Source organism: Streptomyces sp. NPDC103540, from assembly GCF_055584445.1.
In genome coordinates this window covers 165601-207575 of the sequence record NZ_JBVJMA010000013.1, presented here as the reverse complement: position 1 = coordinate 207575, position 41975 = coordinate 165601, and the positions used below count along the sequence as shown (strand labels likewise).

33 protein-coding genes and 1 pseudogene (1 of these 34 running past the window's edge) are annotated in these 41975 nt (G+C 72.6%); 16 read left to right on the top strand and 18 right to left on the bottom strand.

What is annotated here, in order from left to right; genetic code table 11:
* The 3 genes from ACZ6ZI_RS29275 to ACZ6ZI_RS29265 form a co-directional block, all read right to left on the bottom strand.
* Positions 1-938, bottom strand: a 938-nt coding sequence (locus ACZ6ZI_RS29275) for a trypsin-like serine protease (RefSeq protein ID WP_469525702.1), incomplete at its 3' end; no start/stop codon positions are given.
* 456 nt (positions 939-1394) lie between these two features.
* Positions 1395-3266 carry a DNA/RNA non-specific endonuclease gene (locus tag ACZ6ZI_RS29270; RefSeq protein ID WP_469525700.1) on the bottom strand — a complete coding sequence of 624 codons (1872 nt, stop codon included), beginning with the start codon at positions 3264-3266 and terminating at the stop codon, positions 1395-1397.
* A 598-nt stretch (positions 3267-3864) separates the two neighbouring features.
* Complete coding sequence (locus tag ACZ6ZI_RS29265; protein WP_469525698.1) at positions 3865-4362, bottom strand: hypothetical protein; 498 nt, start codon at positions 4360-4362, stop codon at positions 3865-3867.
* 659 nt (positions 4363-5021) lie between these two features.
* Here ACZ6ZI_RS29265 and ACZ6ZI_RS29260 point away from each other — a divergent pair.
* On the top strand, positions 5022-8396 hold the full coding sequence (locus ACZ6ZI_RS29260; protein ID WP_469525696.1) for an ALF repeat-containing protein: 3375 nt from the start codon (positions 5022-5024) through the stop codon (positions 8394-8396).
* Between the two features lie 157 nt (positions 8397-8553).
* Here the strand turns inward: ACZ6ZI_RS29260 and ACZ6ZI_RS29255 are convergent, their stop codons facing one another.
* Positions 8554-9792: an MFS transporter gene (locus ACZ6ZI_RS29255; protein ID WP_469525695.1), complete on the bottom strand. Its 1239-nt coding sequence runs from the start codon at positions 9790-9792 to the stop codon at positions 8554-8556.
* A gap of 107 nt (positions 9793-9899) precedes the next feature.
* On the opposite strand from ACZ6ZI_RS29255, the gene ACZ6ZI_RS29250 reads away from it, so the two are divergent.
* Positions 9900-10454 carry a CGNR zinc finger domain-containing protein gene (locus ACZ6ZI_RS29250; RefSeq protein WP_469525693.1) on the top strand — a complete coding sequence of 185 codons (555 nt, stop codon included), beginning with the start codon at positions 9900-9902 and terminating at the stop codon, positions 10452-10454.
* Between the two features lie 102 nt (positions 10455-10556).
* On the opposite strand, the gene ACZ6ZI_RS29245 is transcribed toward ACZ6ZI_RS29250, so the two are convergent.
* Both ACZ6ZI_RS29245 and ACZ6ZI_RS29240 read right to left on the bottom strand, forming a co-directional pair.
* Positions 10557-11159 carry a DinB family protein gene (locus tag ACZ6ZI_RS29245; protein WP_469525691.1) on the bottom strand — a complete coding sequence of 201 codons (603 nt, stop codon included), beginning with the start codon at positions 11157-11159 and terminating at the stop codon, positions 10557-10559.
* Between the two features lie 351 nt (positions 11160-11510).
* Complete coding sequence (locus ACZ6ZI_RS29240; protein ID WP_469525689.1) at positions 11511-11762, bottom strand: hypothetical protein; 252 nt, start codon at positions 11760-11762, stop codon at positions 11511-11513.
* Positions 11763-11958: 196 nt separating this feature from the next.
* Here ACZ6ZI_RS29240 and ACZ6ZI_RS29235 point away from each other — a divergent pair, with 196 nt between their 5' ends.
* Positions 11959-16104 carry a tetratricopeptide repeat protein gene (locus tag ACZ6ZI_RS29235; protein ID WP_469525688.1) on the top strand — a complete coding sequence of 1382 codons (4146 nt, stop codon included), beginning with the start codon at positions 11959-11961 and terminating at the stop codon, positions 16102-16104.
* A gap of 328 nt (positions 16105-16432) precedes the next feature.
* Complete coding sequence (locus ACZ6ZI_RS29230; RefSeq protein ID WP_469525686.1) at positions 16433-18607, top strand: FG-GAP-like repeat-containing protein; 2175 nt, start codon at positions 16433-16435, stop codon at positions 18605-18607.
* Between the two features lie 148 nt (positions 18608-18755).
* Here the strand turns inward: ACZ6ZI_RS29230 and ACZ6ZI_RS29225 are convergent, their stop codons facing one another.
* The 4 genes and pseudogenes from ACZ6ZI_RS29225 to ACZ6ZI_RS29210 all read right to left on the bottom strand — a co-directional run bounded on the left by ACZ6ZI_RS29225 (position 18756) and on the right by ACZ6ZI_RS29210 (position 20780).
* A complete protein-coding gene (locus tag ACZ6ZI_RS29225; RefSeq protein WP_469525685.1) occupies positions 18756-19319 on the bottom strand; it encodes a hypothetical protein in 564 nt (187 codons plus the stop codon).
* A gap of 436 nt (positions 19320-19755) precedes the next feature.
* Positions 19756-19983, bottom strand: a complete 228-nt coding sequence (locus tag ACZ6ZI_RS29220; protein WP_469525683.1) for a hypothetical protein — start codon at positions 19981-19983, stop codon at positions 19756-19758.
* Positions 19984-20071: 88 nt separating this feature from the next.
* Positions 20072-20347: pseudogene (locus ACZ6ZI_RS29215) on the bottom strand (ArsR/SmtB family transcription factor); the annotation flags it as partial.
* Between the two features lie 13 nt (positions 20348-20360).
* Positions 20361-20780, bottom strand: a complete 420-nt coding sequence (locus tag ACZ6ZI_RS29210; protein ID WP_469525681.1) for an ATP-binding protein — start codon at positions 20778-20780, stop codon at positions 20361-20363.
* Between the two features lie 387 nt (positions 20781-21167).
* Between ACZ6ZI_RS29210 and ACZ6ZI_RS29205 the strand changes: the two genes are divergently transcribed.
* Together ACZ6ZI_RS29205 and ACZ6ZI_RS29200 are read left to right on the top strand one after the other, a co-directional pair.
* On the top strand, positions 21168-21602 hold the full coding sequence (locus ACZ6ZI_RS29205) for an SgcJ/EcaC family oxidoreductase (protein WP_469525680.1): 435 nt from the start codon (positions 21168-21170) through the stop codon (positions 21600-21602).
* A 293-nt stretch (positions 21603-21895) separates the two neighbouring features.
* Positions 21896-23176 carry an outer membrane protein assembly factor BamB family protein gene (locus tag ACZ6ZI_RS29200; RefSeq protein WP_469525678.1) on the top strand — a complete coding sequence of 427 codons (1281 nt, stop codon included), beginning with the start codon at positions 21896-21898 and terminating at the stop codon, positions 23174-23176.
* 142 nt (positions 23177-23318) lie between these two features.
* On the opposite strand, the gene ACZ6ZI_RS29195 is transcribed toward ACZ6ZI_RS29200, so the two are convergent.
* On the bottom strand, positions 23319-24410 hold the full coding sequence (locus ACZ6ZI_RS29195) for a GNAT family N-acetyltransferase (RefSeq protein WP_469525677.1): 1092 nt from the start codon (positions 24408-24410) through the stop codon (positions 23319-23321).
* Positions 24411-24885: 475 nt separating this feature from the next.
* Here ACZ6ZI_RS29195 and ACZ6ZI_RS29190 point away from each other — a divergent pair, with 475 nt between their 5' ends.
* Both ACZ6ZI_RS29190 and ACZ6ZI_RS29185 read left to right on the top strand, forming a co-directional pair.
* Complete coding sequence (locus ACZ6ZI_RS29190) at positions 24886-25131, top strand: hypothetical protein (protein WP_469525674.1); 246 nt, start codon at positions 24886-24888, stop codon at positions 25129-25131.
* An 868-nt stretch (positions 25132-25999) separates the two neighbouring features.
* Positions 26000-26683 carry an RlpA-like double-psi beta-barrel domain-containing protein gene (locus tag ACZ6ZI_RS29185; RefSeq protein WP_469525671.1) on the top strand — a complete coding sequence of 228 codons (684 nt, stop codon included), beginning with the start codon at positions 26000-26002 and terminating at the stop codon, positions 26681-26683.
* Positions 26684-26771: 88 nt separating this feature from the next.
* Here ACZ6ZI_RS29185 and ACZ6ZI_RS29180 read toward each other — a convergent pair whose 3' ends face one another.
* Together ACZ6ZI_RS29180 and ACZ6ZI_RS29175 are read right to left on the bottom strand one after the other, a co-directional pair.
* Positions 26772-27560, bottom strand: a complete 789-nt coding sequence (locus ACZ6ZI_RS29180; protein ID WP_469525668.1) for a rhomboid-like protein — start codon at positions 27558-27560, stop codon at positions 26772-26774.
* Positions 27561-27652: 92 nt separating this feature from the next.
* Positions 27653-28198: an LOG family protein gene (locus ACZ6ZI_RS29175; protein WP_469525666.1), complete on the bottom strand. Its 546-nt coding sequence runs from the start codon at positions 28196-28198 to the stop codon at positions 27653-27655.
* A 238-nt stretch (positions 28199-28436) separates the two neighbouring features.
* On the opposite strand from ACZ6ZI_RS29175, the gene ACZ6ZI_RS29170 reads away from it, so the two are divergent.
* On the top strand, positions 28437-30086 hold the full coding sequence (locus ACZ6ZI_RS29170) for a purine-cytosine permease family protein (RefSeq protein WP_469525663.1): 1650 nt from the start codon (positions 28437-28439) through the stop codon (positions 30084-30086).
* A 304-nt stretch (positions 30087-30390) separates the two neighbouring features.
* On the opposite strand, the gene ACZ6ZI_RS29165 is transcribed toward ACZ6ZI_RS29170, so the two are convergent.
* Complete coding sequence (locus ACZ6ZI_RS29165) at positions 30391-30837, bottom strand: TIGR03618 family F420-dependent PPOX class oxidoreductase (RefSeq protein WP_469525660.1); 447 nt, start codon at positions 30835-30837, stop codon at positions 30391-30393.
* 220 nt (positions 30838-31057) lie between these two features.
* On the opposite strand from ACZ6ZI_RS29165, the gene ACZ6ZI_RS29160 reads away from it, so the two are divergent.
* The 3 genes from ACZ6ZI_RS29160 to ACZ6ZI_RS29150 all read left to right on the top strand — a co-directional run bounded on the left by ACZ6ZI_RS29160 (position 31058) and on the right by ACZ6ZI_RS29150 (position 32661).
* Entirely contained in the window at positions 31058-31423 is a 366-nt protein-coding gene (locus tag ACZ6ZI_RS29160; protein ID WP_469525784.1) for an ArsR/SmtB family transcription factor, read from the top strand.
* A gap of 2 nt (positions 31424-31425) precedes the next feature.
* Complete coding sequence (locus ACZ6ZI_RS29155) at positions 31426-31899, top strand: SRPBCC family protein (RefSeq protein ID WP_469525657.1); 474 nt, start codon at positions 31426-31428, stop codon at positions 31897-31899.
* Between the two features lie 228 nt (positions 31900-32127).
* Positions 32128-32661, top strand: coding sequence for an RICIN domain-containing protein (locus ACZ6ZI_RS29150; RefSeq protein ID WP_469525655.1), 534 nt, complete (start codon positions 32128-32130; stop codon positions 32659-32661).
* 99 nt (positions 32662-32760) lie between these two features.
* On the opposite strand, the gene ACZ6ZI_RS29145 is transcribed toward ACZ6ZI_RS29150, so the two are convergent.
* A complete protein-coding gene (locus tag ACZ6ZI_RS29145; protein ID WP_469525653.1) occupies positions 32761-33534 on the bottom strand; it encodes a glycosyltransferase family 2 protein in 774 nt (257 codons plus the stop codon).
* 287 nt (positions 33535-33821) lie between these two features.
* Here ACZ6ZI_RS29145 and ACZ6ZI_RS29140 point away from each other — a divergent pair, with 287 nt between their 5' ends.
* Positions 33822-37244 (top strand): molybdopterin-dependent oxidoreductase, encoded by a 3423-nt coding sequence (locus tag ACZ6ZI_RS29140; protein ID WP_469525651.1) that lies wholly within the window; start codon positions 33822-33824, stop codon positions 37242-37244.
* A 103-nt stretch (positions 37245-37347) separates the two neighbouring features.
* Here ACZ6ZI_RS29140 and ACZ6ZI_RS29135 read toward each other — a convergent pair whose 3' ends face one another.
* A complete protein-coding gene (locus tag ACZ6ZI_RS29135) occupies positions 37348-38139 on the bottom strand; it encodes an alpha/beta fold hydrolase (protein ID WP_469525648.1) in 792 nt (263 codons plus the stop codon).
* A 188-nt stretch (positions 38140-38327) separates the two neighbouring features.
* Positions 38328-38612 carry a pyrimidine/purine nucleoside phosphorylase gene (ppnP, locus tag ACZ6ZI_RS29130; protein WP_469525646.1) on the bottom strand — a complete coding sequence of 95 codons (285 nt, stop codon included), beginning with the start codon at positions 38610-38612 and terminating at the stop codon, positions 38328-38330.
* A 293-nt stretch (positions 38613-38905) separates the two neighbouring features.
* Here ppnP and ACZ6ZI_RS29125 point away from each other — a divergent pair, with 293 nt between their 5' ends.
* A complete protein-coding gene (locus ACZ6ZI_RS29125) occupies positions 38906-39310 on the top strand; it encodes a DUF427 domain-containing protein (RefSeq protein ID WP_469525643.1) in 405 nt (134 codons plus the stop codon).
* 34 nt (positions 39311-39344) lie between these two features.
* Here ACZ6ZI_RS29125 and ACZ6ZI_RS29120 read toward each other — a convergent pair whose 3' ends face one another.
* Entirely contained in the window at positions 39345-41231 is a 1887-nt protein-coding gene (locus ACZ6ZI_RS29120) for an APC family permease (RefSeq protein WP_469525640.1), read from the bottom strand.
* A gap of 524 nt (positions 41232-41755) precedes the next feature.
* Between ACZ6ZI_RS29120 and kdpF the strand changes: the two genes are divergently transcribed.
* Entirely contained in the window at positions 41756-41821 is a 66-nt protein-coding gene (gene kdpF, locus ACZ6ZI_RS29115; RefSeq protein ID WP_259656591.1) for a K(+)-transporting ATPase subunit F, read from the top strand.
* Between the two features lie 8 nt (positions 41822-41829).
* A protein-coding gene (kdpA, locus tag ACZ6ZI_RS29110) for a potassium-transporting ATPase subunit KdpA (RefSeq protein WP_469525638.1) crosses the window boundary here: on the top strand, positions 41830-41975 show its start. 1519 nt of this gene lie beyond the right edge of the window; the window shows 146 of its 1665 coding nt (coding positions 1-146); its start codon is at positions 41830-41832; its stop codon lies off the right edge, out of view.

Genomic DNA, 41975 nt, shown 5'->3' with positions numbered 1-41975 from the left:
TCACCGTCGAAATCACCCGAGAACAACTTCATCGACGACCGATCCCAACTCGCCGGCGGAACCGTATAACCAACGGAGAAGTCACCGAACCCGCCGCCCACACCGCCCAAAGCGGTATAGAAACCGACCGAACCGTTCTGGTGGTAGTAAGCCATCAGCGCATCGGATCGGGCGTCGCCGTTGAAGTCGCGCGGGGCGGTCCGGCGGACGGTTTCCTCGATCCAGGCGTGGAGGTCGTCGGTGCGGGAGCCGACGGCTCCGGTGCGGGTCTCGGTGGGCGGGGTGCCGAGGCAGCCACCCTGCCAGGAGCGGCTGTTGACGCCGATCAGGTCGCCGGCCGGGTCGAGGAGGGGGCCACCTGCGTCGCCCTTGCAGATGGTGTCGGAGCCCCGGCCGTTGAGGGTGAGGGTGGTGGCGTCGGTGGAGCCGATGGTGAAGGTGCCGGTGTGGGGCTTGTCGACGACCCATTCGGTCTTGGTCCGTCCGAAGCCGGCGGTGGTGAGTTCGGTGCCGGCGGGAGGTACGGCATTGGCGCGCTTGACCGGTGTGATGCCGGTGGCGGGTGCGGCCAGGCGGGCCAGGACGAAGTCGCGGTCGGCGCGAGGGGCGAGCTCGGTGACCTCGACGGTCTGGCCGGTGCTCAGGGTGGCCGTGCTCCTCAGGGCGGGTCTGCCGGCCGGGACCGGGGAGCCCGGGGTCGTGGCGAAGCAGCTCGCGGCGGCGGCGATCCACATCTGTTCGACCACGACGCCGGTACAGGCACGGGAGTCGGCTTCCGCTCCGACGGCCAGCCGCACGACGGAGGGGAAGCGTCCGGCTGCGGCTTCCGGGCCGGTGGCCGCGAGGGCGGCGGGCGGGCTCAGCAACCCAGCCGATACGACGAGGGTGGTCACGACCACACGGGCGGTCCACGCGGGACGCTGACGGAAAATGGGCATGGCGGTTCCTTCGTCTGATGTCGTGCGCAAGGCGGACCGCTTCCAACAAAAGGGGCGGCAAATGTTCCGGGCGTTCCCACCCGCGACGGCTCCCCCCGTTGCCGGATGGAGCGTAGCCGTGGGCCCGGATCCCTGTAAGCAGCGAAACAGGACAGAGACATGGCGAAAAGAGAGATTGAAGCGCGCACGACCGACCGCGCGCCGAACAAACCTGAGGGTCGAATTCCGTATCGATCTCCAGATCCGCCACTCCGGATCTCGCTACTCCCACATATTACGGATTCCGGCCTTTCGCGATTCGAATTCAACCCGCGCCGCGCACATCGCTCCATCGCCGCTACACGGGTTGGTCGGCGGGCCCTGGCCGAGCGGCCCGCCGACCGAGCCGGCCTGCGGTGTCGGAGCTCCGGGACGGGGGTACGGTCGGGTGGCCGCGCGGGCGGCGGGGCCGGCCGACTAGTTTCCGAGATTGAGCGTGCCCGTGTCCTTCAGGGTGTTGGGCACGAAGACGTTGGGGAACAGCTCTTCCCTCGTACCGTCCGCCCGTTCGATGGTGGCGCTCATGGTCATCCCCAGCGGAATCGTGCTCGTGTCGTCTCGGAAGACGGGGTTCACCTGGTAGAAGATCGCGTCGTCCTCCCCGAAACCGGACTCCTTCACCTTCTCCTGTGCCTCGCGTTCGAACGTCCTCATGCTGGGCGTTCCGGTGTTCATGCCCACCTGCCAGCAGGGGACGAGGTTGTCCTGTCCGCCGTCCTCGATCCGGCCGGGTCCGCCGAGGATGTTGGCGATCAGGTGACAACGGGCCTGACTGGCGCCGGAGGCGAAGTCGTCGCGGAACTTCTGGGCGTCCAGCCAGCCCGTGGGGCTGCCCGAGGCGGCCTTGCCCGCCCCGGGCTTCTTGCCCAGGCAGGCCTGCGCCAAGGAGGGCCGGGTACCGGGCGGGCCCGGCGGGTTGGTCGTCTTGTTCACGTGGTCGACCGGCTTCGTGGTGTTCTTGCGCCACCCGTTGCCGGAAGGGACGGCGCCGGCCGGCGGAATCCGCAGGCATGCGGCCTGCGCGGCCTGGGTCGGCGTGTTGATGTCGACCTTGAACGGGTCCGCGTCGATCACCCGCTGGTCTCGGAAGCCCTCGGCGAGCTTCCGGTCGGCGAACTGCCTGTCGGCCGGGGGGACGTGAGCGCGTACACACGGTGCGGCGGGGTCGAGTTCCAGGCTGTTGCCGAGGACGTAGGTGTCCCAGCCGCCGCTGCTGGCATTGGGGATGAGCTCGACGCAGCGAGCGCCGGCGCTGCCTCCTTCCCCCGCCTCCGCGAAGGGGAACTGGCCGCAGGTGTCGTTCTCGACGAGGTCGTCCCTGGCCTTGAACGTTCCGCAGGTTCGGCTCTCGCGGTCGGCGGTGCCGGCCTTCTGGCGGGTCAGCGGCTTGGCCTTGCCCCAGCCGTCGTTGAGGCTCTGCTGAGCCCACTGGTAGGCGGCGACCGCGCCACCGGCGTCCGAGCCCCGCGCCTTCATGGGCACGACGGCCATTTCGGAGGGGACGACGCAACCGGGCGACGGGGCGGCCCCGACCTCTCCCACCGCGTCGTCACAGCGGATCCGGCGCGGGTTGGTCCACGAGGCGTTCGGATCGGTGATCGTCGCGCCCGGCATGGTCACGAACAACTGGTACGAGGTGCTGAACTCCGCTACGGCTCCGGCGGCGGGTGTCGAGGAGTACGTGACGGGCCCGGTGCGGAACTGGCCCTTCGTCAGGTCCGCGCCGTACCAGGGCGCGGACTTGGTCGCCGTGCAGCCGGCGCCGCAGGCGGCGCGGAACTTGACGCTCAGGGTGGTGACGTCGCCACGCGCTTCGGTCATCCTCACGGTGACCTGCTCGTTCCATGTCGTACCGCTGGCGGGCAGCGACGCGCTCGTGGCGACCTCCAGGGTGCCCCACCCGATCTCCACACCGTTGCCGTCACGCAGGGTGTAGGACACGTTCAGGCCGCTGACGCAGTACGAGAAGCGCTCGTAGGAGTAGTTGCCGGCGCCGCCCACCGAGCAGGCGGCGTCCGCCGCGGAGCCCTGTGGGACGCTCGGCCGGGGCGCGGCGGCGGACCGGGCCGGGGAGGGGCTGAAGCTCACGCAGGCCTCCACCGCGCCCCTCCCGCGTTCCTTCGACCCGACCTTCGTGGCCTCGCAGTGCGCTGCGGACTTCTCGGGAAGGTCGTCGAGCGTCGTCGCCGGTAAAGCGGGGGCGGCCCGGTCCGGGCCGGCCGTCCCTCCGGACGCCGCCGGGGTCGGCTGTGCGGCGGCCGTACCGGTCGTGGCGAGTCCCACTGTCACTGCGGCCAACACCGCGAGCACGGCTGACCTGGCGCGCCGACCGACTGCGGCGCGCGGACGTATTCTGTGCATGCTTGTCGGATTCCTCTTGTCTCGGTGGCGGATGGGCAGGAACGCGGCGAAGTGGCGTGCCGGGTGGCCTGCCTACAGCGCCTTGGCCGTCACCACCGCGTCCGGGACTTCGAGTTCGCGAGGCGAACGGTCGGCCGTCGCGTTTCCCGTGTCCCACCAAGGGCCCGGTGCGACGGCGCGGGCCGGGCGGCGGTCCGGGCCGAATTCACCTGTCGCCGGCCCCGGATCGGCCGGAACGCCGACGAGGCGCTCGAAGGCGTGCGGGAGTGCGCCGGGGCGCGGAAGGCGAACGGCGTTGCTTGCGGGTCCGTGGGTCGCGGGTCCGTGGGTCGCGAGATGTGTAGGGGCGAGGGCGGCGCGTACGGAAGGCCTGTGCGGTACGGGCCGAGGGGGACCGGCCGCTTCGCCGGTCCCGACACGCGGACGGAGTGACGTGGCGGCGTGCCGTCGCCCCGCCCGCCCGGGCCGCGGACCGCGCGGTGTCCGAGGTCGCGGGCGGGCCATGGCCGCCGGGTCCGTCAGGTTCCTACCGAGAGGTCCTGATCTCGACGAGCATGTGGTCGCGGCCTTGGTCGTCGGCGCTCTCCCCCACCGGGGTGAAGGCGTCCTTCGGCACCGTGTACGACTTCTCCTCGGTGCCGACGGTCATGTCGACCTGCGCGGTCTGGTCGGCGCTGCCGCGGATGCCGTAGACCGCCGGGATCTCCATCGTCAACCAGCCGCTGGTGCCGGTGACCTTGAAGCAGATCTTCTCCTTGGCGCGCGCCCAGACCTCCAGAAGACCCGGCCCGCCGGCGCAGTCGGCCAGGGTGATGTGACCGTCACCGCGCTTCAGCAGGATCTTCTTCTCGGCCAGGATCTTGTCGGCCAGCGGGTAGTCGAACGTCTCGACGGCGTAGCCCGGCCCCTCGTCCACCACCGGCTTGGCCGAAATCGTGTCCCCCGTGTCGGCGGACACCAGGAACGTCGCGGCGGCCAGTGCGGCGGCGCAGCTCACGGTGAGGACACGCAGGTAATTCTTCACTGAAGCTCCTGTGGAAATGGGCCCGGGGCCCTCCGACAGCGGTCGTGGGGGCGTGAAAAATTTCCGAAAACAGACGTCGGGACCACTGCGTCAATTCCCCCGACCCCTGCCTGATTACAACTCCGGAATAGGCGCCTGTCCAGGTGAACAAAATGGACGCATGAACCAGGAGGCGACCTACGCCCCGGATGTGCCCTTTTTTGCGACTGGATGGGCGAAATGCCCGGTGCGCACTTCCGGAATGGCGAACGCCTCCGTCGCCGAATGTGACCCGCTGTCACGGAAAAGCGTCGCGGCGGGACATCGGGTTCCCGGATTCATGAATTCCGGCCGGCCGGATCCACGTGATAAATGGCTCGTTGGCGCCGGGACTGAATCCGATGCGATTTGCTTTACTCGGCGCTGGATGCGCCGGCTCGCCGGAGCGGCGGTGAAGCGAGGGGTGTATCCGCAGGGCGGGTCCCGGGAGGCGCGTGCACGGGCTCGGTCGCAGGCCGTGGGCGCGCACGCCGAGCGGTTCCGCGGGCCCCGCCGCCATGCCGTGGGCTCGCAGGTGTACGTCAACGACCTCGCGCCGCGGGCCGCCCCCCGCACCTCTGAACCGTCTTGTACCACCACGTCAACGTGCCCCCCCCAGGTCAGGACTTTGAGGAGTACCCGTGCCGATCACCTTCATGAGCAGACGTCGACTCCTCGGTGTGCTGGCCGCGGCGACCGCCGCCGCGGCCTCGCCGATCCAGCTGACACGGGTCGCCCGTGCCGCGGGAAACGGCACGAACGGCGCACTGCCGGACACCGCCCGGGCCCGGGCCGTCATGGCCTGGTTGTCCGGCGGCCGGGAGACACGTGCCCTTGCGGCCCGGGCGCTGGCGGGGACCGACGCCGAGGTGAGCGCCTTCCTGGGCGAGCAACTCGTCAGAACCACCGCCGAGGACAACCGGGTCGCGGCGCTGGCCGGCATGGTGGGCGCGGGCAAGGCGATGCGTCGCGAGGGGTCGGCGGCGCTGCTCGGTGGTGACGCGGCCATCGCGACGTTCGTCGGCAGCGGCTACCGGGCGGCCGTGTCCGAGGACATGAAGGTGGCCACCGCGACGATGGTCAACTTCGGCGGCCGTGCGGTGAGGAGGGCCGGCACGGCGGCACTGGAGGCGGGCACCGACCAGGCTCTGGAGCGGTTCATCATCGAAGGGCACTGGACGGCCGAAGAGGAGGACATGCGCGTCGAGACCTTGACGATCATGTCGGGCGCGGGGCCGGAGGTGAGGAAGTACGCCGACCGCGCCATCCAGGGCACGGACGCGGACCTCTCCTGGTTCCTCGAGATCGGGCAGCACATCGCACGGGCGCGCGATCAGGAGAAGGCGACCATCAAGGAACTCGTGGCGGTCGTCGAGCGCGAGGGGAAGCTGGCGCGGGCGAGCACCGATCTCGCCGTCGAGGCCTCGCAGCGGGCCCAGACCGCGGCGGAGCGCGCGAAGGAGGCCGCGCAGAAGGCGGCGGCCGAAGCCGAGGCGGGCAAGGCGGACGCGGCCAGGTCCGGTGCGGCGGCCCGCAAGGCCGCGTCCGCCGCACAGGGGGCCGCGGACGCCGCCCGTATCGCCATCCGCGCCTCGAACACCGCCGTGGAGGCGGCCCGTCGCGCGGCCCGGGCGGCGACGGGCGCGTCCCAGGCGGCGGCCGTCGCGGGGGCGGCGGCCTCGACCGCGTACAACGCGGCGATCGCCGCTTCCAAGGACGCCTCCAAGGCGGCGGCCGCGAGGGAGGCCGCCGTCGCCGCGCGCGACGCCGCGGCCAAGGCGCAGAGCGCGGCGACCGCCGCCGACCAGGCGGCCGTCGCCTCCGACGCCGCGGCCGGCGCGGGCAACGCCGCCGCCTCGGCGGCACGTGAGGCCGCCACGGCGGCGAGGGCCTCGGCCCAGGCCGCCGACGCCGCCGGGATCGCCCAGTCCGAGGCCGCGCGGGCCCGACGCGAGGCGGACATCGCCGCCGGCGCGGCGAACGAGGCCACCAACGCGGCCTCCACCGCCCGGACGCTGGCGGGCACGGCCGCGGCGGCGGCCCGGGCAGCGCGCGACGCGGCGAACTCCGCGGCAGGTCACGCCCTGAAGGCGGCAGTGGCGGCGGAGGAAGCCGTCACGTACGCGGGCCAGGCCATCGACTACGCGAACAAGTCCACCGCGCACGCCGCGGACGCGGTCAAGGCCGCCGACACCGCCACCAGGACGGTCTCCGAAGCCGTGGCCGTCGCCGCCAAGGCCCGCGAGGCGGAGTGGGCGGCCCTGGAGGCGGACCGCAAGCGGGGTCTGGAGGAGGCCAGGGAGCTGGCCGCTCAGGAGGCGGCGGACCGCGCCGCCTCGCTGAACAAGCGCACCCAGGCCCAGCAGATCACCCAGGCCCTCAAGGAAACGATCGCCAAGGCCGAGCAGGCCCTGTCCTCCGGAGACCTCGCCCGTGCGGTACCCCTCGGCCGGCAGGCGGCGGTGGGCCTGCTGCGCTCCAAGGGCAGCTGGACCCGGGAGGCCGCGCAGTTCGCCCTCGCGGGCAGCGACGACGACGTCCTGAGCTGGGTCGACCTCGACCGCTCCCTGGCACAGGCCCAGGACGACCGCGAGACGCTGCTCCACGTCGCGCGGATCTCCGGACCGGAAGTGGCACGTGGCGCGGCCGACGTGCTGGCCGGCGGCAGCGACCAGGCGGTGGGGGACTTCAGCACCAGTGGGGTCATCGCCCGTCGGTCCGAGGAGAACCGGGTCCTCATCTTCCGGCTGCTGAACGGTGAGGTCGGAGCGGCGGTGCGCAGGGCCGCCGACAAGGCACTGGCGGTCAACACCGCCGAAGCCCTGCAACGGTTCTTCGACGAGGAACTCTCCGCTGCCGTGGAGGAGGACGTACAGGTCAGGATCGCGTCGCTCATCCACACCGGCGGCGCCTACACCAAGGCCTTCGGCGAGGTGGCACTGGCCGGGCCGAGCTGGATGAAGCTCCACTTCGTCAACGTGGTCAGCCACCATGCCGCCCGACTCGATCACGACTCCGCGAGCCACGCGGCCGCGATCCAGGCCACCGTCTCCGCCGCCGCCAAGATCGCCCAGGAGGCGCAGCGGGACGCCGCCTACGCCTCGCGGGCCGCGGCCGACGCGCGCAACGCGGCGGCGGAGGCCCAGCAGTGGGCGAACAGGGCGCTCCAGGCCAAGGAGAACGCCGCGGCGTACGCCGTCGAGGCCAACGCCAACGCCAACGCCGCGGAGACGTCGGCCAGGGACGCCCAGGCCCGGGCGGACCAGGCCAAGCAGGCGGCGGAGGTCGCGCGCGGAGCGGCGCGGTCGGCCAACTACTCGGCGAACAAGGCGATCGACTCCGCCCGTGGCGCCCTGACCTCCGCCCGCTCCGCCCGCGCGTCGGCCACCGCGGCGCACGATTCGGCCATCGCGGCGGGCAAGAGCTCGGGCGAGGCGGCGGCAGCGGCGTCCGAGGCCCGCAGGATCTCCATCGTCAAGCGGGAGCAGGAGGTGGCCGAGGCGGCCCGCAAGGCGCAGGAGGAAGCGCAGCGGCTCGCCGACGAACAGCGGAACCCCGCCGATGTTCCGGAGAACGACCAGGTCAATCCCAACGGCACCAACGGCACGGAGAAGTGGTGGTCGGACGCCGGTTGGTGGGCGGACGCCTTCGAGGTCATCAGCGACTGGTCCGGGCTCGGTTCGCTCCTGGCCCTGGGAGCGATGGCCCTCTTCCCCCCTGCGGTTCCGGTCCTGGTCGTGGTGGCCGGTGCCCTCTTCGCCGCCTCCGCCCTCTCGGGGGCGCTCAGCAGCCTGTTCAAGGGCATCGAGTTCGGCTGGCTGAGCAAGGAGTTCGGAGAGTCCGTCGGCCACCTCGCCCTCAGCCTGCTCTCGCGCGGCGGACGGGGTGGCTGGTCCATCGCCTCGAAGACGACGGAGAAGGCCGTGGACGCGGCGGTCACCGTGGGCAAAGCCGGTATCGACACCGGTTCGAAGATCGTCAAGACGCTCGGTGGCGGCCTCAGGAAGCTCTTCTGATCCCGCACCCGGTCGCACCGCACCCGGTCGCACCGCACCCGGTCGCACCGCACCCGGTCGCACCGCACCCGGTCGCACCGCACCCGGTCGCACCGCACCCGGCGGCCCGGCCCGCACGGTCCGGCCCGCACGGTCGGCCCGCACGGTCCGGCGCCGTTCAGGGTCGTGCCGTGCCGGCCTCCTCGGTCAACGGTCCCGGCGCCGGGTCGGCGGGTGCGGTGCGGCGGGTGTCGCGTCGGGCCAAGTGGTACAGGAGCGCGGCCGCCGATTGCGTGAGGGCCGCCGCGAGCAGGTACCAGGGGGCGGTGGCGACGGTGGCCGTCCCGGCGAGTGCGGAGCCGGCCGCGGCGGCGGTGATCTTCAGCCCGGCGCCGATGGTGAAGACCTGCGGACGCCATCGTGGTGGGGCATGCTCGGCCCGCAGCCGGAGGGTCGCGGTGAGCACGAGGCCGTCCCCCGCGCCGGCCACCGCGTAGCAGGCCGCCACGAGCGGAAGCGGGGAGACCAGGGTGGCCGCGGCGAGCCCGCCGGCGGTCACGAGCAGGCCGACGAGGGCCGACCGCTGTGACGAGGTGACGTTTCGCCACCGGGCCATCCCGAGCGTCCCGACCAGGGCGCCGACCGCGAACGCGGTCATCAGCAGGCCACCGGCCCCCGGGTGGCCGAGCCTCGTGGCGAGCAGGACGGCGGTCGTGGTCAGCGCCCCGATGCCGGTGAAGGCCAGGCAGGTGGCCGCCGTGATGGCGCGCAGTTCCCGTACCTTCCACACGGTCGTGGCGCCGTCGACCAGATCCCGACGGAGCGGTGTGCGCTCCGTCGTCGGGGCCTCGCCCGCGCGCGGGCGCAGCGTCGTCACGAGTGCGCAGGCGCACGCGGCCGCGCCGGCCAGGATCAGCAGGGCCGTCATCGGTGAGAAGTACGAGGCGGCGAGGCCGGCGGTACCGGGGCCGGCGATGCCGGCGACGTTGTAGACCACCGCGTCCCAGGAGTAGGCGCGGTCCTGCTCCTCGCCCGCGGGCAGCAACCGGGTGACGAGGCTGGACAGTCCGCCGGAGACGATCGGCCCGCAGCAGCCTCCTGCCGCCGCGACGGCGAGGGTCAGGGGAAGGGGAACGCGTCCGATGCCGAGGGCGAGGGCGGCGATCGACAGGGCGAAGCCGCCGAGCGCGCCGGCGTAGAGGAGTCGGGTACGGCGTGCCCGCGCCGCGACGGCTCCCGTCAGCGGCGCCGCGAGGACGTGCGGCGCCATCCAGGCCGTCAGGACGAGTGCCCCCTGCGCCGCGCCGCCCGTGCGGTGGACGGCCAGCAGGATCACCGCCACCGCCACGCCTTCATCGGCCAGCCGCGCGCATAACGCGGTCAGCAGGTACCGCCGCGCTCCGGATCGTCCTGACATCGCCACCTCCACCGAGTAACGGGTTGCTCTTACAAGCCGTTACAGTAAGGGACGCAGGTCACCCGGCGACAACCCGCCGTCCGGGCCGTGGATCAAGGAGCGCGTACGTGGCACCTCAGGGCTTCCAGGCCGCCCGGCGTCTGATCGATCTCGCGAACGCCGTCCGGGCCCACCCCGACCTGCCCCGCGAGGTGGCCGTGCCGCTCCTGGCACATCACGGCGAAGCCCCGCAGGACCTGACGGAGGCCGCGCTCTCCGACGCGGACCTCGTGGAACTCAGGGACGCCGCCCTGGAGATGGCCGACGTCCTCGCCGAGAGCGACACCGACCGGGCGGCCCCGGCCCTCAACGAGATCCTGGCCCGCCACGCCACCGCGCCCCGGCTGTCCCGGCACGACGGCCACCCGTGGCACCTCCACGTCGACCGTGACCGGGCCGGATGGGCCGAGTGGTTCCTGGCCTCCAGCGCCCTGGCCCTGGCGCAGGTCCTCACCGAGCACGGTCGCGCCACCTGGGGCGAATGCGCGGCCCCCGACTGCCGCACCCTCTACCTCGGCGCCGGCCCCGGCAGCCCGCGCCGCTACTGCTCCCCCACCTGTGCCTCCCGCACCCGGGTCGCCGAGCACCGCCGCCGAAGGTCGGGCGCCCCGTCCGACACATGACCGACCGCCGGCGCGGGCCCGACGGCGGGGGGCGCCGCGGGTCGCCTTCGGGCCGGTCGGCCGGTCAGGTGGGTGGGTGGGTGGGTGGGTAAGTCGGGTCCGTCAGGGTGTGCGGGCCTGCTTGGCCTGGGCCGCCTTCGCGGACGCCTCCAGCTTGTCCCGGTACGCGCGGTACCAGGTCTCGTCGCCGTCGGGCATGTTGGAGTTACCCGCCCGCATGCCGGCCTTGCCGTCGATCAGTTCGCGGACGATGTCGGCGTGGCCGGCGTGCCGGTTCGTCTCGGCCGTCATGTGCAGCATGATCCGCTGGAGCGTCACGTCGCCGGCGTCGCCCCACCAGGCGACGCGGCCCGGCGCGTCGAGCGGCAGCGCCTCGATCGTCGCGTCCGCGTGCGCGCGGGCCCGCCGGTAGAGCCCGAGGACGTCCTCGCGCGACTCGTCGGCGGTCGCCCACATGTCGGCGTTGGGCTCGGCGTCCTCGTCGTGCCAGGGGAAGGACTCGCCGTGCGGGCGGCCGAAGGTCGGCCCGAAGTAGCCGAGTTCGACGCCGGCGAGGTGCTTGACGAGGCCGAGGAGGTTGGTGCCGGTCGGGGTCAGGGGGCGGCGTACGTCGTACTCGGACAGCCCTTCGAGCTTCCAGACGACGGCGTCGCGGGCGGCGTCGAGGTAGCGGTGCAGGTCGTCCTTGGGGTCATTGGCATGCATGGGGCCGACTCTCTCAGAACCTGCCGACAGGCGGCCGGGAGGCTCGTGCCGCCCCGCTTCGTCCGACCCGGGTGGTTCCCATGGTCATGGACGTCCATCGGCGTCTCCTCACATCTCCTGACGCACGCCGTCTCCTCGCGCCCCGCGTCGCACCGGTCGTGGACGTATTCGTTCCGTCCCGGAGCTCAGGGTCCGTCGTTCTCGGGCACCGCCCGGGACCCGTTGTGCTGTGATGGCGCGGTGGACGCTCTGACGGCGGCCCGGGCCTCGGCGGGCCCGGGCGGCGATGGGGGTGGTGGCCGCCACCGCGCCCGGTTCGGGCGGGGTGACGGCCGGGACGGCTTCGGGACCTCAGCCCGAGAACCGTTCGAACAACCAGCCGATCACGGCGCGGACGGCGCCTCCGAGGGCGGCGCCGAGGACGGTCGGCGCCCACGGGGTGCGCTCGCCGTCGGGCCGGCGGCGGGTACGGGACGCGTTCGGCGTACGGGACGTGTCCGGGGTTCGGGGCGTGTCCGGGGTTCGGGACGCGTCCGTGGTTCGGGACGCGTCCGGGGTTCGGGACGTCTGCCGGGTGCGGGGCGTCCGGCGGGTGCGGGACATCTTCGTCGGTCTCCTTCGGGGTGGACTTCGCAGGGGAGTGTCGGCCGACGAGGAAGAGGATGCGGGTCACGGCGGTCTCTCGGCCGTCGTTCGGGAGGCATCGGGAGCCCCGGGGCATTCGCCCTGGTGGCGGCAGGTGTGGCGAGGGATCGTCAGGGATGGTCCGGGATGGTCCGGACCGTGGGGGGAGCCGAGATTGACGGCGTACGACGAAGCCAGGGAGTTCTTCGCGGCCGGGCTGGCGGAGGTGCGGGCGGCGGCCGGGACGCCGTCGTTCGAGGAGTTGGAGCGGCGCGGCGGGCGCCGGCTGCCGAAGTCCACCGTCCACAGGGTGGTGCGCGATCTCCAGGAGCCTCCGTCATGGGACCTCGTCCAGGCGTTCCTGGAGGTCTGCAAGGTGATCGCCGCCGAGTCCAAGGAACGGAAGGTGTCCCCCGCGCACTTCGACCTGGAGGTGTGGCGGCGGCGTTACGAGCGCCTGGAGGTGCTGCGGGAGGCGCACCGGGCCGACGAGGACCCGGGGGCGGCCGGAACGCCGCTGCCGGGAGTGCGGCGGTTCCCGCCGGCGGGCGTGCGACCGGCGGCGGACCTGCGCGGTCAGCCGAGCCAGTTGCTGCCGGCCCGCCACGAGGTGGTGCCGTTCACCGGCCGCGCGGACGACCTGGCCGCGCTGATCGGCTGGCGGGACGGGAAGCGGCCGGAGGGGACTCGGCCGGAGGGGGCTAGGCGGGAGGGGGATCAGGAGTCAGGGAAGCAGAGCGCCGGGAAGCCGGTCGCCGCCTCGGTGGCGTTGCTGTACGGCCGGGGTGGGCAGGGCAAGACGCGGCTGGCCGGTGAACTGGCCCGGCGGACCGCCGTCGTACGGGGGTGGAAGGTGTGGCAGGCCACGCGGACGGGCGCGGTCGTACCGGTCGACGGGCGACCCAAGCAGGCTTCGCTGGGCGGCAGCGCGCTGGTGGTGGTCGACTACGCGGAACGGTGGCCCGCACCGGAGTTGGAGTCCCTGTTGGGCGCTCTGGTCGCGCGGCGCGGGGCGCGGCTGCGGGTCCTGCTGATCGCCCGGTCCGCCGGCTGGTGGTCGTACCTGTTGGACGACCTGCGTACGCAGGGCTACGAGGAACAGGCGGCGTTCCCGCTCCGGGCGCTGCCCGACGGGGACCTCGGCGCCCGGGTCGAGGCGTTCGAAGTCGCCCGCGCGTGCTTCGCCGAGGCTCTGGGGCTGGACGAGGAGGAGGCCGCGTCCCTCCCGACGCCGGAGGGCCTGGGCCGTGCGGAGTTCGGGCTGATGTTGACGGTGCAGATAGCGGCGCTGGTGGCGGTGGACGCCCGGATCCGGGGCGCGCAGCCGCCTCGGGATCCGGGTGCGCTGTCGAGGTACCTCTTGGACCGCGAGCGGGGGCATTGGGCGAAAGTGGCGCGGCGACCCGACCGCGTCACCTCGGCGGAGGTGATGGGGCAGGCCGTGTTCACGGCGACCCTGACGCGTCCCCGGCGGCGCGAGGTGGCGCTCGCCGCACTACGGGCCGCCGGTGTGGACGGTCCGGCGTCCCCTCAGCAGGTCCTGCGCGAGCACGCCGACTGCTACCCGGCCGCCGAGCCGAGGACGTACCTGGAACCGCTCTACCCCGACCGGCTCGGCGAGGACTTCGTGGCGCTCAGCACGCCCGACGACCCCGATGACCCCCACCGCTGGGCGGAGGGGGCCGCCGCCCGTCTGCTCGGAGTCGCCGGCGACGTACCGCCCGGGGCCCCCGCGCCCTCGGGGGCCGCCGACGCGTCCGCTCCGGAGTGGAGTCGCGACGTACTCACCAACCTGATCAACGCCGCCGCGCGCTGGCCCCACCTCGCCGTCCACGAGCTGGCCCCGCTCGCCGTCGAGCACCCCCGCCTCATGCTCCGCGCGGGCAACGCGGCCCTGGTGGCCCTGGCCCGGATCAAGGAGGTGCCGTTGGAGGCGTTGGAGGCGATCGAGGCGGTGGCTCCGTCCGGGGATACGGACCTGGACGTGGGCATCGCCGAGATCACGGACCGTTTCTCCGCCGACCGGATCCGGTCGACCCCGGAGCCGCCCGCCCGGGCCGCCCTGTATGCGAAGAGGGCGTGGCGGCTGTCGAACACGGGTCGGCACGAGGAGGCCCTGACGGCGATCGAAGAAGCGATCGGGCTGCACCGAGTCCTCGCGGGAGACGGCGACGTGGAACACCGGGCCGATCTCGCGTGGGCGCTGAACAGTCTGAGCAACGAACAGCACTGGACCGGAGACCATCGCGCCGCGCTGGATTCGGCCGAGGAGTCCGTGGCGCTGTTCGCGGCGGTCGTCGACGACGACCCGAGGAAGATCGCGAACCTCGCGGTCGCCTTCACCACCCTGTCCCTGCGGCTCGATCAGCAGGGACGGACCGCCCAGGGCCTGGGGTTGTTGGAGGAGGCGGTCCGCATCACCCGGCTGACGGCCGAGGCGAACCCCGCGATCTTCCGCCCCGATCTGGCGAGCATGCTGCACAACCTGGGCAGCCAACTGTCCGCGGTCGGCCGGTACCGGGACGCGCATGCGGCCGAGACGGAGGCGGTGGCCCTCTACCGGCAGTTGGTGGAACAGGATCCCCGGGCCCACCTCGACGCCCTGGCGAACGCCCTCGACGGCGTCGCGGTCGCGCTGAGCGGCGAGGGCCGTCACCGGGAGGGCCTGGTGCCGCGCGAGGAGGCGGCGGCACTGCTGCGGGCCGGCGCCGAGGACAATCCGGGGGCCTATCAGCCGGTCCTGGCGAACGCGCTGCTGAACCTGGGCGCCGACTTCGGCGAGTCCGGTGCGCCGCGGGAGGCCGTACGGCATTGCCGCGAGTCCGTCGCGCTGTCGCGGGGACTCGCCGAGCGCAGCCGCCCGGCGCATCTGCCGGGGCTCGCCCGGTCGCTGATGGTCCTCGGCATCTGGCTCGGCAAATCCGGTGCGTACCAGGAGGCCGTCGTCCGCTGCGAGGAAGCGGTGGCGTCGTTCCGGAAGTTGGTCGCGCTGGATTCCGAGAGCCATCTGCCCGGGCTCGCGGAGACCCTGCTGAACCTCGGCCCCCGGGCGTCGGAGGCCGGTCGGGTGGAGCAGGCCGAGGCGGCCTGCCGGGAGGCCGTCGCCTTGCACCGGCAGCTGCTCCCGTCCAATCCCGTGGTGTTCCGCGGCCGGCTGGCCATCGCGCTCGTGAACCTGGGCAACAGGCTCGCCCAGGGACCCGCGGCCGAGGAGGCCGTGGTGTGCCTCCGCGAGTCAGCCGAACTGGCCCGGGAGGTGGCGGAGGAGAACCCGGGCAAGGGCCTGCCGATCCTGGCGGCCGTCCTGACGAACCTGGGACGTCAACTGAACGCGGTCCGACGGCACGCGGAGTCCGTGACGGTGGCGCGGGAGGCGGTCGACCTCCAGCGGTCCATGGCGCGGGCCGACCCGCGTGTGCACGAGCCGGGGTTGGCCGCCGCGCCGGCGATCCTCTGCGACACGCTGAACACGGTGGACCGGTACGAGGAGGCCGCCACCTGCGGCGCCAAGGCGGTCGCCCTGCTGGAGCGCCTCGCCGCGGATCTTCCGGACGTGCACCGGCCTCACCTGGGGCTCGCGCTCGGGAACCACGGTCGGGCGCTGGCGGCGCTGGAGCGGAAGCACGAGGCCGTGGTGGTGGCCGAGCGTGAGGTGAAGGTCTGGCGGCATCCGGCACAGGGCGATCCCGGGGGCCACGAGTTCGAGCTGACGGTGGCCCTGGACCGGCTCGGCGCGCTCCTGGCGGAGGTCCGGATGCACCACGAGGCGGTCCGGGTGGGCCGGGAGGCCGTGGCGCGCCGGCGGAACACGGACCATCCGGCCGCCGAGCAGTCGCTCGCGTTCGCGCTGGGCAGTCTGGGGCGTCCGCTGGCGGCGCTGGACCGGCACGAGGAACTCACGGCTGCCGGGGAGGAGGCGGTCGTCATCTGGCGGCGGCTCGCCGAACGGGATCCGGCCGCCCACCGGCCACACCTCGTCATGGGGTTGTTCTACGGGCTCGGTTTCCCGCTGGCGCAGGCGAAGCGGTGGCCCAGGGCCGAGGGCCATCTCCGAGAGGCCGTGGACCTCCAACGGCGGCTCGCCGACGAGGACCCGGCCCACCGGCCACACCTCGCGCACATGCTCGTCGCCGTCGTGCTGATGCGGATCACCGGGCAGCACGGCCTGCGGGAGGCGCTGACCGCGGCGGAGGAGGCCGTGACGATCTACGAGGCCCTGGCCAGGCTGAACCCGGCGTTCCGCGCGCCTCTTGACGAGGCCGCACGTCTACGGGCCCACCTGCGCGGCAGCCTCCCGCCCGAGGGCCGGCGCCGGGCCTGAGACCCGTCCACGCCCGGTCCGCAGGTCTCGCCTGTGCGCATCACCCGTTTCGGGCGGTGACGCAGCTCACGCGGTACCGCTGCCGCGCGGGCGCTCTTTGGATCGCTTTGTCACGTTGACCGGGAGTCGGGGCGCCGGCTTACATACGGGGGGCCGTACGTCGGATCTTCGTGAGCCCGCCGCCACCGGTGACGGTCTGCGTCGAGAGCGAAGTGTGCCGAGTGCCAAGTGACACCGGCCTGTTTCGACGTCCTCGTCCGCCGTCCAGCCGTGAGAGCACCGGCCGCCGTCCACGGCCTTCCCTACTCCGCCACCGAGGAAGCCACTCATGCGACGAACCACCACGCGCCGTACGACGCCGCGCCGAACCGGCAGACCCGCGGCCCTCGCCGCGCTGTCGGCGGCCCTGATCGCCGCACCCCTGCTGCCGAGCGGAGCGCCCGCGCGGGCCGCCGTCGGCACCCCGGCCCCGACGGGCTCGTACGCCTTCGCCGCCCACCTCCGGATCGGCGAAGGCGAGCGGACCCGCGCCTGTTCCGGTGTCCTCGTCGCCCCGCAGTGGGTGGCCACGGCGGCGAGTTGCCTGACCGACGGGCCGTTACCAGGGGGCGCCGTCGCGCCCGGCGCCCCCGCACGCAAGACGGTGGCCACCATCGGCCGCGCCGATCTGACGGCGACCACCGGCGGGCACGTCGCGGAGGTCACCGAGCTGGTGCCGCGCGTCGGGCGGGACCTCGTACTGGCCCGCCTCGCGACGCCGGCGACCGGGATCCAGCCGGTGGCCGTGGCCTCGGGACCGGCTGAGGCCGGCGACACCCTGAAGGTGGCGGGCTACGGCCGGACGAAGACCGAATGGGTGCCCGACCGGCTGCACGTGGCCTCCTTCGCCGTGAACACGGTCGACGCGACCACGTTCGCCATCACCGGCAGCTCGGCGGGCGACGCGATCTGCCAGGGCGACAGCGGCGGCCCCGTCCTGCGCGAGCGGGCCGGCGCCGTGGAACTCGTCGGCATCAGCAGCCGGTCCTGGCAGGGCGGTTGCCTGGGCGCCACGGAGACCCGCAACGGCGCCGTGGCGGTGCGCGCCGACGCTCTCGTAAGTGCCTCGCGGCTCACCGCCGGGCAGCGCCTCGCCTCCGGCGACACCCTCGCCTCGGCCGCCGCCACGCTCACCATGCGGGCCGACGGTGACCTCGTCGTCGCGGCCAAGGCCGGCAACGTCCTGTGGTCGACGCGCACGGCGGGCAACGCGGGCGCCACCGCCCGGTTCGGAGCCGACGGCAACCTCGTCGTGCGCAACGCGGCCGACACGGCCACGCTGTGGCAGTCCGGCACCGCCGCCGCCGGCGGTTCGGTGGTGCTCCAGGAGCGCGGCAACCTCGTCGTGCGCGACGCGCAGGGCGCGTCCCGGTGGTCGAACGGCTCGGCCGTCCGCAACGACTTCGACGGCAGCGGTCGGGCCGACATGGTCGAGTGGTACGACTATCCCGACGACAGCGACGCGATGCACGTCTTCCGCGGCTCGCCGAGCGGCGCCCTCGACGCCCCCACCACGTCCTTCACGACGGGCCCGGGCAACTGGTCCGTCGACCAGATGAAGCGGATGTCCGGCGACTACAACGGCGACGGCCGCGCCGACCTGGCCGTGTTCTACGGCTACGGGGACGGTTCCGTGAAGCTGTGGACGTTCCTGGGACGGTCCGACGGCACCTTCGAGACCCCGTTCCCGTCCTGGTCGGCCCCTCCCGGCCACTGGGAGTTCTCCCGCGCCCGGTTCCACAGCGGGGACTTCAACGGCGACGGCCGCGACGACCTCGTCGCCTGGTACGACTACCGGGCCGGTCACGACACCATGTTCACGTTCCTGTCCGACGAGCGCGGCGGCTTCCCCGCCACCGCCCCCTTCGTCGGCTGGACGGTGCCGGCGGGCAGGTGGACGGCCTCGGACGCGAAGTACACCACGGGCGACTTCAACGGCGACGGCCGCGACGACGTCGCGGCGCTCTACCGCTACGGCGACCATGCCGTGAAGCTGTGGACGTTCCTGGCGACCCCGTCGGGCGGCTTCCAGGACGGCCGGCTCGCCTGGGTCGCCGACACCTGGGGCCCCCTGGCCCGTACGGACGTCCATTCCGGCGACTTCGACGGCGACGGCCGCGACGACCTGGGCCTGTGGTTCGACTACGAGGCCGGCCACGACGCCTTCCACACCCTGAGGGGCAACGCGGACGGCACGGTGGGCTCGTACAGGGTGGCCCTGAACCTCCCGGCGGGCGAGGTGTCCCGGCAGAACCTGCGGCTCGTGGTGGGCGACTACAACGGCGACGGTCGGGACGACCTCGGCGCGATGTACGGGTACGGGGACGGCGAGAGGATGCTGACCTGGCCGGCCCTCGCGGACGGTTCCCTGGCGCAGACGGCCACGAGCGGTTGGATCAACGGCAGGCCGGAGTGGTGGGAGCTCTCGCGGGTCAACTTCGTCGACCGCTACACCAACGGCTGACGGCGCACGGACCCCCGGGTGGAGGACCGAGCCGCCCGGCCCCCGCGCCGTCCACGGGAGTGGAGCGGTGACAGCGAGGGGCACCTGTCGAGATCGTCTCGGCGGGTGCCCGTCTCGTGCCCCGGCCGGCCGGCGGGGGCGGGTGCCGCTACTCGGCGGCCTCGGCGCAGGTCACCTTCGCGAACTTCGAGGTGACGGTGTACGTGTCGTTGGGGACGCCGGTGAACTCGAAGAAGCCGTCCTGGATGGTTTGGGTGGTGTTCACGACGGCGCCGGAGGAGTTCTTCAAGGTGACCGTCTCCGCCACCGGGAATCCCCTGCCGGACACCCCGTAGGTCGTTCCGGGTCCCTTGGTCACGGTGCACTTGATCGCGGCCTCCTCGTCGGACACCCACTTCGGGCAGGTCGCCCTGGCCCGACGTCCCGCGGCACTGTAGGTGTCGTTCGGCAGGCCCGTGACCTCGAAGAAGCCTCCGGTGATGACGCGCGCCGTGCGCACCGCGGTGCCCTGCGAGTTCCTCACGGTGACGCGTTCACCGGGTCTGAACCCTTCGCCGGACACGCCGAACGTGTTGTTGGGGCCCTCCGAGAGGAAGCAGGTGGCGCCGGGTAGGGCCCGTTCCGCCGCGCCGGCCGTCATCACGGTGACGCCGGTCCACCCGCTGAACGCCACGGCGGCCACGACCGCGGTGGAGAGGCTCTTCCTTCGCATGAGATGTCCCTTCCGTCGGCTGAAGGCAGTCGCTTCGCCCGAGCAGGTCACCGCCCGCACAGGTCTCCCGCTTCTCGCGCCCGGTGGCGGACGAGTCTTCTCGGGGATCCCACCTCTGGTCGATGGGGCGCAGAGCTGTTGGGCGATGCTCACTGCCCTGACGTCCACCGATGACGGCCGAGGTGGTTGCGCCTTCAACCTCGGCCCGGGAAACGGAGCTCTGACGAAGCGTGGAGGTCTGTCATCACCCACACCCGCGGGGGGCCTCCATCCGCTCCCCACTATTGCACCGGGCGGGGCGGGCCGCACGTGGGCGTGGTCGACCGGAAGCCGATCCTCGCGCGGCGTGATCGCGGTGACCGTGAAGTCCTTCGGACCAAGCCCGGCGCGCCGACAGACAGGCCCCGCCTCCGGCCGGTGACTCACGCACGAGGGGTCAGCCGTTCGTGAGCTCTCCGGTCTCGGCGACCCTGCCGACCGTGCCGACCACCTCGTCGACCGCCACATCGGGCTTGCGCACCACGTCCGTGGCGACGGCGGACGAGTCGACCACGGACTTCCCCAGTCCACCCAGGCCGCCGTGCCCGTCCGCGAACACGGGCGAAGAGGAGGCGAGGGAAGCGGCTCCGGCCACGAGGACAAGGACCATCGTCTGTTTGATCACACCCCGCTCAACGACGCACCCTCCCCCCGGGACACCCCCCGACCGCCCCGACCTCGCCTTACCGGGGGCTGCCTCTCGCCCTCCGGGCGCGCGGCCCGGCGAGGCTGTCCGCATGGTCGGCGAGCCGGTTCAAGGCCGCCGCCAGTTCCCGCAAGGGGCCGGACCGGAGCGCGTGGATGCGCCGCCGGCCCGTGCGCTGCGAGGTGACGATGCCGGCGCGCTCCAGGGTCTGCAGGTGCTTGGTCGTCTGCGGCTGGCGCGCGTCGGCAAGCTGGGCGAGAACCCCGACCGGACGGGGCCGCTCGGCCGGCAGCCTCACGAGCCGCAGGCGGGCGGGGTCTGGGTTCGCTCGGCGCCCCGACAGCCGGGCCGCCCGCTCAGGCGCGCGAGGAGGGGCGCCCCGGAGGCCGGAAGCAGGCGGTGATCGTCTTGCCGGTGTGGCAGGGGTGCGCGTGGGCCTCCCACCGGTCGGCGAGCGCGTCGATGATGGCCAGGCCCCGGCCGGAGGTCGCCCGGGTCGAGGCGGGCTTGGGGGCCGGCAGTTCCGGGTCGCCGTCGGCCACGCTGACGTGCACGCAGCAGCCGTCCCAGGCGAGGACGAGTCGGGCGCTGCTGTGTGCGTGCACGTGCGCGTTGGTGACCAGTTCCGACACGGTCAACAGGATGGAGTGGACGGTGTCGGGGGCGTCCTCGCTCCACTCCAGGGTCTTCAGATGCGCCAGGCACCATCGGCGTGCCTCACGGACGCCCAGGTGTACGGGAAACGACCTGGCCCAACCGACGGCTCGGATCACCACGGTGCACCATCCCTCCTCGGTCGGTCGGCGGGTCGCTCGTCAGTCGCGTCCGGCGCGGTGTCGGGGACGGTGGGCGTCACGTCGGGTGACCAGCAGCAGGGCCAGCAGCATCGGCGCGATCAGCATGATCATGGTCCCCATCGGCCTTCGCCTCCTCACGATCGTTACCTCTTCGACCTGTTCGGCTCCTTCCCGTGTTTCCGGCGGGCTTCGACCCAAACCCCCCTTTCTCCCGGGCCCGACCGGCACGGGCCGGCCCGCGTCGCCCTCACCCTGCTCGACCACCCTTGACCTCGAGCGCACTTGATGTCCTTGAGTGGTTCACGGCGGCGAGAACGTCGCCCGACCCGGTAGCGGATCGGATTCCCGAGCGGAGCGAGGCACATCATGACGAACGACACCCTGACCGTGGGCAACATCTCCACGCAGACCCGTGAGGCGGTGACGGGTGTGGTCAAGGGTCTGGAGAACGCGTTCAACGCCCACGACGGCGCGGCCCTGGCCGAGCAGTTCGGCGTGGACGCCTCGTGGACCAACGCGGCCGGCCTGCGGCTCGACGGCCGGGAAGCGATCGCGGAGTTCAGCGGTCCCGCGCTCAAGGGTTTCCTGAGCGAGTCGTACGCACGCTACGACGTCGTGAAGCTCCTGGAGATCGCGGACGGCGTGATCGGCGTGAACGTCCACAAGACCCCGACGGACGCTTCGGGCAACCCCGTCGAAGGTCCGCACGGTGTGACGACGTACGTGATCGCGCGGCAGCCGGACGGCTGGAAGATCGTGGTCGGCCAGAATTCGGCCGTCGCCGCACCGCCCCTGGGGTGAGCGGCCGGCGGTCGGGGAGAGGGCGCCGGTGGCTCGCCGCCGCAAGGCATGAGGGAACCGCCGGGTTCTGTTCGCTCCGGCCCGAGACGGCGATCGGCCCCGCCGGTTCCACCCTTCGATACGTTCGAACGCGGCCCTCCCCCTCGGTCGGCCGAACACCTATGATCATCACCGCCGGGGGCACGTGTGACGTCTTGCCCAGCGATCGACGTCGGCGTTGCGGCAGAGGGGCGGCGAGCATGGCCACGGACACGAACGACGACGCGCCTTCAGGCAGAGGACGGATCGGCCGCGTGCTGATCGCAGGTGGCGTAGCCATGGCCCTGATCGGCGCCCTCACCGCCGGATGTCTCGCCTACGCCGGCCGCTTCCCGGGCAATTCCATGGATGCCGCGTGGAAGACCTCCGCGGACGACAAGCCCTCCGAACAGGGCAACGGAGCCTGGCTGGCCGGCGACATCCTGGTGCGCAGCCGCTTCGACTCGGCGACCGGCTACGACGCCGGCACCGGCAAGCAGGTCTGGGAGTACCGGCCGCCCGGCCGCTCCGAGATATGCACGGCCGCGGCCGATGTCGACCACTCCGTCCTGCTCATCACGCGCGACGATGACACCCGCCCCGCCTCTTCCCGGCGGGAGCTGTGCACCGCCGTCGCCGCGATCTACCTGAAGAACGGCCGGGAGCTCTGGCGCGCCCCGATCCCTGAGAGCGGCAAAGGCCGCTTCGGACCCGACCCGTTGGCCGCCGGCGGCGGTCTCGCCGTGCTCGCCGACCAGGGGCTGCGTGCGCTCGACGTACGCACCGGCGCGTCCCGCTGGACGGCCGCCGTACCCAAGCACTGTCTGCCGGGCAAGGCTGCCCCGGCCACACGCCACGTCGCCGCCGTCCTCGCCTGTGGCGACCCGGCCAAACCGTGGAAGGACGGCGCCCCCGCGGACACCGAACTGCACGCCGCCGCCTTCGACCCGGCCACCGGCGCCCTGCTGTGGTCCACCCCGTTCGGCGATCGCGAGCCGGTCAGACCCGATACGGTCACGTCCATCGTCTCGGCCGACCCCTTGGTCGTGTCCGCCACGACCTCTTCAGGATCGCCGTCGACCTCGTTGAGCTCCGACTTCGGGGCCTACCACTCCTTCGGCCCGGACGGCCGCGCCAACCCGCCGATCGACTACGACGGCCCCTACGGGAGACTGGACCCCAGGATCCCCCTCGGTTCGGCGACGGACGGCACCCGGCTCTACGCACTGGCCGGCTACTCCATGAAGGGCGGGGCCCGTCACCGTCCCGTCGCGTTCGACCTGGCCACCGGTCAGCCGGTCTGGAGAGCCGGTCTCGACGATCTGCCGGGCATCGGCCTGCACGTCCGGGACGGACGGGTCACGGTGATCGCCAGAGGCAGCGCGACCTCGCCGGTCCCCGACGAGGACCTGTACGTCTTCGACGCCGCCACCGGCAGGGAACGCGACGTCCGCGACTTCCACGACGACGTGCCGGCGGACAGGATCTTCGAGTACGAGGGGCTGCTCATCGTCGCCGACCTGGGCGGCTCCTTCACCGCGTACGAACGCTCGTGACGCTCGCTCATGTATACGCCCCCGCCGCGACGGGTCGAGGGGTGGAACCTCGACCCTGTCAGGGGGTCAGGTCACCGTGCGCCGGGGCCGTTCGCGCGGATCGTCCCCCGGGCCGACCAGGGCGCCGTGCCCGCGGATTCGATCACGGGCGGCGGTCGCGCAGCCTGCCGACCGCGGCCAGGGCGCGCAGCGCCGCGGCTTTGAGGTACGGCCGCTCGCGCACGAATCCCCGGGCCGCGCGCGGCGGCTCGTGGCTGAGCCAGTGCAGGGCCGCCCCCGCTCCGGCCCGGAGCACGGCGCCCTCGTGCACGATCAGGTCCCGTGTCTTGAGGGAGTCCTTGTAGGGGGCGTCGCCCCGGCCGAGATCCAGCATGTCGATGCCTGCGGCGGCGGCCTCCTTGATCATGCGGAGGTAGAGGACGCGTCCGGGACTGAAGGTGGCGTACTCCCGGTCGTAGGCGGGGAACCAGCACGAGAGCACGGTGCGCGAGCGCAGGCCGAAGTGCGCGGCGACGGGTCGTCCGCCCGCGTAGAGGACCGACAGGAGGCCCGTGCAGGACGGTGTCCGCGTGGTGGCGAGCATCGTCACCAGGTTGTTGATCCAGTCCTGGGCGAACCGGTCGCGCCGGCCGGTTCGGCGGTACTGGGCGGACTTCCAGGCCATCAGCGTCCGCAGTGCGGCAGGATCGCGCTCGTCGAACACGAACCGCAGCGGTCCGGCCTGGCGGGCCAGTCGGCGTTCCTGTGCGCGGGTGGCCTTCAGGAAGGTGCGGGAGCCGGCCCGGAGGCGGACCTCGTAGTCGGCGTACCCGCCGGTGAGGTCGATGACGGGCGAGGCGAAGCGCCCGGTGACGAAGGGCAGGAACAGGTCCTGGCCGGTTTCGAGGTGGTTGAACTCCCAGACGGACAGGGAGCCGGCACGCAGCAGCTCGTGCGGGTCCACCTCCACACCGGGGCGCAGTACGGCTCCCTGGCAGTCGGAGACGCCCAGGCCGATGGCACGGCCGCGGCCCCACCGGCCTCGCTCGAAGGGGAAGAATCCGGCGGGCTCGCCGCCCTGGCGCACGACCGCGACCCGGGCGCCCGGGCGTACGCGGCCGACCGCCCGGCAGAACTCGGCGCTCATGAAGGGGTTGGACTGCGGCGCCGTACGGGCCCGTAGTTCGCCCCACAGTTCCAGGTCGGCCGGCGTCAGCTCGGCGGGGCGAATCACGTCGATGCGTTGAACGGTCACTGCGGCTCCTGTATACGTCGAAAAACTCACCGCGCCGTGACCGACTGCCGGCGCACGGGTGGTGCGCCGCGGCCACGCCGGGGCGCACCACCCGGTCCCCGGAGTCCGTGCGGGCCTCGGGGCTCGCCCTGCCGACCTTTGGTTTCGGCCGCGGTCGGAGGGTGGGTGAGGGCGCCTCGCGGTGTTAAACGACTGTCGGAGTAACAGGCAGCGGCGCAGGCGCGACCGGGGAAGGGGAAGTGGCTTCCGGCGGCGTGCGGGCGGCGGGCCTCCTCGTCACGCGTGCCGGGTCGTGGGTGGGCGGCCGTCCGGGCCGGCGCGGGTCCCTCGTTCGGTGGAGTCGGGCCTCCGCGCCGCGCGCTCCCTTGGGCGGTGGCCGCCGTGCGGGCTCGTGGGGTGTGTCGGCGCCGGCCGCGTTCTCGCGCGCGGCCGGAGGTCGTGGAGCGCGCCGATCACCGGTCGGTAGGATCGGCCGATGTTCCGTTTCAAAGTGGCTGCCGAGGGACCTGATCCCCTGATCGTGCGGTTCGAACCGCTGGGGAACGAGATGGCCTTGGCCCCGGGGGACCACATCACCATCGAGTGGCCGGAGCCATACCCGGATCGGATGGGAACCTTCGTGCACGGTCCGGGCCGTCTGACGATTCTCGAACCGAACTTCCTTCCGGGTCAGATCTGGCCCAGGGTCTGGAACTCCAGTGGTGAGGAGATCACCTACTGACGCTCCCTCCCCTGCGACGCTTGGGCACGGCCCGGCGTCCGTTCCGCCGCTGAGGTCGTCGCGCCTCCCGGCCCGCCCGAGGCACTGACACCGGGGATCCGCGCGGCGGCGCCGGTGTCGGCCGGTGCCCGATCGCCCCGGGGTGAGTGGGGCAGCGCGGGGAATGAGGGGCGGGGGCCCGCAAAAGTACTCCGGTCGGAGTTTTGCGGGTGGAACTTCGTGGTCTGCGCACGCTGCCGCCGGTTGGCTTGGGGCACACCCGCAGCACGTCTCCGGCAGGCGCCGGGCGAGAGAGAGTCCCCCCATGAGAATCCGAAGCGGCATCGCGGCGGCCCTGACCGCGATATGCGCGAGCATCGCGCCGGCGCCTTCGGCTCAGGCGGGCGCGCCCGCATTCGGCCGGCCGGACGCCGTCGTGAAGGAGGCGACCGTCGAAGGGCACCGAGCCGGCGGGCACGGCCGCCGAGCCCCGTCCGACGCGGGCACGATCGCCCGGCCCCGATGCCGCGCGCAAGCCGCGTCCACGTCCGCGACGGACGGCCCGGTGCGACACCGCACGCGCCCGGGCCACCGATCAGAGCGTCACTGGGAACCGCCGTCCTCCTGGCGGCCCTGGCAGCCGTCGCGTTCGCGGCACGTCGGACCGGAGCGGGTGCCTTCGGTGACCCCCGGTGACGACGCGCGCGACGCCGCCCCGCGCCCCCTCCGCCCGGTGTCCTGTGCCACCGGGGTCAGGGCGCCGGGCTGACGGCCCTCCCGTACGGAGGGCTCGTCATCGAGGCCTCGCACGCCACCCTGCGCGTCGGCGCACCGTCGAAGACTTCCCGCGAACCAGCCCTGGAACGCGATATTTCAGAGAGAGAGAACGATGAAAGCAAGGATCGCCAAGGCCGCCATCGCCGTTGCCGTGCTCGCGGCCGGTTCCGGCGCCGTGATCACCGTCGCCACGGCCTCCGCGTCGGAGACCTCCGAGATGTCCGTCTCGGCCCAGGGCGCGACGGTCGCCGCGCAGCCGGCGGCCACGGTCGCGGCGGAGCCGAACGCCACCGTGGTGGCGGAACCCAACGCCACGGTACTGGCGGAGCCTGCCGGCACCGCCCTCCCTCCGCAGCCGGGCGGTACGACGGCGCCGCCTCCGAAGCCGAGCACGTCGCCCGCTCCCTCGGGCACCCCGCAGCCGGGCAAGACCACCACGCCTCCCCCGAAGCCGAGCAAGACCACGACGGCCTCCCCGCAGCCGGGGAAGCCGGGTGAGACCTACAAGGGTTCCGCGACCTTCTACTCCCCCGGCCTGGGTGCGTGCGGGAAGATGATCAAGGAGAACGATCTCGCCGTCGCCCTCGACCCGACCATGTTCGGGTCCGGGTACCCGTCGAGCAACTGCGGGCGCAAGGTCGTCATCACCTACAAGGGGAAGTCCGTCACGGCGACGGTCCTCGACGAGGCCCCGGGTGCGGGCCGGCACGGTCTCGACCTCACGCCGGGCGCGTTCAAGGCACTGGCTCCGCTCGACAAGAACAAGATCGACGTCACCTGGCGCTTCGCCAAGTAACCCGTAGGACGAAGGCGGAGGCGGGGACGGGGGCCACGGCCCCGCGCACGGCCTGACCTTGGCGTGGCCTGGCGTCGGCGTGGCCCGGTCAGGCCGACGGCCGCGTCCCCGTTCCCGCCGACCGCGAGGCCTGTTCCGGAACGGACCGCCGCGGCCCGACGTCGCCCTCGGTGGGCTGCGCCCCCGTGGCACCCGTCCGTCGGTTCCTGAAGGCCGGAACGCCGAGCAGGGCGAAGCCGAGGGCCGCCGCCACGAGATGGCCGACGGTGGTGAAGTCCGGCAGCGGACCGGTCCATTCGGCGCCGCCGAGGGGCCAGGCGAGCACGAAGGCCACCCACGGCAGGCGTGCCCGGCGCGGCAGGGCGAGCGTACCGATCGCCAGCACGGTCTGGGCTCCGTAGCTGACCCCGTAGTCCAGGGCCTCACGCGTGGACGGGGGGTACCAGCCCTGCCGCAGCGCCACGGTGACGACGACAGCGGTGAGCAACGTGGCCGCCACGTGCCCGCCGAGGAACACGGCCGCCGCGCGCGCCGTCCCCCACCGGTGCTCCGTCCAGGCCAGGAAGCAACAGACGCCGAGGCCCAGGGTGATCAGGGTGCCGACGAACTCGACCGAGGTGACGTCCGTGAGCGTCCCGTCGAAGAACAACACGCTGCCGAGCAGCGCGGTCAGCGGATGGTCCCCGAGGTTCTCCAGGTTCGTACTGACGTGGCCCAGTACGTCGGCCGCCCGATCGGCGGACGCCCCCCGGCCGATCCAGGCGTGACCGGCCAGGAGCAGGCAGACGTAGCCGAGGGTCAACGGCGCGCGGCGCGGGTACGCCCGTACGGCGTCGATCGCCCTGCCCAGCGGAGCCCTCGACGGCCGAGCGTTCACATGCGGTCCTTTCACAGGCGATCGGCGTCGCGCCGGGAAGCGGGTGCGCCCAGGATACGGGGCGCCGCGGCGCCGGTCCGGGGCGCGGCGGGTCAGGGGCCCGTGACGGTGCGTTCCAGGAAGGCGAGCGCGTCGGCGGGTTCGTCGGCGATGAACAGCAACCCGGTCAGGGGGACGGGGAGGAAGCCCTCGGCCTCCATGCGGAAGAGCTGTTCGCGCAGGCCGTCGTAGAAGCCGGCCGTGTTCAGGAGGACCACCGGTTTGGCGGTCCTGCCGTGCTTCCTCAGCTCCAGGATCTCGGTGGCCTCGTCGAGGGTTCCCATGCCGCCCACCATGATGACGAACGCGTCGGCCCGCTCCATGAGGGTCGCCTTGCGCTCGGCGAGGTCGCGGGTGAAGACCATCTCGTCGGGGGCGGTCACAGGTCGTGCCTTGGCCGCCAGGAAGTCGACCGAGACCCCCGAGAGCCTTCCTCCCGCGCCGCTGACGCCGTCCGCGACGACCTTCATCAGGCCCGTGTCGGAGCCACCCCAGACGAGGGTGTGGCCGCCCTCGCCGAGCAGCTCGGCGAACCGGCGGGCGGGCTCGGTGTAGCGGACGTCGAGGTCGGCGGCGGAGAGAAAGACGCATACGTTCACCAGGCCACCGTAGCGGTGCCCGCACGCCGGTCGGTGTCCGGCCGCCGCTCGGCTCCCCCTCGGCCGCGTACGCCGCCCCCACCGCGTACGTGGCCTCCGCCCCGCGCGGCGTGCCCGCGGCCGAACCCGCCCGCAGCAACATGGTGTTCACCAGAGCGCGCGCCCGGGGTAACAGCGTCTCCCTAACGTGACCGACCGACGGAGCGCGACTGTGAACGGGTCACCTGGAGGCGTCGAAGTGAGCACGACGGATTCGCGACGGTCCACGACGGATACGGCTCACGCGGCCACCGATCAGGCGGTCAAGGAGACGCTGGAGGACTACACCCTGCGTTTCGCGCCACGCGCCTACCGGCGCTGGACCCCCATGGTCGTGGCCACGACGGCACTCGGCGGCATCGCGTACATGGCCGACTTCTCCATCGGCGCCGGCATCGGCCTGGCCCACGGCACCGGCAACGCCCTCCTGGCCATCGCCGTCGCCGCGGTCGTCATCTTCCTGACGGGCTTCCCCCTGGCCTACTACGGTGCCCGCTACAACATCGACCTCGACCTCATCACCCGCGGCTCCGGATTCGGGTACTACGGGTCGGTCCTGACCAGCGTCATCTTCGCGAGCTTCACCTTCATCTTCTTCGCCCTCGAAGGGTCGATCATGGCGCAGGGCCTGAGGCTCGGCCTCGGGCTGCCGCTGTGGCTGGGGTACGCCGTCTCCACCCTCATCGTGATCCCGCTGGTCGTCTACGGGATGAAGGCGCTCAGCACGCTCCAGGTGTGGACCACGCCGATCTGGTTGCTGCTCATCGTCGGACCGCTGGTCTACCTGGTGGCCCACGACCCCGGGACGGTCGACCGGTTCCTGGCCCATCCCGGCACGGGCGGGGACGGCTCCGTGAACACCGCGTCCGTGATGCTCGGGGCGGGGGTGTGCCTGTCGCTGATCGCCCAGATCGGTGAGCAGATCGACTACCTGCGCTTCATGCCGCCCAAGACCGCCGCGAACAAGCGTGCGTGGTGGACCGCCGTGGTCATGGCCGGCCCCGGGTGGGTGGTGCTCGGGGCGCTGAAGCAGGCCATCGGCGTCTTCCTCGCCGTCTACGTCATCGCCGAGGCCGGACCGGCCGCGGCGCCCGAGCCCATCCGGCAGTTCCGGGGGGCGTTCGAGGCGATGATGCCCGCCTGGGCGGTCGTCCCGCTCGCCGTGATCCTGGTGGTCATCAGCCAGATCAAGATCAACGTGACGAACGCGTACTCCGGCTCGCTCGCCTGGACGAACGCCTTCACCCGCGTCACCCGGCACTACCCCGGCCGCATGGTCTTCGTCCTGGTCAACCTCGCGTTCGCGCTCGCCCTGATGGAAGCGGACATGTTCAGCTTCCTCGGCGATCTCCTGGGCTTCTACTCGAACTGCGCGATCGCCTGGGTGGTCACCGTCGCCACCGACATCGGCGTCAACAAGTACGTGCTGAAGCTGTCCCCGCTGCGGCCGGAGTTCCGCCGGGGCATGCTGCACGCGGTGAACCCCGTCGGCGTCGTCTCCTTCCTCGCCGCCTCCGGGCTGTCGATCGCCCTGTACTTCGGGCTGTTGGGCGACGGCCTCCAGCCGTACTCGCCCGTGGCGGCGGCGGTCATCGCCTTCGTCCTCACCCCGCTGACGGCCCTGGTCACCGGGGGCCGGTACTACCTGCGCCGCGCCGACGACGGCATCGCCGAACCCCTGCTGGACGACGAGGGCAATCCGAGCGGTGCGACCTTCGACTGCCACGTCTGCGGGCAGCCCTACGAGCGCCCCGACCTGGCGGCCTGCGACACCCACGCGTCCGTCGTGTGCTCCCTGTGCCTGAGCACCGACAAGACCGGCGAACACGTCCTGCCGGCCGACGCGTAGGGGCCCGCCGGGCCCGGTGCCCGCCGGTCAGGCGCGCGGGCGGTCCACCCGGCCCTCGTCAGTTCTGACGACCCGTGCCCGCCAGACCGTAGCGGCGCAGGGCCGACATGGCGCCCTGGAGGTCCAGCCCGCGATCGACGGCCGGTCGACCGTCCGGTCGGCACCCTCGACACCCGGGGGCATCGCCACGGTCATCGCCGCCCCCTGTCGGACGACGGCCGCCGGATCACCACCCGGAACATCGAGGTGTCCGGCGGTTCGCGTCAGGCCACGGATCCGGCCGCCTCCCCGGGCCGGGTCGGGCTCAGGGAGCGGGGACGGGGCCGCCGGGGCGGAACCGCTCGACCCCGACGATGTGCCGCACCTTGACGGGGCGCACGATCACGGCGACCCGCCGCTCCCCCGGCATCATCCACTCGTAGCGCTCGGATCCCAGGTACTTGCGGGCCAGCCGGTCCATCCTCGCGCGCGCCTCCTCGCCCTCGACGAAGCGGGCGACCACACCGCTGATCTGCACCCGGTCGTAGGGATCCGCGGTGTCCGCGTGCGAGAGGTAGACCCGGGGGTCGTTGCGGAGGTTCTCCTCCTTCACCCGACCCACGGACGTGTTGAACGTCAGCTCTCCGTCGCCCTCCAGATCCACCCACATCGGGCTGACCTGCGGCGCGCCGTCGGCGAACACCGTGCCGACGTACCAGATGTTGGGGGCGAGGAGTCGCGCGCGGACCGTCGCGTCGAATGTCGAGGTCATCTGGCGAGACTACCCACCGGACGGGGGGCGAAGCCGCCGTTCGCGTCGACCGCAACGTCCCGGTCGCCCCGGCGTCGCCGCCGGCGGGAGCGCGAACAAGGCCGTCGAGGACAACACCGGCGGCTGGCGTCAGGAACTCGACGCGCTCAGGACGCGGGCCGAGCAGCCCTCCGCGTGAGCGACGAACCCCGCGTCGACACAGGGGGGGGTCGACACCGTTCTGACGGCTCTGGCCAATCCGACACGACGCAGGCTGCTCGAACTCCTCGCGGCCGAGGACGGGGCCACCGCGACGACGCTCGCCCGCGGGCTTCCCGTATCGCGCCAGGCCGTCGTCAAGCACCTCGGCGTCCTGGACGCCGCGGGGTTGGTGGCCTGTGGTCGAGTCGGGCGCGAGGTGCGCTACACGGTGCGGCCCGCGGCGCTCGACGCGACGGCCCGGTGGATGGCCGCGCTCGCCGCCGACTGGGACCGGCGCCTGGCGCGCGTCAAGCGCCTGGCCGAGGCCGCGGAGCGGGAGGATCGGACAGACCGCGAGGAACCGACCGGAACGCCCGCGCGAGGGCGTTCCCATGAAGGAGCATGATCATGACCACCGGGAACGGACACCCCGCGCGACACCCCGCCGCATACGCCTGCATGATGGTCCGCAGACCGGCCGCGCAGGTGTTCGACGCCTTCGCCGATCCGACCGTCACCTCCCGGTTCTGGTACAGCGGGAGCAGCGGCCCCATGGTCGCGGGGGCCGAGCTGCGCTGGGAATGGGAGACCTACGGGGCATCGGCGGACGTCCGCGTCCTGGAGGTGGCGGAAGGGCGTCTGATCCGCTTCGAGTGGGGCAACCACGAGCAGCCGACCACGGTCGACCTGAAGTTCACCTCGCGGCCGGACCGGACCACCTTCGTCGAGATCACCGAGACCGGCTTCCGGGGCTCGGCCGACGACACCCTGCGCTGGGTGAACGACACGGTCGGCGGGTTCACCACCACCCTGTGCGCGATGAAGGCCCTCCTCGAACACGACATCGAACTGAACGCCGTCCCCGACCACCACCCGGCCTGACCACCACCGCACCAACGGATCGACAGCGAGACCGACCACACCGTCTTCAAGGCCTCCGGCACCTCGACGTGGTCGTCCGGGGTCGCTCCGAAGTGGCCTCCGGTCGGGGTGACCACGGGGCGGTGGCCCTCAGCCGTGGTCGCGAACGTCCGATAGTGCTCTGTGCACCGGACGCGACCGAACCGTAACGTCGGGGAACCGACCCGTGCGATCAATGGAGCTCCCCGTATGAACGTTCCCACGCGACTCGGCTCGATCCTGGGTGCCGCCGCGTCCGCGCTGGTGCTGTGCGCCGGGACGGCCACGGCGCACAACGGGCCGGTGGGATCGTCCACCGGAGCGACGGCGCAGCCGGTCCCGGTCTCCACGATCACCAGCCTCAGCCAGGAAGCGGCCGGCAAGTGCCTGGACGTCTACGACTGGGGCAGGGGTCCGTGGATCCAGATGTGGGAGTGCCATGGCGGCGGCAACCAGTCCTGGAGCCTCGAATGGAACGGCAGCAGTGGGGGCTGGAACATCCGCAGCGACGCCAGTGGACTCTGCGTCGACGGCTCGCGGGGGCACGGGGAGCAGCTGATCCAGAACCCCTGTGGTGAAGGACTCGGACAGGCATGGAAGATCGACACCCTCACCGGCCCGGCCCGCCTGGAGAACGTCGCCTTCCCCGGCCAGTGCGCGGACATCTACAACTGGGGCCGCGGCTCGGTGGTCATGCTGTGGGACTGCGGGAGCCAGCCCAACCAGTACTGGCTCTTCAACTGACCGGTCCCTGACCGGTCCCTGACCGACGGTGCAGGTCCGTGGAGCAGGCGGCCGGTCCGGCGGGACGGCTCGGCCGGTCGACCGAGCCGTCGGTCGCACTCAGATGCGGGAGTTGCGCAGCGACTGCCACACCGCGCCGGCGAGGGCTCGCGTCGACCGGGGTACCGACAGACGCTCGTGCTCGCGGTAGAGGTTCCAGTTGTACTGGACGAGCGAGAGCTTGTTGGAGGACAGTGATCCCGCCTGGTGGGCCCGGTAGACGGCCAGTGGCTCGGTCAGGCCGCGGGCGTCGGCGCCGTCGCGCATGATCGACAGCCACAGCGCGTAGTCCTGGCGCTTGCGCATCTCCGGCATCAGCCTCGTGCCCAGGGCGTTGCGGTCGTACATGGCCGTGAGGGCTCCGATGTGGTCCCGGACCAGCATCGCGCGGTAGTCCACGTGCTCGCGCGCGCGGATCACCCGCCCGTTGGGGACCCATTCGGTGCTCTCGCCGTCGTGGTCGGCGTCCATCTTGAAGTACGACGTGAAGGTCAACGGCGCGCTGCCCTCGGCGGCGAAGGCGAGCTGTTTGGCGGTCTTCTCCGGGAGCCACATGTCGTCGCTGTCGAGGAAGGCGACGTAGTCCCCGCGGGCTCGCTCGATCGCGCGGTTGCGGGCCCGTCCGGCGCCGCCCTGTTCGGGTGCCCGCTCGGGCCGGACGCGCTCGTCCCGCTTCGCGAAGTCGCTGAGCATGTCCATGGAGCTGTCGGAGGACCGGTCGTCGGTGACGAGCAGCTCCACGTCGGCGTGCGTCTGGGTGAGCACCGAACGGACGGCCGCCCCGAGGGTCGCTTCCGAGTTGTAGACGGGCATCACGACGGACACCAAAGGCACAGTGCTTCTCCTTGCCGGACCAGGAACGATGGTCCATTCAAGCACCGCGACGGAGCAGGAGCTGCCACGGGTACCGTTGCCGCAGGTCAGAGCTGTGCGGTAGCGGTCTCCCCGAGGGACGGGCGGGTGATCTCCCGCCCGCTCCGTTCTCCGCTCGACACCGGACGCGGGACCGAGGTCCCGGGAGCGGACGGTCCCCCGGCACGCCAGGACGCGACCATCGCCACCCCTGGTGGACACCCCTCGGGGTGTCCCATGGGAGGAGGAGCGCGAAACGGGAGGCGGGCGTGTACGAGGAGAAGAAGGGGTACTGCACCCTCTGCAAGTCCCGCTGCGGGGCGATCTTCACCGTCGAGGACGGCCGGCTGACCGGCGTCCGTCCGGACCCGGACCACCCGACCGGTGCCGCGATGTGCCCGAAAGGGCGGGCCGCACCCGAGATCGCGCACGGCACCGACCGGTTGACCACCCCGCTGCGGCGCACCACCCCCAAATCCGACCCGGATCCCGGCTGGGTGGCGATCTCCTGGGACGAGGCCATGACGGAGATCGCCGCCAGGCTCTCGGCGATCTCGGCCGAGACCGGTCCGGAGTCGGTCGCCTTCGCGGTGGCCACGCCCTCGGGGACCATGGTGTCGGACGCCACGGAGTGGATCGAACGCTTCGTACGCCGCTTCGGCAGCCCCAACACCGTGTACAGCGCGGAGATCTGCAACTGGCACAAGGACTTCGCCCACGCCTTCACCTTCGGCTCGCCGCTGCCCCCGCCCGACTACGCGAACTCCCACCTCGCCCTGCTGTGGGGCTTCAACCCGGGCAAGACCTGGCTCGCCCAGTCCTCCGCCCTGTCGGCCGCGCAGGCAGCGGGCACGAAGCTCGCCGTCATCGATCCGCGGCGCTCCACGAGCGCGCTGCGGGCCGACCACTGGCTGCGGGTGCGGCCCGGCACGGACGCCGCGCTCGCCCTCGGCCTGTCCCACCTGCTGATCACCGAGGGGGGCTACGACGAGGACTTCGTGCGTGCCTGGACCAACGGGCCGCTCCTGGTGCGCTCCGACACGGGCCGCTTCCTGAGGGCGGCCGAACTGCCGGCCGAGGACGCGGGGAACCCGGGCGACGAGGCGTTCGCCGTCTTCGACGAGGAGACCGGCCGGGTCGAGGCGTACGACACCACGCGCGCCGCCCCGCGACCCGGGCGCTTCGCGCTGCGCGGCACCCGCCGGGTCCGGCTGCGCGACGGGCGCGCCGTCGACTGCGCGCCCGCATTCGAGCACCACGCCGCCGCCTGTGCGGCCTGGCCGCCGGAGCGGGTCGCGGCCGAGACGTGGATCCCCGAGCGGGAGGTGCGCGCCCTGGCGGCGGAGATCGCGGCGGCGCCGTCCGTCTCGTACTACGGCTGGACCGGGGTGGGGCAGAGTGCGAACGCCACCCAGACCGAGCGGGCCCTGGCCACGCTCTACGCGCTGACCGGCTCCTACGACGCGGTCGGCGGCAACCACGTGGTCCCCGCACCCGCGTACGTCCCGGCGACCTCCTTCGACGACCTCGACCCGGGGCAGCGTGCCAAGGCCCTCGGCCTGGACAAGCACCCGCTGGGGCCGCCCGCGTACGGCTACGTCAACTCGGGCGACCTGTGCGCCGCCATCGAGACGGGGAGTCCGTACCCGGTGCGCGCGCTCGTCGGGTTCGGCTCGAACCTCGTGGTCTCCCAACCGGACTCGGACCGCACCGCGCGGGCGCTGCGCTCCCTGGAGTTCCAGGTCCACCTGGACCTGTTCCACAATCCGACCGGTGCGTGCGCCGACATCGTGCTTCCCGTCAACAGCGCCTACGAGCACGAGGCACTGCGCTTCGGCTTCGAGGTCGGCCACCGCGCCCAGGAGCACGTGCAGTTGCGGCCCCGGATCGTCGCGCCGCAGGGCGAGTCCCGCAGCGACACCGAGGTCGTCTTCGACCTGGCCTGTCGGCTGGGCATGGGCGGGGACTTCTTCGACGGGGACGTGGAGGCCGCCTGGAACCAGCAGCTGGAGCCCCTCGGGCTGACCGTGGAGGAGCTGCGCGGGCGGCCCGGCGGGGTCCGGGTGCCCCGGGAGCGGGTCCACCGCAAGTACGCCGAGCCCGTGCCCGGCCGTGCGGACGCGGTGGCGGTGGCGGGCTTCGCCACGCCGACCCGGCGCGTGGAGCTGTACTCCGAGCGGCTGCTGGAGCACGGCTACCCGGCCGTGCCCGAACACCGCGCACCCGCGCGGCCCGACGCCGCCTTCCCCCTGGTGCTGACCTGCGCCAAGCACGGCTACTTCGTGCACAGTCAGCACCGGGCCGTGACCTCGCTGCGCCGCCGGTCCCCCGATCCGTCCGTGGACCTGCACCCGCGGACCGCGAGCGCGTACGGGATCGCGGAGGGCCAGTGGGCCGAGGTGTCGACGGGGCTCGGGTCCATCCGGCTGCGGGCGCGCTTCGACGACTCCCTGCACCCGTCCGTGGTCGTCGGCGAGTACGGATGGTGGCAGGAGGCACCCGACCTCGCCCTGCCCGGAGCCGACCCGACCGCCGCCACGGGCGGCAACTTCAACCGGCTCGTCGACCACCGCGTGACGGACCCGCTCAGCGGATCCGTGCCCCTGCGTTCGGCCACCTGCCGCATCGCGCCGGTGGCCGGGGACGGGCTCTGGGCGGGCACCCGCCCCTTCAGGGTGACCGATCTGGCCGAGGTGACCCCGGGCGTCCGGAGCCTGCGGCTGGAGCCGGAGGACGGTGGCTCCCTGCCCGACCACCGGCCCGGTCAGCACGTGACGGTGCGCGCCGAGGAGCCGGACGGCCGGGTCCCAGACCCGGTCGACGCACGCTGCTACTCCCTGACCGGGCCGGCGGTCGCGGGCGACCGGTCCGCGTACGAACTGGCCGTACGGCGGGTGCCCGGTGGTGCCTTCTCCGGCCGGGTGCACGAGCGGCTCGCCATCGGCGACCGGCTCCACCTCACTGCTCCGGCCGGCATGTTCGCGATCCCCATGGACACCGCGCACCCGGTGGTGCTGCTGGCCGGCGGGATCGGCGTCACCCCGTTCCTCGGCTACCTGGAGACGCTGGCCGCGACGGGCGGGAGCGTGCCCGAGGTGGTGTTGCACTACGGCAACCCCGACGGGTCCGACCACCCGTTCCGGGAGCGGCTGCGCGAACTGGCCGCCGAGATCCCCGTCCTGAGGGTCGTCGACCACTACGCGGCGCCGCGCCCGGACGAGGTCCCGGGGCGGGACTACGACCGCGCCGGCTTCCTCTCGATCGGGGACATCGACCCCGGCCTCTTCGAGCGGCGGGCCCGCTTCCACCTGTGCGGTCCCGAGCCGATGACGCAGGCGCTGACCGGCGCCCTCCTCGCCCGGGGGGTGCCGCGGTTCGAGGTGTTCCGCGAGAGGTTCCGCGCGGCGCGCCGGGAGGTCGTCGTCCCCGAGGGGGCGGCGTATGCGGTCACCTTCGCGCGCAGCGGACGCACCGCGACGTGGCGCGAGGGCGACGGCCCGCTGCTGGCCGTGGGCGAGGCGGCCGGTGTGGCCATGGCGAGCGGCTGCCGGGTCGGGCAGTGCGAGAGCTGCGCCTGCTCCGTGCTGAAGGGAACGGCGACGCACCTGGTGACCCCGCCCGAGGACCTGCCCGACGGGGAGGTCCTGACCTGTCAGTCCGTCCCCACCTCGGACCTGGTCCTGGACGTCTGAGGGGGCGAGGGGGGACGCGGGCGGCGTTCCACCGGTGCCGACGCGACGGGCGACCTGACGACGAGGTCGCGGCCCGGGCGGGCCGGATCCCGCCGACCACCGCTCAGGCGAAGAACTCCGCGAGGACGGGCGCGAGTGCGTGGGCGTCGACCGCGTGGTCCTGTCCGGGGAAGGTGTGGAGGGTGAAGTGCCGAGCACGTGCGGCGAGTTGCTCGGCGGCGTTGACCATGTACGCCTCGCTCGCGCCGCCGTGGCCGACGAGGACGGGGATGTCGATGCCGCGCCAGCGGTCGGGGGGAAGCGCCCGGCCCGACATGAGGTCGCGCATCAGGAGGCCGTCGTAGGGCAGGGTGCGCGCCACGGTGCGCCAGGCCGGCCACGCGGGACCGTCGCGCAACGTGTCGACGGCCTGCGGGGGCAGGGCCAGTCCCACGGTAAGGAAGTGGGCGAGGGCTCCGTCCACGTCGTCGCGCGCGAGGAGGTCCGTCAGGCGTTCGACGTAGTGCGGCGGCAGTGGCGGGCGGGACCCGTCGAGGATCAGCGGTGGCTCGTACAGGGCCAGGGCGGACACGGCACTGCCCCGGGCCACGGCCTCCAGGGCGAGTACGGCTCCGGAGGACATGCCGAAGAGCGCCACCGGCCCGCCGGTCGACGCGATGACGGCGTCCAGGTCGTCGATCTCGCGCCGCACGTCGTACACGGGGTGGTCGCCGCTGCCGCCGCGGCCCCGGCGGTCGTAGTTGTAGACGCGGAAGTCGCGTGCCAGCAGGTCCGCCAGGGGAGCGTGTCGCCCCTGGGTCATGAGCGTGCCTCCGACGAGGACCACCGCGGGCCCCGAGTCCCCGTGCCGCTCGTAGGCGATGGACGTGCCGTCCGCCGACACCACCGTGCCCATGTCGTACCCCCCGTTGCCGACTCCGGGACGGGCGCGGTGCGCGGCCCCGTCCCTCACTCCCCTCCCGGCAGAGTACGTCCACCGGGCATCGAGATGATCTTGTAGGGAGGAACGACATCGGGCGGGCCCGACCGGGCGAACCCCCATACGCGCCGCCCGGCGGGGGCCGCCCCCGCCGGGCGCGCGCGTCAGTCGCGGTACTCGCAGAGGTAGGCGGAGTCCTCCGTCGCCCTCAGCCGGAAGCGGCTGTCGGACGGAACGGTGAACCGCGTGCCCGCCTTGAACGTCTCCCAGGTCTCGGAGCCGGGGAGGACGGCGCTGAGCTCGCCCGAGACCACGTGCATGATCTCGCGCTTGGCCGTCGAGAACTCGTACTCGCCCGCGGCCACGACACCGACCGTCGCCGGGCCCTCGCCGCCCTCGAACGCGATCGACGTGACCTTGCCGTCGAAGTACTCGTTGACCTTGAACATGCGCACTCTCCTGCGAAACCGGAAGCGGAACGGAGCGGGGCCCCGAGGTCCATGCCCCGTACTCCCCGCCGGCAGGCTACTTCGGCGCGGAGCACCGGCCACGGGGGATCTTGCCATCCGGACAGTCGTCCGTCCGGATGCGGTGATCGCCGCATCCGTCCGGCGGGAGCGGAGGGAAGGCAGGAGTGGAGGTGCACGCGATGACCGGACTGTCTCGAACGAACGATCCGCTCCCGAAGGAGTCGGTGTGGGACTACCCGCGACCGCCCCGGGTTGAGCCGGATCCCCGGCACGTGGTGATCAGACACCACGGAGTGACCCTCGCCGACTCCCGGACCTGCCTGCGCGTGCTGGAGACGAGCCACCCTCCGGTCTTCTACGTGCCGCGCGACGACGTCCGCACCGATCTCCTGTCACGGGCGGAGAGGACCACCGTCTGCGAGTGGAAGGGCGTGGCCACCTACTGGACGCTGACCGTGGGCGGGAGCCGGATCCCCGACGCGGCCTGGAGCTACGAGACGCCCGCGCCCCGGTACCGGGGCATCGCCCGTCACCTGGCCTTCCACCCGCGGAAGGTGGACGTCTGCACCGTCGACGGCGAGCGCGTCCGGGCGCAGCCGGGTGACTTCTACGGCGGCTGGATCACCGACGAGATCCTCGGGCCGTTCAAGGGTGCCCCGGGGACCATGGGCTGGTGAACCGGGGTGTCGCCAGGTGCGCGTCAAGGCGGCGTCAACGGCTGTCGGTGGTGACGCGGAAGCGGAGGCGGCAGATCACGGCGTCGGTGTCGCGGCGCACGGCGTGGGCGACCACGGAGCCGCGCTGGTTCTGCAGGATCCGCTGCCAGAGCCGCTCCGGCTCGGTCTCGGGGATGAGGACGGTCACCTGGACGGCCGGTAGCCGATCGGCCAGCTCGCGGACGTAGGACGACACGGGCCGGCCCAGGGAGCGGGTCGGCGAGGACAGCTCGACGAGCTCGACCCCCGGGTCCCACAGTTCCCAGTCGCGGCGCAGCGCCTCGGTGGCCCGAAGGTCCTCGGGCGCGCGGTGGGTGACGGTGACGGCCAGGACCTCGTCGCCGAGCGAACGCGCGGCGGTCAGGGCCCGGCAGGTCAGCAGGGACAGCCCGGACACCGGGACGACGACCAGGGACCGGGAGCGGGTCGGCGGCTGGGGGATGCGGCCCAGTTCCAGCCGCTCACCGATCCGGCCGTATGCGCGATGCACCTTCTCGAAGCCGAGCACCAACAGCGGCAGGGCCACGACGATCAACCAGGCGCCCTCGGTGAACTTGGTGGTGGTCACCACGATCGCGCTGACGCCCGTGAGGAGCGCGCCGAAGCCGTTGAGCAGGGCCTTCGCCCGCCCGCCGGCCGGGCGCTCCAGCGACCAGTGCCGGACCATGCCGACCTGGCAGATGGTGAAGCCGACGAACACGCCGATCGCGAACAGGGGGACGAGGGTGTTGGCGTCGCCGCCCGAGAACACCAGCAGGATCCCGGAGACGAGGGCCAGCCAGACCACTCCGTGCCGGTGGACCTGGCGGTCCGCCTTGAGGGAGAACACGTGGGGGAGGTGGTTGTCGCGGGCCAGCAGGCCCATCAGGACGGGCAGCCCGCCGAAGGAGGTGTTCGCGGCCAGGGCCAGCAGCACCACGGTGGCGAACTGGACGACGTAGAAGGCCGCGTTGTGGCCGAAGGACGCGTCGGCGAGCTGCGCGAGGACGGTGACGCCCTCGACCGGCTGGAGGTGGAAGCGGCCGATCAGGACGGACAGGCCGATCAGCATGACGCCGAGCAGGGCGCCCAGGGCGACCTCGGTGCGCTGGGCGCGGCGGGCCGCGGGGGCGCGGAAGGAGGGCACGGCGTTGGCGACGGCCTCGACGCCGGTGAGGGCGGAGCATCCGGCGGCGAAGGCCTTGAGCAGGAGCAGCGCGCCGACGGCGGTGGCCCCGTCGCCGAGGGCGGAGGCGTGGCCAGCGGCGGTCTGTGTGGAGACCGGTCCGTCCCGGAACAGGCCGACGGTGATCATCGCGAGGATCGAACCGACGAACACGGCCGTCGGCACGAGGAAGGCCTTGGCCGAGTCCACGACCCCGCGCAGGTTCACGGCGGTGACGAGCACGAGCACGCCCAGGCAGATCCACACCCGCTCCCCGTACAGGGAAGGAAACGCCGAGGTCAGGGCGGCCACGCCGGCGGTGACCGACACGGCCACGTTCAGTACGTAGTCCAGGATGAGCGAGGCCGCGGCGACCAGGCTCGTCCGGCGCCCGAGGTGCCGCCTGGCGACGGCGTAGGAGCCGCCGCCGTCCGGGAAGGCGGCGATGACCTGCCGGTAGGAGGCCACCAGTACGGCCAGCAGCGCCGCTATCGCCACGGTCACGGGCAGCGTGAAGCCCAGGCCGTACGCGCCGGCCGCCGCGAGGACGAGGACGATCGACTCGGGTCCGTAGGCGACGGACGCCATGGCGTCGAGCGACAGCGCGGCGAGCCCTTGGAGTGCGGTCAGCCGGTGGCGTTCTGCCGCCCGGTCCGCGGTCGCGGCGCCGGTATCGGGGGGCTCCTCCTGGCTGGGTCCCGATCCGGCCGTCTTCGGTTCGCCTGTGTGCATGGCCATGTCGCCGTGTTCCTCCGAGGTGGGCAAAGTGAGGACAGCCTCGGAGTTCACGACCGGGTCCGGTGTCCGGATTGGCGGGATCCATACGCGGGTCCCGCCGTTCTTCACGCGTTCCCTACGCGCCGCGCGGCGGGACGTACGGATCGCGTCACCACCCCGTCCGTCCGCGTGCCGGCCGCGGCCTGCCCATATCGCACGCCCGTATCGCACGCTCGTATCGCGGCTCGCCGTGCGAACGCGGCGCCTGAGGGCGACCGCTTCCCCGGGCCCCCGCGGCTTCGCGCGTTAGGGACACGTCAAAGGTTCCGGGGCGCCCGTATGGAGCCCGTCAAGGTGTCTTAACGCAGGGCTCCGAGCGCGGTTTGCTCTGTCTCGGCCACTGCGGCCCATTCCATTTCATCACTTCATCAGGAGCTCACGATGGCCGATCTGGCCTTCGTCGTCACCACGCTCGCGGTCTTCGCACTGGTGGCCCTCATCGCCAAGGGAGTGACCAAGCTGTGAGCGTCGAAAACATCGTCGGCATGCTGGTCGCCGTCTCCCTGCTCGGTTACCTCGTCCTCGCCCTCGTGTACCCGGAGAGGTTCTGAGCACCGACATGAGTCCCCAGATCGCTGGTGTGCTCCAGCTCCTCGCACTGATCGCCGCCCTCGCACTGGCCTACCGCCCCCTGGGCGACCACATGGCCCGCGTCTACTCCTCCGAGAAGCACTACAAGCCGGAGAAGTGGATCTACAAGGCCAT

Excerpts from the sequence above, each read along its gene's own strand:
- ACZ6ZI_RS29255 (WP_469525695.1), bottom strand. The coding sequence starts at position 9,792 with ATGTCAGGACGATCCGGAGCGCGGCGGTACCTGCTGACCGCGTTATGC.
- ACZ6ZI_RS29245 (WP_469525691.1), bottom strand. The coding sequence starts at position 11,159 with ATGCATGCCAATGACCCCAAGGACGACCTGCACCGCTACCTCGACGCC.
- ACZ6ZI_RS29240 (WP_469525689.1), bottom strand. The coding sequence starts at position 11,762 with ATGTCCCGCACCCGCCGGACGCCCCGCACCCGGCAGACGTCCCGAACC.
- ACZ6ZI_RS29230 (WP_469525686.1), top strand. The coding sequence starts at position 16,433 with ATGCGACGAACCACCACGCGCCGTACGACGCCGCGCCGAACCGGCAGA.
- ACZ6ZI_RS29225 (WP_469525685.1), bottom strand. The coding sequence starts at position 19,319 with ATGCGAAGGAAGAGCCTCTCCACCGCGGTCGTGGCCGCCGTGGCGTTC.
- ACZ6ZI_RS29205 (WP_469525680.1), top strand. The coding sequence starts at position 21,168 with ATGACGAACGACACCCTGACCGTGGGCAACATCTCCACGCAGACCCGT.
- ACZ6ZI_RS29190 (WP_469525674.1), top strand. The coding sequence starts at position 24,886 with ATGTTCCGTTTCAAAGTGGCTGCCGAGGGACCTGATCCCCTGATCGTG.
- ACZ6ZI_RS29185 (WP_469525671.1), top strand. The coding sequence starts at position 26,000 with ATGAAAGCAAGGATCGCCAAGGCCGCCATCGCCGTTGCCGTGCTCGCG.
- ACZ6ZI_RS29165 (WP_469525660.1), bottom strand. The coding sequence starts at position 30,837 with ATGACCTCGACATTCGACGCGACGGTCCGCGCGCGACTCCTCGCCCCC.
- ACZ6ZI_RS29155 (WP_469525657.1), top strand. The coding sequence starts at position 31,426 with ATGACCACCGGGAACGGACACCCCGCGCGACACCCCGCCGCATACGCC.
- ACZ6ZI_RS29150 (WP_469525655.1), top strand. The coding sequence starts at position 32,128 with ATGAACGTTCCCACGCGACTCGGCTCGATCCTGGGTGCCGCCGCGTCC.
- ACZ6ZI_RS29135 (WP_469525648.1), bottom strand. The coding sequence starts at position 38,139 with ATGGGCACGGTGGTGTCGGCGGACGGCACGTCCATCGCCTACGAGCGG.
- ppnP (WP_469525646.1), bottom strand. The coding sequence starts at position 38,612 with ATGTTCAAGGTCAACGAGTACTTCGACGGCAAGGTCACGTCGATCGCG.
- ACZ6ZI_RS29120 (WP_469525640.1), bottom strand. The coding sequence starts at position 41,231 with ATGGCCATGCACACAGGCGAACCGAAGACGGCCGGATCGGGACCCAGC.